This is a genomic window from Pseudomonas guariconensis (genome assembly GCF_015680235.1).
GTDB lineage: Bacteria > Pseudomonadota > Gammaproteobacteria > Pseudomonadales > Pseudomonadaceae > Aquipseudomonas > Aquipseudomonas guariconensis_A.
This window is the reverse complement of record NZ_JADLJL010000021.1, coordinates 1-56,245: the sequence shown is the minus strand read 5'-3', so window position 1 is coordinate 56,245 and position 56,245 is coordinate 1. Positions and strand designations below refer to the sequence as shown.

At 64.5% G+C, this 56,245-nt stretch carries 52 protein-coding genes (1 of these 52 cut by a window edge); 34 read left to right on the top strand and 18 right to left on the bottom strand.

The annotated features are described in order from the left end of the window. Positions 1-88, bottom strand: the start of a protein-coding gene (locus tag IRZ56_RS15430) for a siderophore-interacting protein (protein ID WP_196145715.1). The gene continues 839 nt to the left of window position 1, outside the view; only the first 88 of its 927 coding nucleotides appear in the window; the start codon lies at positions 86-88; its stop codon lies beyond the left edge, outside the window. A 149-nt stretch (positions 89-237) separates the two neighbouring features. Here IRZ56_RS15430 and IRZ56_RS15425 point away from each other — a divergent pair, with 149 nt between their 5' ends. Beyond that, the gene (locus tag IRZ56_RS15425; protein WP_196145714.1) at positions 238-1,860 is read left to right on the top strand and encodes a twin-arginine translocation signal domain-containing protein; all 1,623 of its coding nucleotides are present in this window, start codon (positions 238-240) and stop codon (positions 1,858-1,860) included. Positions 1,861-1,907: 47 nt separating this feature from the next. Here the strand turns inward: IRZ56_RS15425 and IRZ56_RS15420 are convergent, their stop codons facing one another. Genes IRZ56_RS15420 through IRZ56_RS15410 form a run of 3 tightly spaced genes read right to left on the bottom strand, consistent with a single transcriptional unit; the run spans position 1,908 to position 6,470 of the window. Then, complete coding sequence (locus tag IRZ56_RS15420; protein WP_196145713.1) at positions 1,908-3,329, bottom strand: efflux transporter outer membrane subunit; 1,422 nt, start codon at positions 3,327-3,329, stop codon at positions 1,908-1,910. 3 nt (positions 3,330-3,332) lie between these two features. Beyond that, positions 3,333-5,297 carry a MacB family efflux pump subunit gene (locus IRZ56_RS15415; RefSeq protein WP_196145712.1) on the bottom strand — a complete coding sequence of 655 codons (1,965 nt, stop codon included), beginning with the start codon at positions 5,295-5,297 and terminating at the stop codon, positions 3,333-3,335. After that, the gene (locus IRZ56_RS15410) at positions 5,298-6,470 is read right to left on the bottom strand and encodes an efflux RND transporter periplasmic adaptor subunit (protein WP_196145711.1); all 1,173 of its coding nucleotides are present in this window, start codon (positions 6,468-6,470) and stop codon (positions 5,298-5,300) included. 206 nt (positions 6,471-6,676) lie between these two features. On the opposite strand from IRZ56_RS15410, the gene IRZ56_RS15405 reads away from it, so the two are divergent. The 3 genes from IRZ56_RS15405 (at position 6,677) to IRZ56_RS15395 (ending at position 9,231) form a co-directional block, all read left to right on the top strand. Further along, entirely contained in the window at positions 6,677-7,153 is a 477-nt protein-coding gene (locus IRZ56_RS15405) for a sigma-70 family RNA polymerase sigma factor (RefSeq protein WP_196145734.1), read from the top strand. A 200-nt stretch (positions 7,154-7,353) separates the two neighbouring features. Further along, a complete protein-coding gene (locus tag IRZ56_RS15400; RefSeq protein ID WP_196145710.1) occupies positions 7,354-7,839 on the top strand; it encodes a histidine kinase in 486 nt (161 codons plus the stop codon). Between the two features lie 66 nt (positions 7,840-7,905). Continuing rightward, positions 7,906-9,231, top strand: coding sequence for an MFS transporter (locus IRZ56_RS15395; RefSeq protein WP_196145709.1), 1,326 nt, complete (start codon positions 7,906-7,908; stop codon positions 9,229-9,231). Positions 9,232-9,445: 214 nt separating this feature from the next. On the opposite strand, the gene IRZ56_RS15390 is transcribed toward IRZ56_RS15395, so the two are convergent. After that, positions 9,446-11,110 carry an electron transfer flavoprotein-ubiquinone oxidoreductase gene (locus tag IRZ56_RS15390; protein WP_196145708.1) on the bottom strand — a complete coding sequence of 555 codons (1,665 nt, stop codon included), beginning with the start codon at positions 11,108-11,110 and terminating at the stop codon, positions 9,446-9,448. Between the two features lie 546 nt (positions 11,111-11,656). On the opposite strand from IRZ56_RS15390, the gene IRZ56_RS15385 reads away from it, so the two are divergent. The 9 genes from IRZ56_RS15385 (at position 11,657) to IRZ56_RS15345 (ending at position 18,820) form a co-directional block, all read left to right on the top strand. Further along, positions 11,657-12,406: an electron transfer flavoprotein subunit beta/FixA family protein gene (locus tag IRZ56_RS15385; RefSeq protein WP_196145707.1), complete on the top strand. Its 750-nt coding sequence runs from the start codon at positions 11,657-11,659 to the stop codon at positions 12,404-12,406. Beyond that, a complete protein-coding gene (locus IRZ56_RS15380) occupies positions 12,407-13,336 on the top strand; it encodes an electron transfer flavoprotein subunit alpha/FixB family protein (RefSeq protein ID WP_196145706.1) in 930 nt (309 codons plus the stop codon). It abuts the gene before it with no gap. Between the two features lie 207 nt (positions 13,337-13,543). Beyond that, positions 13,544-14,365: a substrate-binding periplasmic protein gene (locus IRZ56_RS15375; protein WP_196145705.1), complete on the top strand. Its 822-nt coding sequence runs from the start codon at positions 13,544-13,546 to the stop codon at positions 14,363-14,365. A 9-nt stretch (positions 14,366-14,374) separates the two neighbouring features. Continuing rightward, on the top strand, positions 14,375-14,728 hold the full coding sequence (locus tag IRZ56_RS15370; protein WP_196145704.1) for a DUF4398 domain-containing protein: 354 nt from the start codon (positions 14,375-14,377) through the stop codon (positions 14,726-14,728). Further along, a complete protein-coding gene (locus IRZ56_RS15365; RefSeq protein WP_196145703.1) occupies positions 14,725-15,534 on the top strand; it encodes an OmpA family protein in 810 nt (269 codons plus the stop codon). Before IRZ56_RS15370 ends, IRZ56_RS15365 begins: the two co-directional genes overlap by 4 nt. A gap of 269 nt (positions 15,535-15,803) precedes the next feature. Further along, on the top strand, positions 15,804-17,246 hold the full coding sequence (locus tag IRZ56_RS15360) for a PLP-dependent aminotransferase family protein (protein WP_196145702.1): 1,443 nt from the start codon (positions 15,804-15,806) through the stop codon (positions 17,244-17,246). A gap of 61 nt (positions 17,247-17,307) precedes the next feature. Next, positions 17,308-17,808 carry a hypothetical protein gene (locus IRZ56_RS15355; protein ID WP_196145701.1) on the top strand — a complete coding sequence of 167 codons (501 nt, stop codon included), beginning with the start codon at positions 17,308-17,310 and terminating at the stop codon, positions 17,806-17,808. Positions 17,809-17,926: 118 nt separating this feature from the next. Further along, positions 17,927-18,181: a YkgJ family cysteine cluster protein gene (locus tag IRZ56_RS15350; RefSeq protein ID WP_196145700.1), complete on the top strand. Its 255-nt coding sequence runs from the start codon at positions 17,927-17,929 to the stop codon at positions 18,179-18,181. A 33-nt stretch (positions 18,182-18,214) separates the two neighbouring features. Then, entirely contained in the window at positions 18,215-18,820 is a 606-nt protein-coding gene (locus IRZ56_RS15345; protein WP_196145699.1) for an START domain-containing protein, read from the top strand. Positions 18,821-19,030: 210 nt separating this feature from the next. On the opposite strand, the gene IRZ56_RS15340 is transcribed toward IRZ56_RS15345, so the two are convergent. Next, a complete protein-coding gene (locus IRZ56_RS15340) occupies positions 19,031-21,538 on the bottom strand; it encodes an ABC transporter permease (protein ID WP_196145698.1) in 2,508 nt (835 codons plus the stop codon). Beyond that, positions 21,538-22,221, bottom strand: a complete 684-nt coding sequence (locus tag IRZ56_RS15335; RefSeq protein WP_196145697.1) for an ABC transporter ATP-binding protein — start codon at positions 22,219-22,221, stop codon at positions 21,538-21,540. Before IRZ56_RS15335 ends, IRZ56_RS15340 begins: the two co-directional genes overlap by 1 nt. 10 nt (positions 22,222-22,231) lie before the next feature. On the opposite strand from IRZ56_RS15335, the gene IRZ56_RS15330 reads away from it, so the two are divergent. The 3 genes from IRZ56_RS15330 to IRZ56_RS15320 all read left to right on the top strand — a co-directional run bounded on the left by IRZ56_RS15330 (position 22,232) and on the right by IRZ56_RS15320 (position 24,247). Continuing rightward, positions 22,232-22,837 carry an arylesterase gene (locus IRZ56_RS15330; RefSeq protein WP_196145696.1) on the top strand — a complete coding sequence of 202 codons (606 nt, stop codon included), beginning with the start codon at positions 22,232-22,234 and terminating at the stop codon, positions 22,835-22,837. Positions 22,838-22,895: 58 nt separating this feature from the next. Continuing rightward, positions 22,896-23,177 carry a hypothetical protein gene (locus tag IRZ56_RS15325; RefSeq protein ID WP_196145695.1) on the top strand — a complete coding sequence of 94 codons (282 nt, stop codon included), beginning with the start codon at positions 22,896-22,898 and terminating at the stop codon, positions 23,175-23,177. Between the two features lie 95 nt (positions 23,178-23,272). Beyond that, a complete protein-coding gene (locus IRZ56_RS15320) occupies positions 23,273-24,247 on the top strand; it encodes a L,D-transpeptidase family protein (RefSeq protein WP_196145694.1) in 975 nt (324 codons plus the stop codon). 155 nt (positions 24,248-24,402) lie between these two features. On the opposite strand, the gene oprI is transcribed toward IRZ56_RS15320, so the two are convergent. After that, positions 24,403-24,654 (bottom strand): outer membrane lipoprotei OprI, encoded by a 252-nt coding sequence (gene oprI / locus IRZ56_RS15315; RefSeq protein ID WP_003259780.1) that lies wholly within the window; start codon positions 24,652-24,654, stop codon positions 24,403-24,405. 495 nt (positions 24,655-25,149) lie between these two features. On the opposite strand from oprI, the gene IRZ56_RS15310 reads away from it, so the two are divergent. Further along, entirely contained in the window at positions 25,150-25,431 is a 282-nt protein-coding gene (locus IRZ56_RS15310; RefSeq protein WP_084854752.1) for a GNAT family N-acetyltransferase, read from the top strand. Between the two features lie 65 nt (positions 25,432-25,496). On the opposite strand, the gene IRZ56_RS15305 is transcribed toward IRZ56_RS15310, so the two are convergent. Beyond that, positions 25,497-26,573 (bottom strand): 3-deoxy-7-phosphoheptulonate synthase, encoded by a 1,077-nt coding sequence (locus IRZ56_RS15305; RefSeq protein WP_196145693.1) that lies wholly within the window; start codon positions 26,571-26,573, stop codon positions 25,497-25,499. Positions 26,574-26,890: 317 nt separating this feature from the next. Between IRZ56_RS15305 and IRZ56_RS15300 the strand changes: the two genes are divergently transcribed. Further along, positions 26,891-27,388 carry a universal stress protein gene (locus IRZ56_RS15300; RefSeq protein WP_196145692.1) on the top strand — a complete coding sequence of 166 codons (498 nt, stop codon included), beginning with the start codon at positions 26,891-26,893 and terminating at the stop codon, positions 27,386-27,388. 127 nt (positions 27,389-27,515) lie between these two features. Further along, the gene (gene cysB, locus IRZ56_RS15295) at positions 27,516-28,490 is read left to right on the top strand and encodes an HTH-type transcriptional regulator CysB (protein WP_084854749.1); all 975 of its coding nucleotides are present in this window, start codon (positions 27,516-27,518) and stop codon (positions 28,488-28,490) included. A gap of 134 nt (positions 28,491-28,624) precedes the next feature. Here cysB and IRZ56_RS15290 read toward each other — a convergent pair whose 3' ends face one another. From IRZ56_RS15290 to IRZ56_RS15270, 5 genes are all read right to left on the bottom strand, one after another. Then, positions 28,625-29,359, bottom strand: coding sequence for a phosphoadenylyl-sulfate reductase (locus IRZ56_RS15290; protein ID WP_196145691.1), 735 nt, complete (start codon positions 29,357-29,359; stop codon positions 28,625-28,627). Between the two features lie 168 nt (positions 29,360-29,527). Further along, complete coding sequence (gene pabB / locus IRZ56_RS15285) at positions 29,528-30,871, bottom strand: aminodeoxychorismate synthase component I (protein ID WP_196145690.1); 1,344 nt, start codon at positions 30,869-30,871, stop codon at positions 29,528-29,530. Between the two features lie 199 nt (positions 30,872-31,070). Then, positions 31,071-32,051, bottom strand: a complete 981-nt coding sequence (locus tag IRZ56_RS15280; RefSeq protein ID WP_196145689.1) for an alpha-L-glutamate ligase-like protein — start codon at positions 32,049-32,051, stop codon at positions 31,071-31,073. Beyond that, a complete protein-coding gene (locus tag IRZ56_RS15275; protein ID WP_196145688.1) occupies positions 32,051-33,583 on the bottom strand; it encodes an inactive transglutaminase family protein in 1,533 nt (510 codons plus the stop codon). The genes IRZ56_RS15280 and IRZ56_RS15275 overlap by 1 nt, the downstream gene beginning before the upstream one ends. Before the next feature lie 5 nt (positions 33,584-33,588). Next, positions 33,589-34,125 carry an ATP-dependent zinc protease gene (locus IRZ56_RS15270; protein ID WP_084855440.1) on the bottom strand — a complete coding sequence of 179 codons (537 nt, stop codon included), beginning with the start codon at positions 34,123-34,125 and terminating at the stop codon, positions 33,589-33,591. Between the two features lie 294 nt (positions 34,126-34,419). On the opposite strand from IRZ56_RS15270, the gene IRZ56_RS15265 reads away from it, so the two are divergent. The 6 genes from IRZ56_RS15265 to prpD all read left to right on the top strand — a co-directional run bounded on the left by IRZ56_RS15265 (position 34,420) and on the right by prpD (position 43,026). After that, entirely contained in the window at positions 34,420-35,136 is a 717-nt protein-coding gene (locus IRZ56_RS15265) for a GntR family transcriptional regulator (protein WP_196145687.1), read from the top strand. Next, positions 35,133-36,023, top strand: a complete 891-nt coding sequence (gene prpB, locus IRZ56_RS15260; RefSeq protein WP_196145686.1) for a methylisocitrate lyase — start codon at positions 35,133-35,135, stop codon at positions 36,021-36,023. The genes IRZ56_RS15265 and prpB overlap by 4 nt, the downstream gene beginning before the upstream one ends. A 151-nt stretch (positions 36,024-36,174) precedes the next feature. Further along, on the top strand, positions 36,175-37,302 hold the full coding sequence (gene prpC, locus IRZ56_RS15255) for a bifunctional 2-methylcitrate synthase/citrate synthase (protein ID WP_196145685.1): 1,128 nt from the start codon (positions 36,175-36,177) through the stop codon (positions 37,300-37,302). A gap of 161 nt (positions 37,303-37,463) precedes the next feature. Then, positions 37,464-40,052: a Fe/S-dependent 2-methylisocitrate dehydratase AcnD gene (gene acnD / locus IRZ56_RS15250; RefSeq protein ID WP_196145684.1), complete on the top strand. Its 2,589-nt coding sequence runs from the start codon at positions 37,464-37,466 to the stop codon at positions 40,050-40,052. A 148-nt stretch (positions 40,053-40,200) separates the two neighbouring features. After that, positions 40,201-41,391, top strand: a complete 1,191-nt coding sequence (gene prpF, locus IRZ56_RS15245; RefSeq protein WP_196145683.1) for a 2-methylaconitate cis-trans isomerase PrpF — start codon at positions 40,201-40,203, stop codon at positions 41,389-41,391. 150 nt (positions 41,392-41,541) lie between these two features. After that, entirely contained in the window at positions 41,542-43,026 is a 1,485-nt protein-coding gene (gene prpD, locus IRZ56_RS15240) for a 2-methylcitrate dehydratase (RefSeq protein WP_196145682.1), read from the top strand. Positions 43,027-43,193: 167 nt separating this feature from the next. Here the strand turns inward: prpD and acnB are convergent, their stop codons facing one another. Further along, positions 43,194-45,803, bottom strand: coding sequence for a bifunctional aconitate hydratase 2/2-methylisocitrate dehydratase (gene acnB, locus IRZ56_RS15235; protein WP_196145733.1), 2,610 nt, complete (start codon positions 45,801-45,803; stop codon positions 43,194-43,196). 405 nt (positions 45,804-46,208) lie between these two features. On the opposite strand from acnB, the gene IRZ56_RS15230 reads away from it, so the two are divergent. Then, positions 46,209-46,676 carry a DUF1289 domain-containing protein gene (locus IRZ56_RS15230; RefSeq protein ID WP_196145681.1) on the top strand — a complete coding sequence of 156 codons (468 nt, stop codon included), beginning with the start codon at positions 46,209-46,211 and terminating at the stop codon, positions 46,674-46,676. Positions 46,677-46,743: 67 nt separating this feature from the next. Beyond that, complete coding sequence (locus tag IRZ56_RS15225) at positions 46,744-47,361, top strand: hypothetical protein (RefSeq protein WP_196145680.1); 618 nt, start codon at positions 46,744-46,746, stop codon at positions 47,359-47,361. Between the two features lie 9 nt (positions 47,362-47,370). Here IRZ56_RS15225 and queD read toward each other — a convergent pair whose 3' ends face one another. Continuing rightward, on the bottom strand, positions 47,371-47,727 hold the full coding sequence (queD, locus tag IRZ56_RS15220; protein WP_043213989.1) for a 6-carboxytetrahydropterin synthase QueD: 357 nt from the start codon (positions 47,725-47,727) through the stop codon (positions 47,371-47,373). A 51-nt stretch (positions 47,728-47,778) separates the two neighbouring features. Next, positions 47,779-48,858, bottom strand: a complete 1,080-nt coding sequence (locus IRZ56_RS15215) for a patatin-like phospholipase family protein (RefSeq protein WP_196145679.1) — start codon at positions 48,856-48,858, stop codon at positions 47,779-47,781. Between the two features lie 163 nt (positions 48,859-49,021). On the opposite strand from IRZ56_RS15215, the gene IRZ56_RS15210 reads away from it, so the two are divergent. The 5 genes from IRZ56_RS15210 to IRZ56_RS15190 all read left to right on the top strand — a co-directional run bounded on the left by IRZ56_RS15210 (position 49,022) and on the right by IRZ56_RS15190 (position 53,083). Beyond that, positions 49,022-49,330, top strand: coding sequence for a PepSY domain-containing protein (locus IRZ56_RS15210; RefSeq protein WP_084855430.1), 309 nt, complete (start codon positions 49,022-49,024; stop codon positions 49,328-49,330). Next, positions 49,330-49,644, top strand: coding sequence for a PepSY domain-containing protein (locus IRZ56_RS15205; protein WP_196145678.1), 315 nt, complete (start codon positions 49,330-49,332; stop codon positions 49,642-49,644). The genes IRZ56_RS15210 and IRZ56_RS15205 overlap by 1 nt, the downstream gene beginning before the upstream one ends. Next, a complete protein-coding gene (locus IRZ56_RS15200; RefSeq protein ID WP_196145677.1) occupies positions 49,645-50,313 on the top strand; it encodes a response regulator transcription factor in 669 nt (222 codons plus the stop codon). Then, positions 50,310-51,629 carry a sensor histidine kinase gene (locus IRZ56_RS15195; RefSeq protein ID WP_196145676.1) on the top strand — a complete coding sequence of 440 codons (1,320 nt, stop codon included), beginning with the start codon at positions 50,310-50,312 and terminating at the stop codon, positions 51,627-51,629. The genes IRZ56_RS15200 and IRZ56_RS15195 overlap by 4 nt, the downstream gene beginning before the upstream one ends. A gap of 296 nt (positions 51,630-51,925) precedes the next feature. Next, on the top strand, positions 51,926-53,083 hold the full coding sequence (locus IRZ56_RS15190; RefSeq protein ID WP_196145675.1) for an HPP family protein: 1,158 nt from the start codon (positions 51,926-51,928) through the stop codon (positions 53,081-53,083). On the opposite strand, the gene IRZ56_RS15185 is transcribed toward IRZ56_RS15190, so the two are convergent. Next, positions 53,057-53,923 (bottom strand): LysR family transcriptional regulator, encoded by an 867-nt coding sequence (locus IRZ56_RS15185; RefSeq protein ID WP_196145674.1) that lies wholly within the window; start codon positions 53,921-53,923, stop codon positions 53,057-53,059. The genes IRZ56_RS15190 and IRZ56_RS15185 overlap by 27 nt on opposite strands. 177 nt (positions 53,924-54,100) lie before the next feature. On the opposite strand from IRZ56_RS15185, the gene IRZ56_RS15180 reads away from it, so the two are divergent. Continuing rightward, positions 54,101-55,990, top strand: coding sequence for a propionyl-CoA synthetase (locus tag IRZ56_RS15180; RefSeq protein WP_196145673.1), 1,890 nt, complete (start codon positions 54,101-54,103; stop codon positions 55,988-55,990). Between the two features lie 170 nt (positions 55,991-56,160). After that, a partial coding sequence (locus IRZ56_RS23170; RefSeq protein ID WP_230381350.1) for a hypothetical protein occupies positions 56,161-56,245 on the top strand: 85 nt, incomplete at its 3' end.

Genomic DNA, 56,245 nt, shown 5'->3' with positions numbered 1-56,245 from the left:
TCAACGGCTCGATGCTCTTGAGTTCGATGTCGAACAGGCGATAGGCCGGGGCCTTCGGTCGCAGCAGGCGAGAGAGGAGGGATGTCATGGTCGATGCCTCTGGCAGACGGAGTCCTGGAAGTAACGAGCCCGCCTGGCCGTGAATTAAGGCAACGTCCGGCGCAGTAAATTTCCCGCCCCAGGTTACGTCCTAGCTTGGATAGAAACCGCCGCGTGGCAGTAACGGATAGAGGCGCAATGACCATTTCCCGACGAGGATTCATCGCAGGCCTGGCAGTCGCGGGGGCGACCGGTACGGCGGCCTACTACGCGCACAAGGAACTGACCCATGACCCCGAGGACGACATCGTCACACCGGGCGAGGCGAGCGTGGAACTGGCCGACTATGCCGGGCAGGTGTTGGCCGACCGTCTGCGGGGCATTTGGGATCTTCGTTTCGAAGGCGCCGAGTCGGGCCTCGATGGCTTGCCGATGGCCGGTGTCGAGCTGTTCCTCGACGTGGCCACCAAAGGCCGTGGCCTGCGTGGCTTCGTCGACACCGGCGAGCGCTTGCGTGGTCAAGTGCCGGCCCATTACCGAGTCCTGGGCGACCTGGTGGGGGCATCCGCTGCCCAGGTGCGCTGGCGCTTGCTGAACCAGCACGGCGGCCCGAGCTATGAATGCGTGGCCAGCCTCGACGAGGTCTGGGGCAGTTTCGCCAACGCCGGCAGCGGCACCCTGAGTGGTCGCGTGCAACGCCTGGACCGGCCCTTGACGCTGCCGATTTCCGACAGCCGCTTCGTGGCGGTCAAGCGCCTGTTTCCCGAGGCGCGGGAGCGTATCGGCTATACCCCACAGATGCAGGCATGGGTGGTCAGCCCCGAGCACCGCCTGTTCCACCAGCTCTGGCATGCGACCCGGGACAAATGGCATAGGCTGTCGGACAAGCAACGTGGTGCCTTGCGTGGCCTGGGCTGGCAGCCCGGCCCACGTGACCATGAGCGCGATGCCAGGGGGCCGCGCAAGCACCGCAACGGCTCGGGGGTGGATTTCCTGTTCATGCACCGGCACATGCTCGATGCGGCGCGTCGCTTGCAGGATTTGCCGTCCTGGCCGCATTTCCCGCTGCCGCAGCCAAGCGTGGAGTTCGACCGCGTGGGGTTTGCCCGCTACCACGAAAACCACGACGGCTGCTGCGTGCCGCCCAGCTGGCAGGCACCGGGCGATGATGCCTATGGGCAATGGGTCTCGGCGATCAAGGCCGGTGAAACCTTCTGCAGTAACTTCCAGGTGTGGGAGTCGCAGTACCAGGACCCGCAGTACCTGTCGACACTGAGCCTGGGCGCGCTCGGCTCCGAGATGGAGATGACCCTGCACGACTGGCTGCACATGTGCTGGGCCTCGGTACCGCGCGACCCGGTCAACGGTGCTCCGGTGCCGTTCGCCCGTGACCCTGCCGACTTCGACACGCGCTGGTTCGGGGCCGAGAACGATTTTCTCGGCGACCCATTCTCGTCCCACGTCAACCCGGTGTTCTGGGGCTTCCATGGCTGGATCGACGACCGTATCGAGGACTGGTACCGCGCCCATGAGCGGCACCATCCTGGCCAGGTGCGGCGCCTGCAGGTCAATGGCGTGAAATGGTTCGCCCCAGGGCGCTGGGTCGAAGTCGACGACCCCTGGCTGGGGCCGGATACCCATGGCTGCAGCACCTTGCCAGGTACACGCCCTGGCAAGTCGGTGGAAATGGATGTGGAAACCATGAAACTGGCGCTGCGCATCGTCTTTGGCGAGGACGACAAGCTGGACGGGCTGTTGCGCCGGGTGCCGCGTCGGCCCTGGTACGCACGGCACCTGTCGTTGAAGAATATCGTTTCCTGAAATAGAGGGTTGGGGCGCTTTGCGCCCCTTTCGCGGGGCAAGCCCGCTCACAGGGGCGGCGCAGATCCGGCTTGAACCTGCCAGCCACCGCCCAAGGCCTTGTACAGCGCCACGCTGCCCTGCAGCCGGGCCAGGCGCAGCTGCGCCTGCTGGTCCTGGGCGTCGTACAAGGTGCGCTGGGTCTGGAGCACGCTGAGCAGGGTCTCGGCACCTGCGCCATAGCGTTGCTGGGCCAGCTCGAAGGCGATGCGCGCCTGGCGCACTTCCTCGTCTTGCCATTGGCGTTGGCGGTCCACGCCGTGGATGGCGTTGAGGGCCTGCTCGACGTCCGAGAAGCCGGCCAGGATGCTGCTGCGGTAGTTTTCCAGCAGCTCTTGCCGTTCGGCGCGAGCCAGGTCTCGGGAGGCGCGCAGGCGACCATTGTCGAAGACCGGTGCGAGCAGCCCGGCGGTCAGGGTGTAGAACGGGCTGTCGAGGATATCGGCGAAGGTCCGCGCACCACTGCCCAGTTCAGCACCGAGCTTGAATTGAGGCAGCATGGCGGCCCGGGCAACCTGCACGTTGGCGTTGGCGGCCGCCAGGCGCGCCTCGGCGGCGGCGATGTCGGGGCGTCGGCCGAGCAGGTCGCTGGGCACGCCGCTGCCGATCCGTGGCCATTGCAGGGCGAGGATTGACTCGGCGCTGGCCGGCAGTCGCTGCACCGGGTCGCCAAGCAGGGTGGCGAGGGTCACGCGGCTGTCTTGCCATTGCTGCTCGAGCAGCGGCAGCTGCCGCTCTTGGGCTGCGACCAGGCTGCGTTGCTGGGCCAGCTCGAGGCGGGTGGCCGAGCCTGAACGTTCGCGTGCTTCGACCAGGCGCAGCACATCACGGGCGTTCGCCAGATTCAGGCGGGCGATGCGCAGCCGCTCCTGCAAGGCCACGCCGAGCAGGTAGGTGTCGGCCACCGCGCTGGTAAGCGTCAACTCGACCGTCTGGCGATCGAAGCGGCTGGCGTCGAGCGCATGCAAAGCACTGTCGCGTGCCGCGCGCAGGCCGCCCCAGAAGTCGATCTCGTAACTGGCGCTCAGGCGCGTGCCGAAGGTGGTGCGGGTGCGTTCGCTGCTGCTGGTGTCGAGCAGGTCGTTGCCATCGCCGCGCAGCCGGTGCTGACGGCTGCCGTCCAGGCGCATTTGCAGTTCTGGCAGCAACGGGGCGCCAGCGACCACGGCCCGGGCCTGGGCCTGGCGTACCCGTGCGCTGGCCGCGGCCAGGTCATGGCTATTGTGACGGGCACGTTCGATCAGGCGCCCCAGCTCCGGGCTGGCGAAGGCCTGCCACCAGGCAGCGTCCGGCAAGGGTAGGGCGGTATCGAAGGTATCGGCCTGCCAGCTCGCCGGTGGGGTGATGCCGGCACCGGGCGGTGGCTGGGAGCTGCAGGCCGCCAGGGCCAGGCTCAGGGTCAATAGGCTGATGCGGGTTGGCAATGTCATGGGTCACACGCTGGTAAGGGCTTTGACCGGGTCGAGGCGGGCAGCCTTGCGGGCCGGCATGAAGCCGAACACCACGCCGGTGATGACGGCGCAGGCGAAGGCGCCGAGGATGGCAGGTAGGGCGAAGGCCACGGCGATCTCGGCGAGCATCAACACGCCGCCGAGACACAGGGCGAGCACGATGCCGGTCACGCCGCCGACCATCGACAGCATCACCGCCTCGCTGAGGAACTGGCGCAGGATGTCGCGCTGGCGTGCCCCGGTGGCCATGCGTATGCCGATCTCGCGGGTACGCTCGCGCACGGTCATGAGCATGATGTTCATCACGCCGATGCCGCCCACCAGCAACGAGATGGCGGCGATGGCGCCGAGCATCAACGACAGGCTGTTCTGCGTGCGCGCCTCGGCCTGGATCAGTGCGGCGTCATTGGTCAGCTCGAAATCCTGCTTGCCTTGGTGGCGCTGGCGCAGCAGCCGGTCGATGGCGGCCTCGGTGTCGTTGACTCGTGAGGAATCCAGGGCGGCGATGGTGACGTATTCGGGCTCGTAGCGGCCGAACAGGCGGATGGCCGCAGCCGAGTACGGCACCACGATGCGCCCGTCGCTGTCCTGGTCGCCCGAGCTGGCGCCCTTGCCGGCAAGGATGCCGACCACCTGGAACGGCACGTTGCCGATGAGCAAGTACTGGCCGAGCGGGTCGCGCTGGCTGTCGAGCATCTTCTCGCGCACCTTCTGGCCGATCACGGCCACCGCTGCGCCGCTGGCTTCGTCGGCTTCGCTGAAGAAGCTGCCTTCGACCACCGGCCAGTTGAAGATTTCGGGGAACCAGGTGTTGTTGCCGCCGACATAGAACTGCTGGCTGTTGTTGCCATGGCGCACCATCAGTTTCTCGCCGATCACCGGCATGATGCGCTTGACCTGCGGCAGCTCGCCGATCGCGGCGACGTCATCGAGGGTGACGATACCCGCCGGTTCGCCCAGGCTCGCCGGCTTGCCGTTGAGGTAGAGAATGTTCGAGCCGAACGCTGCCATCTGCGCCATGACTTGGCGCTTGCTGCCTTCGCCCACGGCGAGCATCACCACCACCGAGGCGACGCCGATGACGATGCCGAGCAGGGTCAGGGCCGTGCGGAAGCGGTTGATCCACATCATTCGCCATGCGGCCTGCAATGCCTCGAGCAGTTCCCCCTTCCAGGCGCCGCGCTGGGTGGCGCCGCGGTCCAGGCGCTGGCGCAGCTCGTCGGCCTGCACGCCAGGGCGGGTGTCGCCAAGGCCTGCTCCTGACACCGAGTCGCTGGTCTTGAGGCCATCGCGGATCTCGATGACCCGGTGCGCACGCGCCGCCACCTCGCGGTCGTGGGTGATGAGGATGATCACATGGCCCTGGCTGGCCAGCTCGTCGAGCAACGCCATGACCTCGGCGCCGCTGTGGCTGTCCAGGGCGCCGGTGGGCTCATCGGCAAGGATAATGTGGCCGCCGTTCATCAGGGCCCTGGCAATCGACACCCGCTGCTGCTGGCCGCCGGACAGCTGGTGCGGGCGGTTGCCGGTACGGCTGGCCAGGCCCAGGCGTTCGAGCAGTGCCGCGGCGCGCGCATGGCGTTGGGCGGCCGGGGTGCCGGCATAGATGGCCGGCATCTCGACGTTCTCCTGGGCCGAGCCGGACGAGATCAGGTGGTAGCCCTGGAACACGAAACCGAAGGCCTCGCGGCGCAACCAGGCCAGCTCGTCGCCGTCGAGCTCGGCGACGTCCTTGCCGGCGAAACGGTAGCGGCCGCTGGAAGGGCGGTCGAGGCAGCCAAGAATGTTCATCAAGGTCGACTTGCCTGAGCCTGAGGCGCCGACGATAGCGACGAACTCGCCGGGATGGATGCTCAGGCTGATGCCCCGCAATACCTCGACCTCAGGGGTATCGATGCCGCCGTAGGTCTTGCGGATATCGGTCAGTTCGATCAATGGCGCTGGCATTCAACCTCCGCTGGCGGCTGGCGCGCCGATGACCAGGTGCTCGCCTTCGCGCAGGCCGTCGAGGATCTGCACCCGCAAGCGGTCGCTCAGCCCCGTGCGCACCTGGCGCTGTTCGACCTTGCCATCGCGGCCCAACACCTGAGCCAGGCGCAGGTCATCCCCGGCGGTATCCTCCAGGGCGGCCAAAGGCGCGGTAAGGACCTGCCGGGCCTGGCCTGCGACGAAGAACACCTGGGTGGTCATCTCCGCCATCAGCGCACCATCGGGGTTGTCGACATCCAGCAGTACGGTGTACTGCACCACCTTGCTGCCGGTGGTGCCGGCGCTGGCCGGGCTGCCGCCACCCTGGTTGGCCTGGTCCAATGGCTTGGGTGGGATCGGCAGGATCTGCCGGACGGTGCTGGTCCAGCGCCGCTTGCCGCCGGCCAGGGTGGTGAAATAGGCGGTCATACCGGGTTGGACCTTACCGATGTCGGCCTCCGAGACTTGGGCCCAGACGGTCATCGGCGAGAGCTTGGCGATGCGCAGGATCAACGGGGTCTGCTGTTGGGCGTTGAGAGTCTGGCCTTCCCGGGCATCCACCGCTACCACGGTCCCGGCCATGGGCGCATAGATGCGCGTGTAGCCCAGCTCGGCCTCGTCGCTGCGCAGGCTGGCCTGGGCCTGGCGAATCTGCGCCTGGTACATGTCGATGCGGGCCTGGGTCACCTTGAGTTGGGCCTGTGCCGCCTGCAGGTCCTCGGCCCGTGTGGCACCGGCGGCGGCCAGGTCGCGCTGGCGCTTGTACTGCTGGCTGGCCAACTGGTACTGGGCGCGTTGTTCGGCCAGCTGGGCCTTGAGGTTGTCGATCGAAAAGCGCCCGGCGTCGAGCCTGGCCTGCTGGGTGGAAGGGTCGATCTCCACCAGCAGTTGGCCCTGGCGCACGGCCTCGCCCACTTCCACGTGCAGTTTGCGGATCTGCCCGGAGGCCTGGGCGCCTACATCGACATAGCGCCGTGGCTGCAGTGTGCCCAGGGCGGTCACGCTGCTTTCGATGTCGGCGCGGGTGACGGCCACGGTGCTCACCGGCTGTGCGCCGAAGGGCAGGGTCTTCCAGGCCAGCAGGCCACCCAGGCCAAGCAGGCCCAGGCCACCGAACAAGATGCGACGGCGGGTGATGGTCAAACGTCTCATGGGAACTTCCAGCCAGGAGTAATGGCCATGCGCCGCCAATCAGGGTGCGCAAGGAGGTCACCGATAGACGAAGGCCAGGTGGCGGGATTTAACCGAGGGGCTCGCTGTTGCTGAGAATCATTATAATTTGTAAGATGCCGCGCTGATATCACGCTGTCCCGTGGGCCGGTCTACTAGTGTCGAGCAGGGAAATGCCAGGTACCGTCGTGGAACATTACTATCGTGAGCTGGTGAGTTTCCTTTGCGCGCGCCTGGGCAATCGCCAGGCGGCGGAGGATGTCGCCCATGATGCCTACCTGAGGGTGCTGGAGCGGACCGACGCGCAGCGCATCGAACACCCGCGCGCTTTTCTCTACCGCACCGCCTTGAACCTGGTGGTCGATCGCCACCGGCGCCATCAGGTGCGTCAGGCCGAGCCGCTGGAAGTGCTCGACACCGACGAGCGCTGGCATGGGCCGGGGTTGTCCCAGCGCATGCAGCTGGACCAGCGCCTGGAATTGATGCAGCGGGCTCTGGACGAGCTCAGCGGGCCGTGCCGGGACAGCTTCCTGTTACGCAAGCTCGAAGGCCTGTCGCATCAGCAAATCGCCGAGCGCCTGGGCATCTCCCGCAGCCTGGTGGAAAAGCACATCGTCAACGCCATGAAACACTGCCGCGTGCGCATGCGCCAATGGGAATCCTGAGGTGCCTGCGAGCAGGCGTATCAGCCCTGTTACACCCTGGGAAGCAGCTCGAAAATTCCCCCTGTCGGCGACTTGATTTCTCCCCGTTTCACGACAACTATCAAGAAAGACCCCCGCCCGCACCGTTCTGGCGGTTGCCTCAACTGGCGCAGTAATGGTCAGGGAATTTCCCTCAACACCTTGTTGCCCAGGTCCAGACGATGCCAAACAAGACCCTGCGCATCCTCATTGCCGATGAGCATCCGTGCCAGCGCCTGCAGCTGGAAAAGATGCTCAATGGCCTGGGCTATTACCGCATCGCCCCCGTAGAGAGCTTCGAAGACCTGCAGCGCCTGGTGCAAAGTGCGCTGCAGCCATTCCACCTGCTGATCGGCAGCATCGAGCTGGCCAGCCACGCCGGCGTCGACCTGGTGCGGTTCTGCCGTTGCAGCGCGCAGATCCAGCATGCGCTGTTGTACCACTCCCAGCACCCGAAGCTGCCTGCGGTACCCCGGGCGCAGCGCCAGGCTGTCAGTGTCAGCCTGCCCCAGGTACCGGACGACGAAGCCTTGCAATCGTTCATGGCGATCATCGATGAGCCCGCCCTGGTGGGGCAGGTGCTCCTGCCGCCAGGGTTGCCCCGTGACGCGCTCGGTTCCAGCCGACGGATGAACTTCGGCCGCACGGTGTTCAGCCGCTCGACCTGAGTCGCGTGGGGCTGGCCGCGGGCATTTGTTATCCTCTTGCCCTTTGCCGATCTGTGGAACCTTGCCATGACAGCCATCGATACCGCCCGCCCGCCCCGGTTCAGCCGCGGCGACCACAGGACCCTGGGCCTGGCGGCGCTGGGCGGCGCGCTGGAAATCTACGATTTCATCATCTTCGTGTTCTTTGCCCTGACCTTGAGCCAGCTGTTTTTCCCCCCGGAAATGCCCGAGTGGCTGCGGCTGCTGCAGAGCTTCGGGATTTTCGTCACCGGTTACCTGGCCCGGCCCCTGGGCGGCATCCTCATGGCCCACTTCGCCGACCACCTGGGGCGCAAGCGGGTGTTCAGCCTGAGCATCCTGATGATGGCCTTGCCCTGCCTGCTGATCGGGGTGATGCCGACCTATGCCGACATCGGCTATGCCGCGCCGCTGATCCTGCTGGCCTTGCGTATCCTCCAGGGTGCGGCGGTGGGCGGCGAGGTACCCAGCGCCTGGACCTTCGTCGCCGAGCACGCACCCCAAGGCCGGCGTGGCTATGCCCTGGGGTTCCTGCAGGCCGGGCTGACGTTCGGCTACCTGCTCGGCGCCCTGACCGCGACCTTGCTGGCGCAGGTGTACAGCCCGCAGGAGATTCTCGACTATGCCTGGCGCTACCCATTCCTGCTGGGTGGCGTGTTCGGCGTCGTTGGCGTGTGGCTGCGCCGCTGGCTGAGCGAAACCCCGGTGTTCCTGGCCCTGCGCGAGCGCCAGGAACAGCCGGTGGCCTTCCCGCTGCGCAGTGTGCTGGGCGAGCATCGCCGGGCACTGATCCCGGCGGCGCTGCTGACGTGCGTGCTGACCTCGGCGGTGGTGGTGCTGGTGGTCATTACGCCGACCGTCATGCAGCAACGCTTCGGCATCGCTGCCGGGCATACCTTCGCCTTGAGCAGCGTGGGCATCGTGTTCCTCAATATCGGCTGCGTGCTGGCGGGAATGCTGGTCGACCGCATCGGCGCCTGGCGTGCGCTGATGCTCTACAGCCTGTTGCTGCCCCTGGGCATTGGCGCGCTGTACGCCAGCCTGGTCGGGCAGGCGGGCTGGATCTGGCTGGCCTATGCGTTGGCCGGGTTGTGCTGTGGCGTGGTCGGGGTGGTGCCGTCGGTGATGGTCGGGTTGTTCCCTGCGCAGATCCGCGTGTCCGGCATTTCGTTCACCTACAACGTCGCCTATGCCCTGTGGGCCAGCACTACCCCGTTGGCATTGATTGCGTTGATGCCATGGAGCCCCTGGGTGTGTGTCGGCTTTTGTCTGCTGATGGGCCTGGTCGGTGCGCTCACCGCCTGGTATTTCGGGCGCCGCGAATCGCTGGGCGTTGCCGCTGAACCGGTGCCGATCATGTGTGGTGACAAATGAGGTTCTTCACGGAATGTAGGGAAGGGTATGGGCTTGTCGGAAGATGAGTAGGGTGGTGGGTGCCTATCTTGGGGTTTGAGGTGATGCGTAGATCGCGCGCCGCCCGTGCGGCGCGCGATCTCACAGGCGCCGAACCTTTCACGACGAACACTTCTAAGGCCATAAAAAAAGCCCCCGAAATCGGGGGCTTTTCGTGGCCGCGAGGGCAGGGTGTTTACATGTTCGGGTAGTTCGGCCCGCCTGCGCCTTCAGGAGTGACCCAGGTGATGTTCTGGGCTGGGTCCTTGATGTCGCAGGTCTTGCAGTGCACGCAGTTCTGCGCGTTGATCTGGAAGCGCTTGCTGCCGTCTTCCTGGGTGACCACCTCGTACACGCCCGCCGGGCAGTAGCGCTGGGCCGGTTCGTCGTACAGCGGCAGGTTGCTGGCGATCGGCACGTTCGGGTCAGCCAGCTTCAGGTGGCAGGGTTGTTCCTCTTCATGGTTGGTGCTGGAGAGGAATACCGAGCTGAGCTTGTCGAAGCTGAGCTTTCCGTCCGGTTTCGGGTAGTCGATCTTCTTCGCGTCGGCGGCCAGCTTCAGGCAGGCGTAGTCCGGCTTGGTGTCGTGCAGGGTGAACGGCAGCTTGCCGCCGAACCAGTTCTGGTCGACATAGTTGAAGGCCGCGCCGAGGATCGGGCCGAACTTGTGCATGGCCGGGCCGAAGTTGCGGCTGGCGTACAGCTCTTCGTACAGCCAGCTGGCCTTGAAGGCGCTGACATAGCTGTCGAGCGTATCGCCACCTTCGCCGCCGGCGAGCAGGGCATCGGCCACCGCGTCGGCAGCGAGCATGCCGGATTTCATCGCAGTGTGGCTGCCCTTGATCTTGGCGAAGTTCAGGGTGCCCAGGTCGCAACCGATCAGCGCGCCGCCATTGAATACCATCTTCGGCAGCGAGTTCAGGCCGCCCTTGCAGATGGCGCGGGCACCATAGCTGATGCGCTTGCCGCCTTCGAGGTACTGGCTGATCACCGGGTGGTGCTTCAGGCGCTGGAACTCGTCGAAGGGCGACAGGTACGGGTTGGCGTAGGAGAGGTCGACGATCAGGCCGACCACCACCTGGTTGTTTTCCAGGTGATAGAGGAAGGAACCGCCGGTGTTCTCGGCGCTCATCACATCCAGCGGCCAGCCAGCGGTGTGCACCACCAGGCCCTGCTCGTGCTTGGCCGGGTCGATTTCCCAGATTTCCTTCAGGCCGATGCCGTAGTGCTGCACGTCGGCTTCGCTGTCGAGGTTGAAGCGCTTGATCAGCTGCTTGCCGATGTGGCCACGGCAGCCTTCGGCGAACAGGGTGTACTTGGCGCGCAGTTCCATGCCTGGGGTGTACAGGCCGTCCTTGGGGTTGCCTTCGCGGTCGACACCCAGGTCACCGGTAATGATGCCGCGGACCACGCCGTTCTCGTCGAACAGCGCTTCCTGGGCGGCGAAGCCCGGGTAGATCTCGACGCCCAGGTTCTCGGCCTGCTGGGCCAGCCAGCGGCACAGATTGCCCAGGGAAATGATGTAGTTGCCCTGGTTGTGCATGGTCTTGGGCACGAACAGGTCAGGGACCTTGGTCGAACTGGCGGCATCCTTGAGCACATAGATGTCGTCGCGTTTGACCTCGGTGTTCAGCGGTGCACCGAGCTCCTTCCAGTCGGGGAACAGCTCGTTCAGGGCACGGGGCTCGAAGACCGCGCCGGAGAGGATGTGGGCGCCCACCTCAGAGCCTTTCTCGACCACGCAGACGCTGATCTCGTTACCGGCTTCGGCGGCCTTCTGCTTCAGGCGGCAGGCGGCGGACAGGCCCGCCGGGCCTGCGCCGACGATGACCACGTCGAATTCCATGTATTCGCGTTCCACTGGTTCTCTCCTACTCAAGGCTCATCGCTGTTGCTTGTCTTGTCTTTTTGGGTGATGGAGGGTCATGCACGGCTGTGTAAGCTGTAGCTTCGTGGATGACGGACTACACCGCTTTGTCTTGGCCGCGCATTATATCTACACCACTTGGCGGGTCCAATACAAACGTTTGTTTGAATTTGCCGGAGCCCAGTAAAATCACTGCGACGCAGCTGGAGGCTGGCCGATTTGCCGTATTGACCGGATTGGGTGTTACGGTCAAGATACGAGCGGTTTTACGCTCGCCGTAGGCTGACCGCCGGGCGCAGGCGCACCCCTAAAGACCAGGCGTGGAGCAGGGTTTTCGGGCCGAATCCGGTTTTGTAGTGGAGTCTACACGCCACGACAGGAAATGACCCGTGGGTTTTGCCTGTGGAGTCGATACAAGACTGTTCGGTCACAGAAATACCTTGCAGCCAGGAACGTTTTTAGAGGTGCCCTTGTACCCACGCGCAATCGCCGGGCCCGCCCCAGGCGACATTCTTTTCACCGGAGAGTAACGAGGAATCCATGAAGGTTCTTGTAGCTGTCAAACGAGTGGTCGACTACAACGTCAAGGTTCGCGTCAAGGCGGACAACTCCGGCGTCGACCTTGCAAACGTCAAGATGTCCATGAACCCCTTCTGCGAGATCGCCGTCGAAGAAGCCGTACGCCTGAAAGAGAAGGGCGTGGCCACTGAGATCGTCGCCGTTGCCGTCGGCCCGACCGCAGCCCAAGAGCAGCTGCGTACCGCCCTGGCCCTGGGTGCAGACCGCGCCATCCTGGTCGAAACTGCCGAAGAGCTGAACTCCCTGGCCGTGGCCAAGGCCCTCAAAGCCCTTGTCGACAAAGAGCAGCCGCAGCTGGTCATCCTCGGCAAGCAAGCCATCGACAGCGACAACAACCAGACCGGCCAGATGCTGGCTGCGCTGACCGGCTACGCGCAAGGCACCTTCGCCTCCAAGGTGGAAGTCGCCGGCGACAAACTGAACGTGACCCGCGAAATCGATGGCGGCCTGCAGACCGTCGCGCTGAACCTGCCGGCGATCGTCACCACCGACCTGCGTCTGAACGAGCCGCGCTACGCGTCGCTGCCGAACATCATGAAGGCCAAGAAGAAGCCGCTGGAGACTGTCACTCCAGACGCGCTGGGCGTCTCCACCGCTTCCACCACCAAGACCCTGAAAGTCGAAGCCCCGGCTGCTCGCAGCGCAGGCATCAAGGTCAAGTCGGTGGCCGAACTGGTCGAGAAACTGAAGAACGAGGCGAAGGTAATCTAAATGACTATCCTGGTTGTCGCTGAACACGAAAACGGTGCCGTTGCCCCGGCCACCCTGAACACTGTTGCCGCTGCCGCCAAGATCGGTGGTGATATCCACGTGCTGGTCGCAGGCCAGAACGTCGGTGGCGTCGCCGAAGCTGCCGCCAAGATCGCCGGCGTTGCCAAGGTGCTGGTCGCAGACAACGCTGCCTACGCCCACGCCCTGCCGGAAAACGTCGCACCGCTGGTGGCCGAGCTGGGCAAGGGCTACAGCCATGTACTGGCCTCGGCCACCACCAATGGCAAGAACATCCTGCCGCGCGTTGCCGCGCTGCTGGACGTCGACCAGATCTCCGAGATCATCGCGGTCGAGTCGGCCGATACCTTCAAGCGCCCGATCTATGCCGGTAACGCCATCGCGACCGTGCAGTCCAGCGCTGCGGTCAAGGTCATCACCGTTCGCGCCACCGGTTTCGACGCCGTGGCCGCCGAAGGTGGCTCGGCGGCGGTCGAGGCTGTCGGTGCCGTTCACGACGCGGGCAAGTCTGCCTTCGTCGGCGAAGAGCTGGCCAAGTCCGATCGTCCTGAACTGACCGCTGCCAAGATCGTCGTGTCCGGCGGTCGTGGCATGGGCAATGGTGACAACTTCAAGCACCTGTACGCGCTGGCCGACAAGCTCGGCGCTGCCGTCGGTGCCTCGCGTGCCGCGGTCGACGCAGGCTTCGTGCCCAACGACATGCAGGTCGGCCAGACCGGCAAGATCGTGGCCCCGCAGCTGTACATCGCCGTCGGTATCTCTGGCGCGATCCAGCACTTGGCCGGCATGAAGGATTCCAAGGTGATCGTCGCGATCAACAAGGACGAAGAGGCGCCGATCTTCCAGGTTGCCGATTATGGCCTGGTCGCCGACCTGTTCGAAGCGGTTCCGGAGCTGGAAAAGCTGGTCTGATCCGCCTGCTTCACTTATAAAGAAACCCGGCCCTCGTGCCGGGTTTTTTTATGGGCCCATCGCCGGCAAGCCGGCTCCCACAGGGCCTCGCAAAATCAATTGGTTACACCTGTTCTATGAGAGCCGGCTTGCCGGTGATGGGCTGCGAGGCACCCCTTCTTTCCCAGGATGTGGTGACGTATTTTTTCTGGTTGCAAGGAGTAACGCATGGAGTTTCGCAAAGCGGGCAGGGCGCTGGCTTGCATGGCGGCGTTGTTGTCGCCCATGGCGATGGCGGCAGGCAAGTGCGAACGCCTGGTGGCGACCGGTAGCCCGGATGCGCCGCCGTATTCCTGGCAAGACCCGAAGGACCCCAAGCACTTGATCGGCGCCAACGTCGACCTGCTGCGCCAGGTCGCCGCCGAGCTGGGTGTGTCGGTCGAGGTGCTGCACGCCGGCAAGCGCGACCAGGCCTTGGAAGAAGTGCGCAGCGGGCGCATGGACCTGTTGATCGACACACCGATGCAGATCGACCAGCTCAGCACGCTGGACTATATCCACCCACCCATGCAGCTCAACGAATACCTGGTCTGGACCCGGCACGACGCTAACGTGGTGTTCGATGGTCCTGCCGACCTTGCACAATACCGCGGTAGCCTCTCCGAGCGGGCTCGCCTGACCCCGGCGTTCGAGGCGTTCGCCAAGGCCCAACTCAAGCTCACGCCTGCGCAGAATCTGACACAGGCTTTCCAGCAGCTGGTGCTGGGCCAGGTCGACTACGTGCTGGCCGGGCGCTACGCCGGCATGGGCATGGTCCAAGGCCTGGGCCTGGGCAATGAACTGATAGCCCGCGGCCTGCCGGTGGATCGCCCTGGCCTGTACCTCGCCGTGTCGCACAACTCGGCCTGCAATGACGCCTGGCTGCGCGGACAACTGGCAAAAAAACTGACAGAATTGCCGATCTCCGGGGCGTCCCAGGCCGTGCTGCAGCGTAATGTCGAACGCTGGAAGGCGCAGATGCAGGCGCCGCTGGACGCCCCTAAACAGTAGGAAGATTGCGTGAGAACCCAACCCCTGATCCTTGCCCTGGCCGTGCTCGGCTTGGGTGGCTGTGCCAATGACCCGGCGCCCAACGAGCAGATGCGTCTGTCCGAGCAGGCCCTCGAGCAGGCGCGGGCCGTCGGTGCCACCGAGCAGGTGGCGGAACTGAAGCTGGCTGAAGACAAACTGGCCCGGGCCAAGAGCGACATGCTCACCGAGGACTACCGCGACGCCCGCCTGCGTGCCGAACAGGCCGAGCTGGATGCGCGCCTGGCCGAGGCACGGGTGCTGACCCAGAAAAGCGAAGAGCAGCTCGATGTGCTGCAGTCGCGGGTCAAGCGCCTGCGCAAGCAGCTGGAGGTGCAGCCATGATGCGCACGTCTTCGATGGCCGCTCTGGCGCTGCTGGCACTGGTCGGGGTGCAGGGCTGTGCCAGCCAGCGCAGCGAGTCTGCGCTGAACGAGGCCAGTGCCGCGTTCCAGAAGGTCAAGGATGATTCCGACGTACTGCGCAGCGCACCGCGGGACGTGATCCGCGCGGGCGAGTCGCTGGCTCGCGCCGAGCGCCTTTCGAGCTATATCGGCACCGGTTCCGATGTGCGTCACTATGCCTACTTGAGCAAGCGCTACAGCGAGATCGCCAGTGAGCATGCCAAGCTGGCGTCGAACCAGGAGCGCCTGGCCAAGCTGGACCTGGAACGTCAACGCCTGCAGTTGGCCCTGCGCGAAGCCAAGCTCGCCAGCGTGCAGCAGCAAGGCAAGTGGGTCGAGGCGCAGATCGCTGCGCTGACATCCGAGCAGAGTGACCGGGGCCTGGTGATGACCCTGGGGGACGTGCTGTTCGACACCGGTCGCGCAGAGCTCAAGACCTCTGCCAGCCGTACCGTGCTCAAGCTGGTCCAGTTCCTTCAGCTCAACCCGCGTCGGGTGGTGCGGGTCGAAGGCTATACCGACAGCACCGGTGCGCCGCAAGACAACCTCAAGCTGTCCCGCGACCGCGCCCAAGCGGTGGCCGATATGCTGGTGGACCTGGGTGTCGACGACAAGCGCATCCAGGTCGAAGGCTACGGTGACCAGTATCCGATCGACGCCAATGCCTCCGAGCGTGGCCGGGCGCAGAACCGCCGGGTGGAAATCGTCTTCTCCGACGACAAGGGCAAGCTCGCACCGGCGCGTTGATGCAGACTTGCGCAATCTGTGGGAGATCCCCCCAGCCCGAAGGGCTGAGGGATCTCCCACAGCGGCAGCCCCATTGGTCTCCCATGGCACCCTTCCACACCTATGCGTTCGTCGGTAGCCGCTTGGTTCGTTGATTCTGTAGCTGTTACTCGGCTGTATGGTTGAGTATTCTGCAATCTGTCCCAGTACACTTGGCAACTGTTACGGTATTCTGACTCGGCTTTGAGTCGCACAAGAACAACGAACCCGTCAGCGTTTCGAGAGCCATCATGACCAACCTGCTGCTGTACCAGCGCATTGCCCAGCAACTGGCCGACGATATCCGCCGGGGCGTCTACCAGCCCGGCGAGCGCGTACCCTCGGTGCGCAAGATGAGCGCCCAGCTCAACGTCAGCCATGCCACGGTCCTGCAGGCCTATGCCAACCTCGAGGACCAAGGCCTGATCCGTGCGCGGCCGCAGTCGGGCTACTACGTGCACCAGACCCCCGCACTGACTGCCCAGACCCCGGAGATCGCCAGGGTCGAGCGGCCCGGGCTGGTCACCCGGGCGAGCATCATCCAGCAGGTACTGACCGAGGCGCGGCGCGATGGCGTGTTTCCGTTCGGCGCGGCGGTGCCGCACGTGGACTACCTGCCAGTGCGCGCGCTGCACCAGCAATTGGCCAAGGTCACACGCTTCCACAGCCCACGGGCCTTCAGCTACATGTTCAGCCCCGGCTTCGAGCCGCTGCGCAGGCAGATCGCCATCCGCATGCGGGACGCCGGCGTTCTGGTCGACCCGCGCGAGGTGGTGGTCACCCATGGCTGCGTCGATGCCCTGCAGATGTCGTTGCGGGTGCTGACCCGCCCCGGTGACCTGATCGCCGCCGAGTCGCCCACCTATTACGGCCTGCTGCAATTGGCCGATCTGCTGGGGCTCAAGGTGATCGAGATTCCCAGCGACCCGTCCACCGGTATCAGCCTGGAAGCCCTGCAGTTGGCGGCAAACCAATGGTCGATCAAAGCGCTGGTGCTGACCCCGCGCTTGAGCAACCCGTTGGGCGGCACCATCCCCGAAGACCGGCAGAAGCAGTTGCTGCGCCTGGCGTCGGACTTCGATATCCAGATCGTCGAGGACGATATCTATGGCGAGCTGATGTTCGAGCAGGGCCGGACCAAGGCGCTCAAGGCCTTCGATCGGCTGGACCGGGTGATCTATTGCTCGAGCTTCTCCAAGACCTTGTCGCCTGGCGTGCGCGTGGGCTGGATGATCGCCGGCCGCTACCAGGACGAGATCCAGCGCCTGCAGACCTTCACCACCCATTCGGCCTGCAGCGTGACCCAGATGGGCGTAGCCGCGTACCTGGAGAACGGCGGCTACGACCGCCACCTGCGCTACATCCGCCAGGAGTACCGCAAGAACCTCAGCGCCTACCAGTTGGCAGTGCAGCAGCACTTCCCGGAAGGCACGCAGATGACCCGGCCGACCGGTGGCTTCATCCTCTGGGTCAGCTTGCCCGGGCGGGTCAACACCCAGGAATTGCACGTGCGTGCGCTGGAGCAGGGTATCAGCATCGCGCCGGGGCTGATCTTCAGCAACACCGAGCAGTTCAACCACTGCATCCGCCTCAACTGCGGTATCCCTTGGAACAAGGAGTCGGAGCGGGCGGTGATTACCCTGGGCCTGTTGGCGCACCAATTGTGCAAGGCGTCGACCGGTTCACTGCTGTAGGCTTGCCAGCTGTCACCGGAACAGAGAGCATAGGCATCTTTCCACCATGTTCCCGATGTCCATGAAAGCGCTGCGCTCTCTTGTCCTTTTACTGTGCCTGACGCCCTTGTGCTTGGCCAGTGGCCAGTCTCATGCCGCCCAGTCGACCGACAAGGGGGCCTCGGCCCATGCCCAGGCCGCGTCGGCCAAGCCGGTGCGCAAGCAGGCGACGCACAAGCCCAAGGCGGCGACCAAGGTGCCTGCCCGCGCCAAGGCGAAGTCCACGGCCAGAGCGGCGCGCAAGAAACCCCTTGCCAAGTCGGTGACCCAGCCGCTGCCCAAGCCGAAACTGGACCTGAGCCTGCCGGCCTCGATGGTGGAGAACCTGGAACCTGAGGTGGGGGAACCCGTTGCGCGGCGCAAACCGTTGCTGCCCTCGATGTTCCCGCAAAAGCCCCTCAGCGATGACAGCCCATTCCAGCTCAACGGGCGGCTGATCAACAACGAGATGCAGCTGCAACTGCGCAACGACAGTCGCCATGACGTGGAAGGGGCGGCCATCGATTTCGAGTTTCGCCAATAGGTATGAACTGACTGCCGGGTCACGGCATATTTCATCCGTTTCGCAATTTCAAACGAATGTTTGAGCGGTTACTATCCAGGGACGTTCGTCCCGTTTTGCTCTTGGGAGTCCTGTTTTCATGAAATGCCGAGAGGGTTGTGGCGCCTGTTGCATTGCGCCTTCGATCAGCTCGCCGATGCCGCGCATGCCCCAGGGCAAACCGGCGGGTGAGCGCTGCCTGCACCTGACAGCGGGCAATCTCTGCGAGCTGTTCGGCAAGCCTGAGCGCCCGTCGGTCTGCGGTGGTTTCAAGGCCGATGTGGAGGTGTGTGGCAGCGATCGCGATGAGGCGATCAGGATTCTCGGTTGGTTGGAGCAGATGACGGCGGCGTGACAGGTTGGATCTTCGACAACAAGGAACAAGACGATGAGATCGATCAAGCGTATTGCACTGCTGTGTGGCATGGGTGTTCTGCTGTCGCCGGTGGCCTGGGCCGAGAACTGGCAGGTGGCCAAGGACGAGGACGGCATCAAGGTTTCCCTCAGCGAAGTGCCGGGCTCCAAGTACAAGGCCTACCAAGGCGTCACCGTGATCAAGGCGCCGCTGGCCAAGGTCAAGGCGTTGCAGGAGGACGTGGCCGGCGCCTGCAAATGGATTCATGAATGCAAGACGCAGAAGCTGCTCAAGCAGGAAGGTGACCAGAGCTGGACCTACACCCAGTTCAATACGCCTTGGCCGGTTACGCCGCGTGATTCGATCCTGCATGTGACCACCACGCAGGCGGCCGATGGCACCCTTACACGTAAGCTCGAGGAGCAGCCGAAGTACCTGCCCGAGGAAAAAGGCTATGTCCGGGTGGCGCAGGTCCAGGGCTTCTGGAAGCTCGTGCCCAAGGGCGACAGCACCGAAGTGACCTACCAGGTCCATACCGAGCCTGGCGGCAGCGTGCCCTCCTGGCTGGCCAACAAGTTCGTGGTCGATGCCCCGTTCAACACGCTCAAGGGCTTGCGCACCTTGGCCGAGCAGCCTTGACGCGCGGGTAACGCCCGCGATTGCGGAACCTCAGAAGCCGCGCGGATTTAGAGCGCGGCGCGGGCCATGTAGAAGTCACTGTCCTCTGTTTGCCTGTTCTGGCCAATCGCCGGCAAGCCGGCGCCCACTGTTGCGCGCCACTCTCGAGAGTGACGCAGGGCAGGGTGGGCGCTGGCTTGCCAGCAAGTGAATCACGCGGCGGCCCCCGGCCTAGGCCTCACGCAATACCGCCAGGGGGCTGGCATTCAGCGCCCGGCGGGTTCCGACCACGCCGGCTGCGCCTACTAGCAGTGCGCCCGCCAATGGCAACAGCAGTAACCACGGGTGCGGCGTCCAGGCCAGATCGAAGGCGTACCGGTACAGCACCCCGGTAATCACCTCGCATCCCACCGCCGCCAACAACCCGCTCACCGCCCCGAGCAGGCCGAATTCGATCCGCCTCGCCTTGACCAGCAACGGCCGGGCGGCCCCCAGCGCCCGTAGCAAGGCGCCTTGGCGAATGCGTTCATCGAGCGTCGCCTGGAGCCCTGCGAACAACACCGCCAACCCGGCCGCGAGTACGAACAACAGCACGTATTCGACCGCCAGGGTCACCTGGGCCAGGATGCTGCGTAACTGTGCCAGCAGCGCGTCGACTTGAAGAATGGTCACGGCCGGAAACGCCCGCGACAGTGCGACCACCTCGGCGTCATGCCCTGGCGCCAGGTAGAAGCTGGTCAGGTACGTGGTGGGCAGGCCTTGCAGGGTGCCGGGCTGGAAGATCATGTAGAAGTTGGGCTGGAAGCTGTCCCAATGCACGGTGCGCAGGCTGCTTACCCGTGCCTGGCGCTGTTGGCCGCCGATATCGAAATCGAGGACATCACCGAGCTTGAGCGTTAGGCTTTCGGCCAGCTGCGCCTCCACCGAAACCCCGGGAAGCCCGTCGTCGGCCGGCGGTGCGTTCCACCAGACCCCGGCGCTCAGGGCATTGCCCTGGGGCAGTTCGGCAGCCCAGGTCAGGCTGAGGTCGCGCTGCACGGCGCGCTCGCCGGTGGACTCCTTGCTCACCCGTTGGCGTACCGGCTGCCCGTTGATCTGCGTCAGGCGCCCTGGAATCACTGGGTACAAGGGCGCCGAGCTGGCATTGATCGCTTGCAAGCGCTGGGCGAAGGGATCGCGCTCGCTGGGCAGGATGTTCAGGGCGAAATGGTTGGGTGCGTCCTTGGGCAATTGGGCTTGCCAGGTATCGAGCAGCTCGCCACGCAGCAGTGCGACCAGGGCCATGGCCAGCAGGATCAGGCCGAAGGCCAGGGCCTGGCCTGCCGCAGCCACGGGGTGGCGCAGCAGTTGACCCAGGCCCAGGCGCCAAGGCAGGGGCGCTGCGGCTAGCAGGCGGCGCAGGCTGCGCAGACCGAGCAACAACAGGCCGCCGAGCAGCAGGGCGGCGAGCAGGCCACCGCCGAGCAAGGCGAAGGTCAATAGCAGGTCGAGGCTCAAGCGCCACATGATCAGGCCCAGGGCAAGCAGGGCGGCGCCGTATACCAGCCAACTGCTCGGCGGCATCGGCAACAGGTCGCGGCGCAGCACCCGCAGCGGTGGCACACGCCCTAGGGCTGCCAAGGGCGGCAGGGCGAAGCCGGCCAAGGCCACCAGGCCAGTGCCGACCCCAGCCAGGGCCGGCGCGATGCCGCCGGGCGGTACGTCGCCCGGAACCAGGCCATGCAGCAGGCCGAACAGGCCCAGTTGCGCCAGCCAGCCGAGCAGGGCGCCGGCCAGGGCTGCCACCAGGCCAAGCATGGCCAGTTGCAGGCAATACAGGCCCAAGGCCTGATGGCGTGATAGCCCCAGGCAGCGTAACAGCGCGCTGGCGTCCAGGCGGCGGGCGGCGTAGCGGCTGGCCGACAGGGCCACGGCAACGCCGGCCAGCAGCACCGCCACCAGGCTGGCCATGTTCAGGTAGCGCTCTGCCTTGCCCAGGGCGCCGCCGATCTGCCGGTTGCCATCGCGGGTATCGAGCAGGCGCTGGTTGGCTGCCAGGCCGTTTTCCAGCCCTTGACGGTACTGGGCCAAGGCTTGCGGTGTGCCTCGCCACAGCTCGCGGTAGCTGACCCGGCTGCCGGGCTGGATCACGCCCGTGGCTTCCAGGTCGGCGATGTTCATCAGCACGCGGGGCGTCAGGCTGTAGAAATTGCCGGCGCGGTCCGGCTCGTAGGTCAGCACCCGGGTCATGCGCAAGGTCTTGCTGCCGACGTCGATGCTGTCGCCGATCGACAGCCCTAGTGCCACCAGCAGGCGCGCTTCTACCCAGGCCTCGCCGGGCGCGGGGCCGCCCCCCGGGGTTTCCGGCCCGTAGGGCATGGCGGCGCTGCGCAGTTGGCCGCGCAGGGGGTAGGCCGTGTCGGCCGCCTTGACGCTCGACAGCTGGATGCCGGCATCCGCGCCGACCACGCTGGTGAATTCCACCACCTGCGCATGTTGCAACCCGGCGGCCCTGCCAGCGGCAAGCTGGTCGGCGCGCGCCGGGGAGCTGCCTTGCAGGACCAGGTCGGCGCCCAGGAACTCGCTGGCACGCAGTTGCATGGCGCCGTTCAGGCGCGCCCCGAAATAGCCGATGGCGGTACTGGCCGCCACAGCCACCAGCAGGGCGAAGAACAGCACCCGAACTTCGTTGGCGCGGGCATCGCGCAGCAACTGGCGCAGGGCCAGGCCGACCAGGCGGGAAAAGGGCAGGTGGGTCATCAGGGCTCCAGGGGCGCCACCAGGCGGCCGGCATCCAGGCGGATCAGACGACGGCAGCGCTGAGCCAGGCGCTCATCGTGGGTGACCAGCACCAGGGTGGTGCCGCGCTCCTTGTTCAGTTCGAACAACAGGTCGCTGATGCGTTCCCCGGTGTGGCTGTCGAGGTTGCCGGTGGGCTCGTCGGCGAACAGCACGGCCGGCTGGGCGGCGAAGGCGCGGGCGATCGCCACCCGCTGCTGCTCGCCGCCGGACAACTGCCGCGGCGTATGGCTCAGACGCTTGCCCAGGCCAACCCGTTCCAACAGGCTGCGGGCGTGCTCGCGGGCATCGCGGCGGCCGTCGAGCTCCAGCGGCAGCATGACGTTTTCCAGCGCATTGAGGCTGTCGAGCAACTGGAACGACTGGAATACGAAGCCCACATGCTCGGCCCGTACCCGGGCGCGCTGGTCCTCGTCCAACGGGCCCAGGTCATGGCCGGCGAGGATGACCTTGCCGGCGCTGGGGCGGTCGAGGCCGGCGAGCAGGCCGAGTAGGGTCGACTTGCCCGAACCCGAGGCGCCGACGATGGCCAGGCTGTCGCCTTGCTCCAGGGCGAGGGAGAGCGGGTGGAGGATGGTCAGGTCACCTTCCGCGCTGGGGACCACTTTGCTAAGGTGCTGCGCAACGAGAATGCTGGGGCCCATGGAGAATCCGATGCGAGTGTGGTGGTTGAGTGCCGGCCTGGCCCTGTATTGCCTGGCCCAGACTGCGGCGGCGGGTACACTGCTGGTCGTCGGGGATAGTATCAGCGCCGGTTTTGGCCTGGATACCCGCCTGGGGTGGGTTTCCCTGCTGCAGCAGAAGCTCAGGGACGAGGGTTATGACGATCGGGTGGTCAATGCCTCGATCAGTGGCGACACCAGCGCAGGCGGCCAGGCGCGGCTGCCGGCGCTGCTTGCAACCCACCAGCCGAGCCTGGTGGTGCTGGAGTTGGGAGGCAATGATGGGCTGCGTGGCCAGCCGCCGCAGCAATTGCAACAAAATCTTGCCTCGATGATCGATCAGGCCCGCGAGGCCGGTGCCAAGGTGGTGTTACTGGGCATGCGCCTGCCGCCCAATTATGGCGTGCGCTACACCCAGGCGTTCGCCCAGGTCTACGAGCAGCTGTCGACCCAGAAACAGGTGCCGCTGGTGCCATTCTTCCTCGAAGGTGTCGGCGGCGTGCCGCAGATGATGCAGGCCGATGGCATCCATCCGGCACAGGCTGCGCAGCAGCGTTTGCTGGAAAATGCCTGGCCGGCGATAAAACCGCTGTTGTGACGCTTTTATCGGGGGCGGCTTTCGGCTAATGTTGCGCCCCCCGTTCCGAGAGCCCCCGATGCCACGCCCCGCCTGGTCCCTGTATGCCTATCAACTGATCGAGCCCGATGAGCAGCTCGACCTGTTCGCCTGCCAGGAGGTTCGCGTGCACCTGGTGGCTCGCCAGCTCGAGCTGGGCGTGCCGGTCGACCGCACTTTGTGCGGCGGCCTTCTGCCCGCTCAACCGCGCTGGTCCGGGGTGGAGCGCTCGGTCTATCGTGACGGTCGCCTGTGCCCGTTGTGCCGGGCGATCCTCGATGCCCAGCGGCGCGGCATGCGTCCGGTATGGCCGGAACTCTGAGCGCCTTCCATCATCTGAAGGGCAGACGCCTCCCGCTTGTATCGGCGCAGGTGTACAATCGATTCTCTTGACCTCTCTTTCGAAGGATTTACCGGATGTTGCCGCGCCTTCCCGCCGTCACCCGTAGCCTCTCCCTGGCCGCCCTGCTGGTAGCGGGGCCCACCGTTGCGTTGGAATTGCCGTTGCCACCTCCCGGTGAAGACATCGTCGGGCAGGTCCAGGTGATCAAGGCCAAGTACGAGGACACCTTTGCCGACATCGGTACTGCCAATGACCTTGGCTACACCGAAATGATCGCGGCCAACCCAGGCGTCGACCCCTGGCTGCCGGGCGCCGGCACCGAAATCATCCTGCCGACCCGCTACATCCTGCCGCCGGGGCCGCGTGAAGGCATCGTCATCAACCTGGCCGAGTATCGCCTGTACTACTACCCGAAAGGGCAGGGCGTGGTGCACACCTTCCCGTTGGGTATCGGCCGCGAAGGTTGGGGTTCGCCGATCGCCAACACCAAGATCACCGCCAAGACCCCGAACCCGACCTGGACACCACCGGCCTCGATCCGTGCCGAGCATGCCGCCGACGGCGACATCCTGCCCGCCGTGGTGCCAGCTGGGCCGGACAACCCGTTGGGGCCGTTCAAGTTCACCCTGGGCGTGCCGGGCTACCTGATCCATGGCTCGAACAAGAAGTTCGGTATCGGCATGCGCACCAGCCATGGCTGCTTCCGCATGCTCAACAACAACGTGCTGGAACTCTCCAAGATGGTGCCAGTGGGTACGCCGGTGCGCATCATCAACGAGCCCTATAAGTTCGGCATCAGTGGCGGCAAGGTCTATCTAGAGGCCCACACGCCTTTGGACGATCATGGCGATCCATCGGTGGTGGATAAACACACCGCGGTTATCAATGCCTTGCTCAAGCGCGAAGACTTGGCCAACAACCTGCGCATGAACTGGGACATGGTGCGCGATGTAGTGGCGGCGGAAGATGGCATGCCGGTGGAAATCGCTGTACCGGTCAGCGGGCAAGCGGCGCCGATGGTATCGAGCATTCCGCCAGAGCTGCAGTAACGGCGTTGTGTTTAACCCAGGGCCGGTGCCCAGTTAAACCCATAGCGAGGCCTGCCTTAGTGCAGGCCTTGTTCGTTTTTGCGGTGCGCTTTTCGCCAGGCAATAAAAAAGCCGACCCACTAGTGGGTCGGCTCCATAACAATCCGTGAGGATTATTACTTGCGGCTGGCTTTGTCCAGCATGCGCAGAGCGCGCTCGTTGGCTTCGTCAGCGGTCTGCTGAGCCTTCTGAGCGGCAGCCAGAGCGTCATCAGCCTTACGGTAGGCTTCATCGGCACGAGCTTGAGCGCGAGCTGCTGCGTCTTCGGTAGCAGTCAGGCGAGCTTCGGTTTCTTTGGAGACGCTGCTGCAACCGGTAGCCAGAACTGCGGCCAGGGCCAGAGCAGAGAATTTCAGAACGTTGTTCATCGTGTTCCCCTTCAAGGACTTTCTATTAAATAGCCATCTCTCGGAAAAGAGAAACTGGCCGGCGTACATAGTACCCATTACTTGTAGTAAGTAAACTGACTGAGCGCAAGAACTGCAAAAAAAATGTTGCCGGAAGGGGAGGAGGTGACAACCTTTGTATGGCCGGTGTGAAAATTTTGCGCAGCCTCCGTAAAGGGTTGTGTTACAGAAACTTTTTGTTGAACTAAAGGTGACTTCAACGGTCGGCTGGCGTCTTAGCCCTAGAACAAAACCGGGGGCTGTCGCAAAACGGTTCGAGGCATGCCTTGGGCATTTTTACCTGCTGCCACCTTGAGCAATCCTGCTTGTGGCGCCTACTATTTGTAGGTGCCCATGCTGCAGAACGATTCGGATCGCCTTGCGGTCCAAGGGGCTGGGGTGGCGTAGAGGTTCCTCCGCCGGAAAAAACCATCGGTAAAGGTAAGGGTCTGCCGACAAGACCTGCGAGGAGTAGTGATGAGTGAAGCGTTGACCATCCACCATGACCAGGCCGGTCATCAGTTCGAGACCAATGTGGACGGTCACCGGGCGTACCTGACGTACATGGACCTGGGCAAGCAGACGCTGGATATCTATCGCACCTTCGTGCCCAACGCCCTGCGCGGGCGGGGTATCGCCGCTGCCTTGACCGAAAAGGCCCTGGAGTACGCTGAACAGATGGGCTACACGGTGATCCCGTCCTGCTCGTATGTGGAGCGCTATATGGAACGCCAGCAGCGCCATTCGAGCAAGGCCTGAACCCGCTTGGTTCACCGAACATGAAAACGCCGGGCATTGCCCGGCGTTTTCGTTACTGCAAGGCGTCAGCCGCGCTGGCGCTGTGGCAGAACGTCCTTGAGCTTGGTACGCATGCTGCGCAGGGCCTTCTCGGTGGCGCTCCAGTCGATGCAGGCATCGGTGATGGAAACGCCGTATTGCAGTTCGCCCAGGTCCTTCGGAATCGCCTGGCAGCCCCAGTTCAGGTGGCTCTCGACCATCAGGCCGATGATCGACTGGTTGCCTTCGAGGATCTGGTTGGCGACGTTCTCCATCACCAGCGGCTGCAGGGCCGGGTCTTTGTTGGAGTTGGCGTGGCTGCAGTCGACCATGATGTTGGGCTTGATCTTGGCCTTGGCCAGGTCCTGCTCGCACAGGGCGACGCTGACCGAATCATAGTTCGGCTTGCCGTTGCCGCCGCGCAGTACCACATGGCCGTAGGCGTTGCCCTTGGTGGTGACGATGGACACGCCGCCTTCCTGGTTGATACCCAGGAAACGGTGCGGCTTGGAAACAGACTGCAAGGCATTGATGGCCACGGTCAGGCCGCCATCGGTGCCGTTCTTGAAACCGACCGCCGAGGACAGGCCCGAGGCCATTTCCCGGTGGGTCTGGGATTCGGTGGTGCGGGCGCCGATGGCCGACCAGCTGATCAGGTCCTGCAGGTACTGCGGCGAGATCGGGTCGAGGGCTTCGGTAGCGGTCGGCAGGCCCATTTCGGCCAGGTCCAGCAGCAGCTTGCGGCCAATGTGCAGGCCGTCCTGGATCTTGAAGGAGTCGTCCAGGTACGGGTCGTTGATCAGGCCCTTCCAGCCGACGGTGGTGCGCGGCTTCTCGAAGTACACGCGCATCACCAAGTACAGGGTGTCGGACACTTCTTCGGCCAGCACCTTCAGGCGCTCGGCGTATTCATGAGCAGCATTGATGTCATGGATGGAGCAGGGGCCAACCACGACGAACAGTCGATGGTCCTTGCCGTCGAGGATATTGCGCACTACTTCGCGGCCGGCAGTCACGGTCTGCAGGGCCTGGGCGCTGAGGGGGAGTTCCTTCTTGAGCTGATCGGGGGTGATCAAGGTCTCGTTGGAGGCAACGTTAAGGTCGTCGATCGGTAAATCAGCCATCGTGTTACTCGTCAGGTCACGGGTGCCGGCCGCCAGCCCCGTGCGGCCCAGCAGCAAGATTGTTCGCAACGGGGAGCCGAACCTTAGCGCGTTACAAGGTGGCTCGACAATGGGCTGACCCCTGTCGTTACGGGGTTTTTACCGTCAAAACGACTTTTCATCGCCAAGTGGTATCCGACGGGCCCCCAGCGCCCCATCAAATCCCCTGTCCGGGCCCGCCAAGCCCGCGGCACCAGCGCGCCGGATGGCACGGGCGGCCTTGCACGGCGCTGCTAAGCTGAACCTTGCTCTGCCGTTGCGGCAGTCAAGGAGGTCGAATGATCCATTCCATGCTGTATGCCACCGACCTCGGGGTATACGCGCCTTTTGTCATGCAGCACGCCTTGGCCCTGGCGCGGACCTTCAACGCAGAGCTGTATGTGATCCATGCCGTGGAGCCCATGGGGCAGTTCGCCGAATCCCTGTTGCAAAGCTACCTCGATGAACAGACCTTGGATGCGCTGCACAGCGAGGGCGTGAATACGGTCCTGGCCAACATCGAGCAGCGGGTGCTGGAGAATTTTCGCGACGAACTGGGCGAGGAAGCGGACCTGGCCCTGATCCGTGCGGTCAGGGTACGCCAGGGTGACCCGGCCCACGTGATCATCGAGCAGGCCCGGCGGCTGAATGTCGACCTGCTGATCTTCGGCAGCCACAGCCAGGGGGCAGGGGTGGATGTACCGATTGGCCGCACCGCGGCGCGGTTGCTGCAATTGTCGCCGGTGCCCGTCTACATGGTGCCGCTGGCCCAGCATTTAGGGCGTAGGAAGGGGTGAAGACGGGGGTAGGTCGAATCCGTGGCATGTAACAAAATAGTTCTAGATTTATTTCGAGAACCACTAATATAGTTATATCTCGTCGCTGCCAGCTGCCGGTGACCTACCGCTGATCCGAGGGAAACCTATGAAGCTTCAACAACTGCGCTACATCTGGGAAGTGGCGCACCATGACCTCAATGTCTCCGCGACAGCGCAGAGCCTCTATACCTCCCAGCCCGGGATCAGCAAGCAGATCCGCCTGCTCGAGGACGAGCTAGGCGTCGAGGTCTTCGCCCGCAGCGGCAAGCACCTGACCCGCGTCACGCCGGCCGGTGAGCGCATCATCAACACCGCAGGCGAGATCCTGCGCAAGGTCGAGAGCATCAAGCAGATCGCCCAGGAATTCTCCAACGAGAAGAAGGGCACGCTGTCCATTGCCACTACCCACACCCAGGCGCGCTATGCGTTGCCGCCGGTGATCAGCAACTTCATCAAGCAATACCCGGAAGTCGCCCTGCACATGCATCAGGGCTCGCCGATGCAGATCGCCGAGATGGCCGCTGACGGTACCGTCGACTTCGCCATCGCCACCGAGGCGCTGGAGTTGTTCGGCGACCTGATCATGATGCCTTGCTATAAATGGAACCGCTGCGTGGTGGTGCCCCAGGGCCACCCGCTGACCAAACTGCCGAAGCTGACCCTCGAGGCGGTCGCCGAATACCCGATCGTCACCTATGTGTTTGGTTTCACCGGCCGTTCCAAACTCGACGAAGCCTTCAACCATCGCGGCCTGACACCCAAGGTGGTGTTCACCGCGGCCGATGCCGACGTCATCAAGACCTATGTACGTCTGGGCCTGGGCGTGGGCATCGTGGCCAAGATGGCCGTGGATACCAAGCTCGACAGCGACTTGGTGGCGCTGGATGCCAGCGAGCTGTTCGAGGCCAGCATCACCAAGATCGGCTTTCGCCGGGGCACCTTCCTGCGTGGCTTCATGTGCGACTTCATCGAGAAGTTCGCCCCGCACCTGACCCGTGAGGTGATGGCCAAGGCGATCCAGTGCCATAACAAGCAGGAGCTGGAAGACCTGTTCGAAGGTGTCGAGCTGCCGGTGCACTGATCTGGCATTGCGGGGCTGCTTTGCAGCCCTTTCGCGGCACAAGGCCGCTCCTACACCTAATGAAATGGTCCTCCCAGGACCATAGATGTGGGAGCGGCCTTGTGCCGCGATGGGGCCGAAGCGACCCCGCTGATTTATGCCTTGGTTATCAGGTTGCCGGCGTGCAACCCGCATTCCTTCTGGGTGGACTCTTCCCACCACCAACGCCCTTCGCGCTCGTGCTGGTTCGGCAGCACCGGGCGGGTGCAGGGCTCGCAGCCGATGCTGATGAAGCCGCGCTCATGCAGGCTGTTGTAGGGCAGCTCGAGCATGCGGATATAACCCCAGACTTCCTCGCTGGTCATCTGCGCCAGCGGGTTGAACTTGTACAGGGTGCGCTCGGGCGTGGAGAACGCCGAATCCACTTCCAGCGCGGCCACCTGGCTGCGGGTGCCCGGGCTCTGATCGCGGCGCTGGCCGGTGGCCCAGGCGCTCACGGTGGCCAGCTTGCGGCGCAGCGGCTCGATCTTGCGGATGCCGCAGCACTCGCCGTGGCCGTCCTTGTAGAAGCTGAACAGGCCCTTTTCCTTGACGAAGGGGTCGAGCTTGTCGCGGTCGGGGCTGAGGATCTCGATCGGCAGGTTGTACTGTTCGCGGACCTGGTCGATGAAGCGGTAGGTCTCCGGGTGCAGGCGGCCGGTGTCGAGGCTGAACACCTTGACCTGCTTGTTCAGCTTCCAGGCCATGTCGACCAGCACCACGTCCTCGGCGCCGCTGAACGAGATCCACAGGTCATCGCCGAAGTGTTCGAAGGCGAGCTTGAGGATGTCCTGTGGGGACTTGCTGGCATAGGTCGCGGCCAGGGCGGCGACGTCGAAGGGTTGGCTCATCAGGCGGTTTCCATCGGGTGAGTGGCGCTGTGCGCTCGTAATGGGCTGATGGTAACAAAAAATGGCTTTGGCAGTGTCTGTTCGGGCGCTATCGCCGGCAAGCCGGCTCCCACACGAGCGGCGCTGGTTCTGTCGGCTTGCCGGCGATAGCGCGCAGGAGGCGTCGAATCACAGGTGCTGCAAGGTTTCCATCAACACCCGCACCTTGGCGATGGATTCCTCGTATTCGGCCTGCCATTCGGAATCGGCCACCACCGCGCCACCGCCCCAGCAGCTGGCCTGCCCATCTTTGACCAGCAGGCTGCGGATGGCGATGGAGCTGTCCATCTCGCCGCGAACGTCCACATACAGCAGCGAGCCGCAATACAGCGCCCGGCGCGTCGGCTCCAGTTCGTCGATGATCTGCATGGCGCGGATCTTTGGTGCCCCGGTGATCGAGCCACCGGGGAAGCTGTCGCCGATCAGATCCAGGGCGTCCTTGCCGGCGGCTAGGCGGCCGGTGATGCTGCTGACCAGGTGGTGGACGTTGGGGTAGCTCTCCAGGCTGAACAGCTCGGGCACCTTCACCGAACCGATCTCGCAGGTGCGCCCCAGGTCGTTGCGTAACAGGTCCACGATCATCAGGTTTTCCGAGCGATCCTTGGGGCTTGCCTGCAGCTCGGCGGCATTGTGCGCGTCCTGCTGTGGGTCGTCGGCCCGTGGGCGGGTGCCCTTGATCGGGCGGGTTTCCACCCGGCCCTGGCTGACCTGGATGAAGCGCTCCGGCGAAAAGCTCAGCAGCGCGCTGCCATCGGCCAGTTGCTGGTAGCCGGAGAACGGCGTGGGGCAAGCCTTGCGCAAGGCTTGGTAGGCGCGCCACGGGTCGCCCTGGCAGGGGGCGCGGAAGCGTTGGGTCAGGTTGATCTGGTAGCAGTCGCCGGCCTGGATGTATTGCTGGACCTTGTCGAACGCGCTGCGGTACTGCGCAGGCTGCAGGTCGCCGCGCATGGGCGCCAACAACTGGAAGTCGCCGCACACCACGGTGTCGGGCGCCTCGAACAGCTGAATCAGGCGCTGGCACTCGATGCTCGCAAGGCTTGGGTGGAACACCAGTTGCGTGGTGCCGAGCGTGTGGTCGCTGACCAGCGCCCAGGCATACAGGCCGAGCTGGGCGTCGGGCAGGCCGAGGTCGTCGCGGGCCAGGCTCGGCAACTGCTCCAGGCGTCGGCCAAAGTCGTAGCTCAGGTAGCCGATCAGGCCGCCGGCGAAGGGCAACTGGACGCCATCCGGCAACTGCGCCTGGCCCAGCTGGGCCAGGGCATTACGCAGGCGCTGCAGATAGGCCCGACCGTCTTCCTCGGGCTGGGCTTGCAGGTGCTGCAGCGGCCAGGCGCTGAGCAGGTCGAAGCGGCCGCGCTCGGCGCCGGGTCGGGCACTGTCGAGCAGGATCGCGCCGGGGGCCTGGCGCAGGCGGGCGAAGTAATGGGCGGGATCGAGCTGGTAGGGCAGGGGGTGGAGCGTACAGGTTGGCATCAGAGTGGGCGGCGATGACAAAGCGAGGAGGGGATTGTAGACCTGTGCGATGAATGCGCCTAGCGCTGGGCATTACATTCAATAGTGAGCAGGCCATCGCTGGCAAGCCGGCTCCCACAGGCACGGCGCTGTCTCTGAAAACAGCACAGGGCAGGTGGGAGCCGGCTTGCCGGCGATGGGCCGCAAGACGGCCCTGGGCTCAGTGCGGATGCACGTGCCCGAACAGCCCTTGCGACACGCGCACGCGTTGTTCGGCGTCTTCCTTCACACCATCTTTGGCCAGCGCTTCCAGATGTGCCTCGATGGCATGGGTGCGCTGGGTCAGGCCGCAGTCATTGGCGATCTGGATGTTCAGGCCGGGGCGGGCGTTGAGCTCGAGGATCAGCGGGCCCTTGTCCTGGTCCAGGACCATGTCCACGCCGATATAGCCCAGGCCGCACAGCTCGTAGCAGCTGGCAGCCAGCTTCATGAAGCCGTCCCAGTTCGGCAGCTGTACGCCATCCACCGCATTGGTGGTGTCCGGGTGCTTGCTGATGATCTTGTTCAGCCAGGTGCCACGCAGGGTGACGCCGGTGGCCAGGTCCACGCCCACGCCGATGGCGCCCTGGTGCAGGTTGGCCTTGCCGCCGGACTGGCGCGTCGGCAGGCGCAGCATGGCCATCACCGGGTAGCCCATCAGTACGATGATGCGGATATCCGGCACGCCTTCATAGCTGATGCTCTTGAAGATCTGGTCCGGGGTCACCCGGTACTCGATGAGCGCGCGGTCGCGATGCCCGCCCAGCGAGTACAGGCCGGTGAGGATGCTGGAGATCTGGTGCTCGATCTCCTCGTGGCTGATGATCTTGCCCGAGACGGTGCGGTAGCGGTCCTCGAAGCGGTCGGCGATGACCATGATGCCGTCACCGCCAGCCCCCTGGGCCGGCTTGATGACGAAATCGTTGCGCCCACCGATGATCTGCTCGAGCTTGTCGATTTCCTTCTCGGTCTCGATGATGCCGTACATCTCCGGCACATGGATGCCGGCCTTGAGCGCACGCTCCTTGGTGATGATCTTGTCGTCAACGATCGGGTACAGGTGGCGCTTGTTGTACTTCAGGACGTAGTCCGCGTTGCGCCGGTTGATACCCATGATGCCCCGGGCCTCCAGGGCTTTCCAGGTCTTGATCAGTCCGAACATCAAGCGTCAGCCTTCACGAAAGCCTTGAAGCGAACGAGCTCGGTCAGGCGGTAGCCGCGGTAGCGACCCATCGCCAGCATGAAGCCCACCAGGATCAGCAGTACGGCAGGGAAGGTGAAGACGAAGTACACCAGTTCCGGCACGCTCATCAGCAGGTGTGCGATGGACGCGGCGAACAGGGTGCCGATGGCCACCTTCATGGCATGGCCGCCGCCACGCTCTTCCCAGGTGATCGACAGGCGCTCGATGGTCATGGTCAGGATCACCATCGGGAACAGGGCGACCGACAGGCCGCGCTCGAGGCCCAGCTTGTGGCTGAACAGGCTGATGGCGGCGATCAATACCACCACGAAGGTCAGCACCACCGACAGGCGCGGCAGCATCTGCAGCTTCAGGTGCTCGAGGTACGAGCGCAGCGACAGGCCAAGGGCGGTGATCACCGTGAACAGCACGATGCCGAAGCCCAGCTGGGTTTCGCGGAAGGCCAGGGCGATCAGTACGGGGGTGAAGGTGCCGAGGGTCTGCAGGCCGACCAGGTTGCGCAGCACCAGGATGACCAGTACGCCGATCGGGATCATCACCATGATCATGAAGGTCTGCTGGGTCTGCAGGGGCAGACCGTACAGCGAATACTCGAGGAAGTCGGCGTCGGTGTTCTCGTCGGTCAGCTTGGCCAGGCGGATGGCGTTCATCTCGCTGTTGTTCATGCTGAAGGTGACGTTGGCCTTCTTGCCACCATCGACGGTGACCAGGTTGTCATCGCCGGTCCACCACAGCAGGCGGTCGTTGGGCAGGCCCTGCTCGCCGGTGTCCGGGTTGAAGTACAGCCAGTCGTTGCCGTTGAAGCTGCGCAGCCACAGTTCAGGCGTTTGCGGGGTGTCGGCGACCAGGCGGATGGTGTGGACCTTTTCCATCGGCACGTGGGCGATCGACAGCAGCAGATCGATGACCTGGGCCTTCTTCATGGACGAGGTGTCGCCGGCCAGCAGCAGCTTGACGTTGTCGTCGTTGAGGTTGTTGACCCGCTTGATGGTCTCGCTGACGAAGGTCTCGACATCCGCCGAGTGCTGGCGGATCGGCGCCATCAGGGCTTCGGCGGCGATCTTCTCGGGGCCTTCCAGGGCCAGGCTGTCACGGAAGGTCGGGCCTTTGACCGTGGCCTTCTCGCTGCTGTAGCGCTTGGTCAGCACCAGGCGGTAGTAGAGCGTCTGGTTGCCGCTGGCGCGGCGTGCCGACCAGGTCACCTTGCGGTTGCCATCGGCCCGGTTGACGCTCACCCCGTAGTTGTTGGAGATGAAGCTCTCGTTGAGGCTCACGTAGTCACGGTTCAGCGGTGGCACGAACATCTGCACCTTGACCGGGTCCTTCGGGTTGGCGACGAATTCGACCTTGGCGTCGATGTTCCACAGGTCGTCGGTCGCGTCTTCGGTCACCGGGATGCCGAGGATGAAGATCTGATAGGCCGTGACCAGCACGCCCAGGAGCACCAGTACGGTGATCAGGACTTTCAGGTGAAGGGTAAGAGAGCGCATCGGGTTTACTCTGCGGTGGGAGCTTTGGTGGCGCAGGCGGGTTTGCCGGCCGCGTATTTAAGGCTTGGATCGACCAGGGCGTCAAAATGCTTGAGTGCCTCGGAGCCGATCAACAGCGGGAACTGGAAGGCGCTGCGGTCGGTGAGGTTGACCTCGATGGTGCGCAGTGCCTGGCCCATGCAGATGTCCAGTTCGATGACCGGGCGGGCCGTGTAGGCCTTGCCTTCGTCAGGATTGTAGTCACCGGCGCGCCGCTTGATCTTGCTGACACGGGCCAGTGGCCGTTCGATTGGGTGCGAATGGGCGGCGTCGATGGCCAGGTAGAAGCGTACCCAGCTCTCGCCGTTGCGCTTGAAGCGCTTGATGTCGCGGGCGCTCAGCGACGCGGTCTTGGCGCCGGTGTCGAGCTTGGCCGCCACTTCCAGGTCGAGATCGGAAAGGCGGGCATATTCGTTCAGGCCGTAAACGGTCTTTTCCGCCGCCTGGCCAAGGGCCGGCAGCAGGGCGAGGCAGAACAGCAATGAAGCGGGTGTAAGTCTCATAAATCCTGGCGCGGTGCTGTGCGGGTTCGGGGCAAGGCGACTGGCAAGTACTGCGCAAGCATCCTCGTTCATCTGTCAACACCCCAGGGGGTGGCAGACACACTATCCATACTCCCTTGGGAAGCGCGGCATTCTATCACGCCAACGTTTCGACGCCAGCGCGCCGCGATCTGACAGCGAGGGGGGTGTTTAAGTTCGTTCTTAGACAATTGTCGACAATGTTGATTTTGTCTTTGACTAGGCGGCGCTATTTAGCTAGCTTTTGCGCTATCGAAACCAAAGGTGTCGACAATTATGCGGGAAGCCACCCAGGCGGCCTTGGCCACGTCGGATGATTCCGAAACGCTATCGGAGAACGTCTTCCGGCGTATCCAGGCCGCCATCGTCAAGGGCGAGATCGCCCCGGGCAGCAAGATCTCCGAACCGGAGCTGGCCCGTATCTACGGTATCAGCCGCGGCCCGTTGCGCGAGGCCATTCATCGCCTGGAGGGCCAGCGCCTGCTGGTGCGGGTGCCCCATGTCGGTGCCCGGGTGGTGTCGCTCAACCATGCCGAGCTGATCGAACTGTACGAAATCCGTGAGTCCCTCGAAGGCATGGCCTGCCGCCTGGCCGCCGAGCGCATGAGCCTGGCCGACATCGACGAGCTGCGTCGGGTGCTCGACACCCATGAGCGCGACGCCGCCTTCCAGGCCGGCGTTGGCTACTACCAGCAGGAAGGCGATTTCGACTTCCACTACCGGATCATCCAGGGCAGCGGCAACCAGACCCTGGTCAAGATGCTCTGCGGCGAGCTGTACCAGCTGGTGCGCATGTACCGCATCCAGTTCTCCGCCACGCCCAACCGCCCGCACCAGGCCTTCGCCGAGCATCACCGCATTCTCGACGCCATCGCCGATCGTGACGGCGAGCTGGCCGAACTCCTGATGCGTCGCCACATCGGCGCGTCCAAACGCAACATCGAGCGCCATTACCAAGGCGTCGACAACAATAGCCCACGAGGTGAGTCATGACTTTGAAGAGCACGCCCGGCCAGCGTTTCCGTGACGCGGTTGCCGCCGAACATCCGTTGCAAGTGGTAGGGGCCATCAATGCCAACCACGCCCTGCTGGCCAAGCGCGCTGGCTTCAAGGCCATCTACCTCTCCGGTGGTGGTGTCGCGGCCGGTTCCCTGGGCCTGCCGGACCTGGGCATCAGCGGCCTGGACGACGTGCTGACCGATGTGCGCCGTATCACCGATGTGTGCGACCTGCCGCTGCTGGTGGACGTGGACACCGGCTTCGGCGCCTCGGCCTTCAACGTGGCGCGTACCGTGCGCTCGATGTGCAAGTTCGGTGCCGCCGCCATCCACATCGAGGACCAGGTCGGTGCCAAGCGCTGCGGCCACCGCCCGAACAAGGAAATCGTCTCCCAGCAGGAAATGGTCGACCGCATCAAGGCCGCGGTGGATGCCCGTACCGACGACAGCTTCGTGATCATGGCGCGCACCGATGCCCTGGCCGTCGAAGGCCTGAACGCAGCCCTGGACCGTGCCGCCGCATGCATCGAGGCGGGCGCCGACATGATCTTCCCGGAGGCGATCACAGAGCTTTCGATGTACAAGACCTTCGCTGACCGGGTGCAGGCACCGATCCTGGCCAACATCACCGAGTTCGGCGCGACCCCGCTGTACACCACCGAAGAGCTGGCCTCGGTCGACGTCTCGCTGGTGCTGTACCCGCTGTCGGCCTTCCGGGCCATGAACAAGGCGGCCGAGAACGTCTACACCGCTTTGCGTCGCGACGGCACCCAGAAGAATGTGATCGACACCATGCAGACCCGCATGGAGCTCTACGATGCCATCGGCTACCACGCCTTCGAGCAGAGCCTCGATGCGTTGTTCGCCCAAAAGAAAGGTTGAGCCTGTGACGGCCTCATCGCCGGCAAGCCGGCTCCCACAGGTTCGACTGGACCGTCTGTGTGGGAGCCGGCCTGCCGGCGATAGGGCCGGACCAGCCTCCCGGGTTTAGCCAGCAAGATTCGATAACAAGTTCAAGAAAGGAGAACACACCATGGCCGAAGCAAAAGTACTCAGTGGCGCAGGCCTGCGTGGCCAGGTAGCCGGGCAGACCGCGCTGTCGACCGTGGGCCAGGCCGGAGCCGGCCTGACCTACCGTGGCTATGACGTCCGCGACCTGGCGGCCGGTGCCGAATTCGAGGAAGTGGCCTACCTGCTGCTGTACGGCGAACTGCCGAGCCAGGCCGAGCTGGACGACTACAAGCGCAAGCTCAAGGGCCTGCGTGACCTGCCCCAGGCGCTCAAGGAAGTGCTCGAGCGCATCCCGCGCGATGCGCACCCGATGGACGTGATGCGCACCGGTTGCTCGGTGCTCGGCACCCTGGAGCCGGAGTTGACCTTCGAGCAGCAGCGCGAGAAGACCGACCGTCTGCTGGCCGTGTTCCCGGCGATCATGTGCTACTGGTACCGCTTCACTCACCACGGCGTGCGCATCGATTGCACCAGTGACGAAGACACCCTCGGTGGCCATTTCCTGCACCTGCTGCACGGCAAGAAGCCGAGCGAGCTGCACGTCAAGGTGATGAACGTCTCGCTGATCCTCTACGCCGAGCACGAATTCAACGCCTCGACCTTCACCGCGCGTGTCTGCGCCTCGACCCTGTCGGACCTCTACTCGTGCGTCACCGCCGCCATCGGTTCGCTGCGCGGCCCGCTGCACGGCGGCGCCAACGAGGCGGCCATGGAGTTGATCGAGCGCTTCCAGAGCCCGCAGGAGGCCGTGGCCGAGCTGCTGCGCATGCTCGAGCGCAAGGACAAGATCATGGGCTTCGGCCATGCGATCTACAAGGAGTCCGATCCGCGCAACGAGGTGATCAAGGGCTGGTCCAAGCAGTTGGCCGACCAGGTGGGCGACAAGGTGCTGTACCCGGTTTCCGAGGCCATCGACAAGACCATGTGGGAGCAGAAGCGTCTGTTCCCCAACGCCGACTTCTACCATGCCTCGGCGTACCACTTCATGGGCATCCCGACCAAGCTGTTCACCCCGATCTTCGTCTGCTCGCGCCTGACCGGCTGGGCCGCGCACGTCTTCGAGCAGCGCGCCAACAACCGCATCATCCGCCCGAGCGCCGAGTATGTCGGCGTCGAGCAGCGCAAGTTCGTGCCGATCGAGCAGCGTTAAAACAGGGTGAGCCGCGTTCCCTGTGGGAGCGGGCTTGTCCCGCGATAGCGTCAGGTCAGGCAGCGATGTCGAACCGGCCGACCTCATCGCGGGGCAAGCCCGCTCCCACAGGGACGGTGCAAGCCGAGCCACCGAACACCGTGACCGAGCCGGATAACGATATGAACACCGCATTCCGCAAGCCCCTGCCAGGCACTGACCTGGACTACTTCGATGCCCGCGCGGCGGTCGAGGCGATCAAGCCCGGCGCGTACGACGGGTTACCCTATACCTCCCGCGTGCTGGCCGAAAACCTGGTGCGTCGCTGCGACCCGGCCACCCTCGATGCCTCCCTCGGGCAACTGATCGAGCGCAAGCGCGACCTCGACTTCCCCTGGTTCCCGGCGCGCGTGGTGTGCCACGACATCCTCGGCCAGACCGCTCTGGTGGACCTGGCCGGCCTGCGCGATGCCATCGCCGACAAGGGCGGCGACCCGGCCCAGGTCAACCCGGTGGTGCCGGTCCAGTTGATCGTCGACCACTCCCTGGCCGTGGAGTGCGGCGGCTTCGACCCGCAGGCCTTCGAGAAGAACCGCGCCATCGAGGACCGTCGCAACGAAGACCGCTTCCATTTCATCAACTGGACCAAGAAGGCGTTCAAGAACGTCGACGTGATCCAGCCAGGCAATGGCATCATGCACCAGATCAACCTGGAGAAGATGTCGCCGGTGGTTCACAACGACCGTGGCGTGGCCTACCCGGACACCTGTGTCGGCACCGACAGCCATACCCCGCACGTCGATGCATTGGGTGTGATCGCCATCGGCGTCGGCGGGTTGGAAGCCGAGAACGTCATGCTCGGCCGCGCCTCGTGGATGCGCCTGCCGGAAATCGTCGGCGTCGAGCTGACCGGCAAGCTGCAGCCGAATATCACCGCCACCGACCTGGTGCTGGCCCTGACCGAGTTCCTGCGCAAACAGAAGGTGGTCGGCGCCTATCTCGAATTCCACGGTGAGGGCGCCCGCGCCCTGACCCTGGGCGACCGTGCCACCATCTCCAACATGGCCCCCGAATACGGCGCCACCGCAGCGATGTTCGCCATCGACCAGCAGACCATCGACTACCTCAAGCTGACTGGCCGCGAAGAGCAGCAGGTCAAGCTGGTGGAAACCTATGCCAAGGCCACGGGCCTGTGGGCCGACAGTCTGGGCCAGGCCGAGTACGAGCGCGTGCTGCGCTTCGACCTCTCCAGCGTGGTGCGCAACATGGCCGGCCCGTCCAACCCGCACGCCCGTGTCGCCACCAGCGACCTGGCCGCCAAAGGCATCGCCGGTGCCTGGGAAGAAGTGCCGGGGCAGATGCCGGACGGTGCGGTGATCATCGCCGCCATCACCAGCTGCACCAACACCAGCAACCCGCGCAACGTGATCGCCGCAGGCCTGCTGGCACGCAACGCCAACAAGCTCGGCCTGGCGCGCAAGCCTTGGGTGAAATCCTCCCTGGCCCCCGGTTCCAAGGCCGTACAGCTGTACCTGGAAGAGGCGGGGCTGGAAAAAGAACTGGAGCAACTGGGCTTTGGTATCGTCGCCTTCGCCTGCACCACCTGCAACGGCATGTCCGGCGCGCTCGACCCGAAGATCCAGCAGGAGATCATCGACCGCGACCTGTATGCCACCGCCGTGCTGTCGGGCAACCGCAACTTCGATGGGCGCATCCACCCGTACGCCAAGCAGGCTTTCCTCGCGTCGCCACCGCTGGTGGTGGCCTACGCTATCGCCGGCACCATCCGCTTCGACATCGAGAAGGATGTGCTGGGTGTGGTGGGTGGCAAGGAAATCCGCCTCAAGGATATCTGGCCGAGCGATGAAGAGATCGACGCGGTGGTGCGTGCCGCGGTCAAGCCTGAGCAGTTCCGCAAGGTGTACATCCCGATGTTCGCCATCGAGGAAGACAAAGGGCCGAAGGTCGCGCCGCTGTACGAATGGCGCCCGATGAGCACCTATATTCGCCGCCCGCCTTACTGGGAGGGGGCCCTGGCTGGCGAGCGCACCCTGCGCGGCATGCGCCCGCTGGCAGTGCTGCCGGACAACATCACCACCGACCACCTGTCGCCGTCGAACGCCATCATGGCCAACAGCGCCGCGGGCGAATACCTGGCGAAGATGGGCCTGCCGGAGGAAGACTTCAACTCCTACGCGACCCACCGTGGCGACCACCTGACCGCCCAGCGTGCGACCTTCGCCAACCCCAAGCTGTTCAACGAGATGGTACGCAACGAAGACGGCAGCGTGAAGCAGGGTTCGCTGGCGCGCATCGAGCCGGAAGGCAAGGTGACGCGCATGTGGGAAGCGATCGAGACCTACATGCAGCGCAAGCAGCCACTGATCATCGTCGCAGGCGCCGACTACGGCCAGGGCTCGTCCCGTGACTGGGCGGCCAAGGGCGTGCGCCTGGCGGGCGTCGAGGCGATCGTCGCCGAAGGCTTCGAGCGCATCCACCGCACCAACCTGGTCGGCATGGGCGTGTTGCCGCTGGAGTTCCAGCCGGGGACCAATCGCAAAACTTTGGACCTGGACGGCAGCGAGACCTACGACGTGCTGGGCGCGCGGACACCGCGGGCGACCCTGACGCTGGTCATCACCCGGCGCAATGGCGAGCGGGTGGAGGTGCCGGTGACCTGCCGCCTGGATACTGCCGAAGAAGTGTCGATCTACGAGGCGGGCGGGGTGCTGCAGCGCTTCGCCCAGGATTTCCTCGAAGGCACTGCCTGAGTGAGCGGGGCCGCTTTGCGGCCCTTTCGCGGCACGAGGCCGCTCCTACAGGAAATGCGCTCGTCTGTAGGAACGGCCTTGTGCCGCGAGAGGGCTGCGTAGCAGCCCCAGGTTTTCTGCCGGAGCGAGACAATCAGGACACTCGACCATGACACACGCACCACAAGTAAGAATCCCCGCCACCTACATCCGTGGCGGCACCAGCAAAGGCGTGTTCTTCCGCCTGCAAGACCTGCCCGAGCGCGCCCGGCAACCCGGGCCTGCCCGCGATGCTCTGTTGCTGCGGGTGATCGGAAGCCCCGACCCCTACGCCAAGCAGATCGATGGCATGGGCGGCGCCACCTCCAGCACCAGCAAGACGGTGATCCTCTCGCGCAGCGCTCACCCGGAGCATGACGTCGACTACCTGTTCGGCCAGGTCGCCATCGACAAGGCCTTCGTCGACTGGAGCGGCAACTGCGGCAACCTCTCCGCAGCGGTCGGCTCCTTCGCCATCAGTAGCGGCCTGGTAGACCCGGCACGTATCCCACGCAACGGCATCGCCACCGTGCGCATCTGGCAGGCCAATATCGGCAAGACCATCGTCGCCCACGTGCCGATCACTGAAGGTGAGGTGCAAGAGACCGGTGACTTCGAGCTGGACGGCGTGACCTTCCCGGCCGCCGAAGTGCAGCTGGAATTCCTCGACCCGGCCGCCGACGAGGACGGCGACGGTGGCGCCATGTTCCCTACCGGCAATCTGGTGGACGACCTTGAGGTACCCGGCGTCGGGACGCTCAAGGCAACCCTGATCAACGCCGGCATCCCGACCATTTTCGTCAACGCCGCGGATATCGGTTACACCGGTACCGAGTTGCAGGAAGCGATCAACGGCGACCCTGCCGCGCTTGCACGTTTCGAGACCATTCGCGCCCATGGCGCCGTGCGCATGGGCTTGATCGAACACGTCGACCAGGCTGCCGGACGTCAGCATACGCCCAAGGTGGCATTCGTCGCGCCGCCGACCGCCTACACTGCTTCCAGCGGCAAGACGGTCGAGGCCGCCGACATCGACCTGCTGGTGCGGGCGCTGTCGATGGGCAAGCTGCACCACGCGATGATGGGCACCGCAGCGGTGGCCATCGGCACGGCGGCAGCGATCCCCGGCACGCTGGTCAACCTCGCCGCCGGCGGGGGCGAGCGCAGTGCCGTGCGCTTCGGCCACCCGTCCGGCACCTTGCGGGTGGGCGCCGAAGCGCGCAAGGTGGACGGTGAATGGACCGTGACCAAGGCCATCATGAGCCGTAGTGCTCGCGTGCTGATGGAGGGCTGGGTACGCGTGCCTGGCGATAGCTTCTAAACACGCACTTGGCGCTCGGCTTCGAAGAGAGAGGGGCTGCTGTGCAGCCCATCGCGGGGCAAGCCCGCTCCTACAGGCAGCGTTGAGCCTGGAGGAGTGGGGGTGCCCCGCGATGGGGCGCACAGCGGCTCCATATCAAGGGAGCAGACAATGAGCGCCAACGTAGACCTGAACGACCGCCCGGACTACGACCAGGTATTGCAGACCCTCGCCGATTACGTGCTCGAATACCAGGTCGAGTCGAGCGAGGCACTGGACACCGCCCGCAACTGCCTGATGGACACCCTGGGCTGCGGCCTGCTGGCCCTGCGCTTTCCCGAGTGCACCAAGCACCTCGGTCCGCTGGTCGAAGGTACCGTGGTGCCCTTCGGCGCACGTGTGCCGGGTACTTCCTACCGCCTGGACCCGGTCAAGGCGGCTTGGGACATCGGTTGCACCGTGCGTTGGCTGGACTACAACGACACCTGGCTGGCGGCCGAATGGGCGCACCCCTCGGATAATCTGGGTGGCATCCTCGCCGTCGCTGACCACCTCTCGCAACGGCGCGTGGCCAATGGCGAGCCACCGCTGACCATGCGCACGGTGCTCGAGGCCATGGTCATGGCTCACGAGATCCAGGGCGTGCTGGCACTGGAAAATGCCTTCAACCGTGTCGGTCTCGACCACGTGGTGCTGGTCAAGGTGGCTTCCACTGCGGTGTGCGCACGGCTCATGGGTGCCAGCCGCGAGCAGATGCTCTCGGCCTTGTCCCATGCCTTCGTCGACGGCCAGGCGCTGCGCACCTACCGCCATGCGCCCAATGCCGGCTCGCGCAAGTCATGGGCGGCTGGCGATGCTTCTAGTCGCGGCGTACGCCTGGCCGATATCGCCTTGCGTGGCGAAATGGGCGTGCCGGGTGTGCTGACCGCAGCGCAATGGGGCTTCTACGATGTGTCCTTCAGCCACACCAACAAGGACCTGGCGCTCAAACCCGTCGAGCAGCGGGTGCTGCGCCTGCCGCAGCCACTGGGCAGCTACGTGATGGAGAACGTGCTGTTCAAGATCAGCTTCCCGGCCGAATTCCACGCCCAGACCGCGTGCGAAGCGGCGGTGGCCTTGCACCCTCAGGTGCGCAATCGCCTGCATGAAGTCGACCGCATCGTCATCAGTACCAATGAATCGGCGATACGCATCATTTCCAAGGTCGGCCCGTTGGCCAACGCGGCCGACCGAGATCACTGCCTGCAGTACATGGTCGCCGTGCCGCTGATCTTCGGTGGCCTGGTGGCCGAGTACTACGAGGATGCCTTCCACGCGGTGCACCCGAGCATCGACCGTTTGCGCGAGAAGATGGAAATCGTCGAGGAACCGCGATTCAGCCGCGAGTACCTGGAGGCGGACAAGCGTTCCATTGCCAATGGCCTGCAGGTGTTCTTCAAGGACGGCAGCCATACCGAGCAGGTGGTGGTGGAGTACCCAATCGGGCATCGGCGCCGGCGCGGGGAGGGGATACCGCTGTTGGAGGCCAAGTTCCGGGAGAACCTGGCGACGCGGTTCGCGCGTCAGCGTTGCGATGAAATCCTTGCTGTGTGCAAGGACCAGCGGCGGCTCGAGGAGACCGCTGTGCACAGGTTCGTCGATCTGTTCGTGATTTGAAGTCGTCTGTTGCGACCCAATCGCGGGGCAAGCCCGCTCCCACAGCGGTGGGTCTGCTCTAGCTGCTTGTGAGAACGGGCTTGTCCCGCGATTGGGCCAGCATGGCCAACAAAAAAAGCCCCGGCATTTCTGCCGGGGCTTTCTCGTTACAGCCTACAGCTCAACGATTACGCCTGGACCACAGGGATCTGGGCGTTGGCCGCCGCTTCGCGGAACTCGGCGATCTGGTCGAAGCTCAGGTAGCGGTAGACGTCGGCAGCCATGCTGTCGATGTCCTTGGCGTACTGCAGGTACTCTTCGACAGTCGGCAGCTTGCCGAGGATCGAGGCAACCGCGGCCAGCTCGGCCGAAGCCAGGTAGACGTTGGTGGCGTCACCCAGGCGGTTCGGGAAGTTACGGGTCGAGGTGGAGACCACGGTCGAACCGGTCTGCACGCGCGCCTGGTTACCCATGCACAGCGAGCAGCCTGGCATTTCCATGCGCGCACCGGCCTTGCCGTAGATGCCGTAGTAGCCTTCTTCGGTCAGCTGGTGGGCATCCATTTTGGTTGGCGGCGCCAGCCACAGACGGGTCGGGATACCGCCCTTGACCTTGTCCAGCAGCTTGCCGGCAGCGCGGAAGTGACCGATGTTGGTCATGCACGAACCGATGAACACCTCGTCGATCTTGTCGCCGGCAACGGTGGACAGCAGGCGGGCATCGTCCGGGTCGTTCGGCGCGCAGAGCACAGGCTCCTTGACGTCGGCCAGGTCGATTTCGATGACTGCGGCGTACTCGGCGTCGGCATCGGCGGACAGCAGCTGTGGCTTGGCCAGCCAGGCTTCCATCGCCTGGGCGCGGCGCTCCAGGGTACGGGCATCACCGTAGCCTTCGCTGATCATCCAGCGCAGCAGGGTGATGTTGGACTTCAGGTACTCGGCGATCGACTCTTCCGGCAGTTTGATGGTGCAACCGGCGGCGGAGCGCTCGGCCGAGGCGTCGGACAGCTCGAAGGCTTGTTCGACGGTCAGCTCGTTGAGGCCTTCGATCTCCAGGATGCGACCGGAGAAGATGTTCTTCTTGCCCTTCTTCTCGACGGTCAGCAGGCCCTGCTGGATCGCGTAGTAAGGAATGGCATGGACCAGGTCGCGCAGGGTGATGCCAGGCTGCAGCTTGCCCTTGAAGCGAACCAGCACCGACTCGGGCATGTCCAGCGGCATGACGCCGGTGGCAGCGGCGAAGGCTACCAGGCCGGAACCGGCTGGGAAGGAGATGCCGATCGGGAAGCGGGTGTGCGAGTCGCCACCGGTGCCGACGGTGTCAGGCAGCAGCATGCGGTTCAGCCAGCTGTGGATGATGCCGTCGCCAGGGCGCAGGGACACGCCGCCACGGGTGCGGATGAAGTCCGGCAGGGTGTGGTGGGTGGTGACGTCGATCGGCTTCGGATAGGCCGCGGTGTGGCAGAACGACTGCATGACCAGGTCGGCGGAGAAGCCCAGGCAGGCCAGGTCCTTCAGCTCGTCGCGGGTCATCGGGCCGGTGGTGTCCTGGGAGCCGACGGTGGTCATCTTCGGTTCGCAGTAGGCACCTGGGCGCACGCCCTGGCCTTCCGGCAGACCGCAGGCGCGACCGACCATCTTCTGGGCCAGGGTGAAGCCCTTGCCGGAGTCGGCAGGCTGCTCGGGTTTCTTGAACAGGTCCGAGGCACCCAGGCCCAGCTCGGCGCGGGCTTTCTCGGTCAGGCCGCGGCCGACGATCAGCGGGATACGGCCGCCAGCGCGGACTTCGTCGAGCAGGACTTCGGTCTTCAGTTCGAAGGTGGTGACCAGCTCGTCGCTACCGTGACGACGGACTTCGCCCTTGAACGGATAGACGTCGATGACGTCGCCCATGGCCAGGTTGGTGCAGTCGAATTCGATCGGCAGGGCGCCGGCGTCTTCCATGGTGTTGTAGAAGATCGGGGCGATCTTGGTGCCGAAGCAGAAGCCACCGGCGCGCTTGTTCGGCACGTACGGGATGTCGTCGCCGAAGAACCACAGCACCGAGTTGGTGGCCGATTTACGCGAGGAACCGGTGCCGACCACGTCGCCGACGTAGGCGACCGGGAAGCCCTTGGCCTTGACCGCTTCGATCTGGGCCAGCGGGCCGACCGAGCCCGGCTGCTGCGGCTCGATGCCGTCGCGGGCCATTTTCAGCATGGCCAGGGCGTGCAGCGGGATGTCGGGGCGCGACCAGGCGTCCGGGGCAGGGGACAGGTCGTCGGTGTTGGTTTCGCCTGGCACCTTGAACACGGTCAGGGTGTATTTTTCGGCGATGGCCGGGCGGGCGGTGAACCACTCGCCAGCGGCCCAGGAATCCAGGACGGCCTTGGCATTGGCGTTGCCGGCCTTGGCTTTCTCGGCCACATCGTGGAAGGCATCGAACATCAGCAGGGTGTGCTTGAGCTGTTCGGCCGCGACGGCGCCCAGTTCGGCGTCATCCAGCAGCGCAACCAGCGTTTCGATGTTGTAGCCGCCCTGCATGGTGCCCAGCAGTTCGGTGGCGTGCTTGCGGTCGATCAGCGGCGACTTGGCTTCGCCCTTGGCGATAGCGGAGAGGAAAGCGGCCTTGACGTAGGCGGCTTCGTCGACCCCTGGGGGAACGCGGTTGGTGATCAGGTCTACGAGGAAGGCTTCTTCGCCGGCCGGCGGGTTCTTCAGCAGCTCGACCAGGCCTGCAGTTTGTTCGGCGTTCAGCGGCTGGGGCACGATGCCCAGGGCGGCACGCTCTTCGATGTGTTTGCGGTAGGCTTCAAGCACAGTTATTACCCTCATCAGTGGTCCCTAAAGGGAGTCCGGGACGCTCATCCAGCATTCCCCGCACCCATGCGCAATCACGGCTTTTTGGGCCGCCCAGCCAGGGTCGCGGAGAATCCTTACAGAAGCTGCTTTCAAAGTTTTACGCCTGTAGAACGGTGAGCTGATGAGGGCTGGCGCGGGCCATGCACGGTGGCATGCCCCGGCCAACGCCGTTCTACCGGATGAACTGTGCTCGTGACGCTTTGAAAACAGCTTCCAACGGACATTGGTGCCTTGAAAAGGCGGTGTGATTCTACGGTAAAAACGGGACGAAAGTAAGGCGGCATATGTGACTTTAACGAGTGACCGTGGTTAGACAAAGGGCTAACATGGGGCCGTGTTCCACCGTCAAGTCGTTGTTCCTACATGTCCAACCAATCCATCAAGACCCCGTGCGTCGGGCTCTGCTCCACGGTCTATGGCGACCTGGTATGCCGCGGATGCAAGCGTTTCCACCATGAAGTGATCCACTGGAACAGCTACGACGAGGACGAAAAACGTGCCGTCTGGCTGCGTCTGGAGCAGTTGCTGGTGCAGGTGATGATGGCCAAACTGGAGGTGTTCGACAAAGCCCGTCTGCGCCAGCAGCTAGAACACCGCTCCATCCGCTTCCTGGCCCATCAGTCCGAATACTGCTGGGCCTATCAGTTGATCGCCCGCGGCGCCCGCCTGATCCGCGATCTGGAAGCCTACGGCATGGCCTTGCTGCCCGAATTCCGCGACTGGGAACTGCCGCAGTTGCGCGATGCCATCGACCGGGAGTTCTTCCTGCTGTCCGAGGCCCATTACCAGCGTTATATCGCGCCGTCCTTCCTGCAGGCTGCCCTGGGCTGATTTTCCTCCTGCCCGGCGCCTCGCCGCGTCGCTAGCTTCGGCACTCGGTGATCGAGGAGGGGCTGGTGTGAGCGGTTATGTCTTTGAACCTGACCTGTGTTTCAACGCCCGCTGCTGGTGGCAGCTGCTGGGCGTACGGGTCGATCCGTGCGCCTGGGATCGTGCCGTTGGCCATTTGGCGCCGCTGTGGGTGCGCTTCGAAAGTGGCGATGGCGAAGACGGCTGGATGAGGGTGGAACCTGAAGGTGCGCTGCTACCGAGCTCCCCATTGCGTACGAGCAGTGCCGGTATTCTCTGCGATGTGCTGTGGTTTGGCGTGTACCGGATCCACGAGCAGTTCGCCTATGAGATCAGGCCGGCCTATGTCGGCCAGGCTGCCGACCTGTGGCCGAAGCTCGACTATGTAATGAGCAAGGACTTCGGCTATGTGGGGATGTCGGGGAGCCGGCACCCGGCGGGCAGCGGGCATGCACCGCTTTGGATAATCGACAGCCTCGACCCCCGGCGAGTCGAACTCGGGCAGCGGCCATGCAACCTGGAACTGATCGACCCCTCCGGAGCATCCGTCAGGCGCTACCGGCAGTTCGGTCGACCGTACCTGGCGACGCACCAGGGTGTCAGGGGCCTGCTGAGCCTGGAAATCGTCAACATGCCCGTGCCTGTGCACCCCAGGCCCTTGGGCTGAGTGCGCGGATCAGTCGCCGCTGTATTCACAACCGCTGGTGCAGGTCTCGTGGATGCGCACCTTCGACAGCTCCGGCAGCAGCGGCTTGACTTGGTCCCAGATCCACTTGGCGATCACTTCGCTGGTGGGGTTTTCCAGGCCAGGGATGTCGTTCAGGTAGTTGTGGTCCAGCTGCTCGTAGATCGGCTTGAAGATCGCCTTGATCTCGGCGAAGTCGCGGATCCAGCCGGTATGCGGGTCGAGTGGGCCGGTCAGGTGCAGGCCGACCTTGAACGAGTGGCCATGCAGGCGACCGCACTTGTGCCCGGCCGGGACGTTGGGCAGGCGGTGGGCCGATTCGAACGTAAATTCCTTGAAGATTTCCACGCTGTAGGACTCTTGAAAACAATGCTGGCCGGCAGTTTACCAGCATGCTCGTTACAAGGCTTGCAGCCGTTCGTGCAGCCGCCCGGTGGCGATCAGCTCCAGTAGCTCGTCCCCCAGGCGCTGGCTTTCGGCGATGGCTTTGTACCAGTAACGCTTGCGCGCCGGAGCATCGCCCATGAAGCGCTTGAAGTCGTTGCGGTCGGGCAGTTTGCCGTAGGGTAGGGCGGCCAGATACTGGGACGACGGAGTCACCAGCAGCACGTTCTGCAGGCGCGTGGCATCGCCTCGGCGCCAGGGCAGGGCCTTGTCGAACCAGCCGGGCACCACCTTGTCGGTGAAGTGCGGGTAGAGCACCAGATCGTCGCCTCGGTAAGGCAGGTCCAGGTGGTAGTCGAGCAGGCCGCCGTCGCGATAGGTGCCGGCTCCGGCGCCGGGAATATCGCGCACGCCTTGCATGACCATCGGGATCGAGCCTGAGGCCAGCAGGGCATGGCGCAGGTTGGTCGGGTCCAGGGGTAGACAACGCGAGGGAAAGTCGGTCAATGCGTCCAGCGGTGGTGCGGCGCGACCATCGTGCAGGATGATCCGCTCGAAGTGGCGGCCCAGGCGTGAGCGCCCCAACAGGTTGCTGGCCACCACTGAGGACAATCCCATTCCCAGGCGACCGCGGTGGTCGTCCGCCAGCAGGCCTCGGCTCTTGACCACCATGATGTTCAAGCGGTAGCGCGCATTGGCGAGAATCTGCCCGTCGCGGCCTTGCAGCAGGTCGTCGAGCATGCGCTTGCAACTCTGGCTGACCTGAGCCGGGGTCGCGCCTTTGGCGAAATCCTGCTCGGTGTACAGCTCCCCCAGACGGCGCAGGCCGGCCACGGGGTCATCGAGGCAGGCGCTGGCGAAGCGCCAGGCACCGATCGAGGCGCCGACCAGGGCGCGCTCGCGAGGTGCCGAGGGCAGCCAATGGCCGAACAATGCCAGGTCCAGGCCCTGGATGCCCAGTGGCTTGGGCCCGCCGGCAGCGCCGGGCAGGATGCCTACATCGGCGGCGTTCAGGCCGCGTTCGCGGATCTGGCGCAGGGCGCGGTGGCCAGCCTTGAAAGTCAGGGCGGGGTATTTGACGTGAATAGCGCTCATGACGGATCTCGCGGACAACAAGCGGGCCATTATAGGCCCTCGGCAGGGCGAGGCGGGTGCGGACTGCGCTATCATCACCCCGGCCTGTTTTCAGCTTCGATTAAGGACCACTGGTTAGTCTTAACCCCGTAGACAACTTGTACATCTCGATGGAGAGAACCCGATGAAAACCTTGACTGCCTTGTTCACTGCCGCCGCTCTCGCCCTGGGTGCCAACGTCGCCCTGGCCAAGGATGTCCAGCCTGACGAAGTGATAAAGCTGGTGAATGCCAAGACCATCAAGTCCCTGGACGAACTCAAGGCCGCTGCCGTGGCCAAGCATCCGGGCGCTACCGTGACCGACTCGGAGCTCGAGGACGAATACGGCCGGTACATCTACAAGGTGGAACTGCGCGACAGCCAGAACGTCGAGTGGGATGTGGACCTGGACGCCAAGACCGGTGAAGTCCTCAAGGACGAACGAGACAGCTGATGACCGATCTACCGCGAACGGTGCGCTACCTGGCGTTTGCACTGTTGGCCACCTGTTCGCTGGCCGTTGCACGTGACCTCGATCAGGATGAAGCCCTGGAGCTGCGGCAAAAGGGCGTCATCCTGCCGCTGGAACAATTGCTCGAATCCGCCCTGGGGCGTTACCCCGGGGCGCGCCTGCTGGAAGCGGAGCTCGAAGAAAAGCACGAGCGCTACGAGTACGAGGTCGAATTGCTGACACCCGATGGCGTGGTCCGCGAAATCAAGCTGGACGCCCGCAACGGAATGCTGCTCAAAGACGAGGAAGACGACTGAATGCGCCTGCTGCTTGTCGAGGACAATGTCCCCCTGGCCGACGAACTGACCGCCAGCCTGCAGCGCCAGGGCTATGCCGTGGACTGGCTGGCCGACGGCCGCGACGCGGTGTACCAGGGCCAGAGCGAGCCCTACGACCTGATCATCCTTGACCTCGGCCTGCCGGGATTGCCCGGGCTCGAGGTGCTGGCCCAGTGGCGTGCCGCCAACCTGGCCACGCCGGTGTTGATCCTAACCGCGCGCGGTTCCTGGGCCGAGCGGATCGAAGGGCTCAAGGCCGGGGCCGACGACTACCTGACCAAGCCTTTCCATCCCGAGGAACTGCAACTGCGCATCCAGGCGTTGTTGCGCCGGGCCCGTGGGCTGGCCAACCAACCGACCCTCGAAGCGGCCGGCTTGCAGTTGGACGAGGGGCGCCAATGCGTGAATCGCGATGGTGTGGACATCCAGCTGACGGCCGCCGAGTTTCGCCTACTGCGGTATTTCATGCTGCATCCGCAACAGGTACTGTCGAAAAGTCACCTGGCCGAGCATCTCTACGATGGTGAGACCGAGCGCGACTCCAACGTCCTGGAGGTGCACGTCAACCACCTGCGTCGCAAGTTGGGTCGCAGCGTGATCGAAACCCGGCGTGGCCAGGGCTACGTGTACGCCGGGAGCACCGCGTGAAGTCGATCCAGGCACGCCTGAGCCTTGGCCTGGTGGCGGTACTGGTGGTGGTCGGCCTGGTGCTGGCCCAACTGACCCTGTGGCTGTTCGAGGTGGGCCTGCAACGCTACCTCGAAGCCGGCCTGCGCAAGGAGAGCGAGAACCTTCTGGTGGCACTGGTGCGTGGGCCTACCGGCTTGCAATTGGACGAGCGCAGGATCTCCTCCGCCTATCAGCGACCCTTCTCCGGTTATTACTTTCGCATCGACTTCGACCAGGGTACCTGGCGATCCCGTTCGCTGTGGGACCTGGACATGCCCAAGCCGGCGGCGCCGGGCCTCGAGGACAGCCACGAGCTGGGGCCGGAGGGCCAGCAACTGCTTGCCCTGCGCGCCGACTACCGGCGCCTGGGCCAGGATATCTCCATCAGTGTGGCCCAGGACTACTCGCCGATCCGCGACGGCTTCCGGCGCATGCAGCAGATCGGCCTGGGCATGGGCCTGGTGGCCCTGGTGCTGGTGCTGGTGTTGCAGCGCATCACCGTGACCCGGTCGTTGCGCCCGCTCGAGCGCGCCCGCCAGCAGATCGCCCAGCTGCAACAAGGCCAGCGTTCGCAGCTCGACGCCCAAGTGCCCAGCGAGCTTCAGCCGTTGGTGGACCAGATCAACCACTTGCTGGTACACACCGAAGACAGCCTGCGCCGGTCGCGCAATGCCTTGGGCAATCTCGGCCACGCCCTGAAGACGCCTTTGGCGGTGCTGCTCAGCCTGGCGGCCAGTGAACGATTGGACGACCTGCCGGAGGTTCGCGAGCAGTTGCGCGAGCAACTGGAGCAGATCCAGCAGCGTCTTTCACGCGAACTCAACCGTGCACGCCTGGCCGGCGATGCGCTGCCAGGTGCCCAGTTCGACTGTGACGCCGAATTGCCCGGCCTGCTCGCCACGCTTGGGATGATCCACGGCGAAGGCCTGCAGCTCGGGCGTGATGTGCCGCCCGGGTTGTTGCTGCCCTGGGACCGCGAAGACCTGCTGGAGCTGCTCGGCAACCTGCTGGACAACGCCTGCAAGTGGGCCGACAGCGAAGTACGTCTGGGCATTGCGCCGAGCGCCGAAGGCTACCAGCTGTGGGTGGACGACGACGGCCCCGGCATTCCCGAGCAGGCACGCCTGCAGGTGCTCGAGCGCGGCTCGCGGTTGGACGAGCAGGTCGACGGGCATGGCCTGGGGCTTGGTATCGTGCGCGATATCGTCGAGGCCTGGGGCGGCACCTTGGCGCTGCTGGAAAGCCCCATGGGCGGCCTTCGGGTCAGCATCGACCTGCCGCGCAAGGGGCGTTGATCGGGGCCAGGAGTGTTCGGCTTGGGGTTGTTTAGCGCCTGGGAGATCGCGCGAGGGCGGCGCTCGGTCTCCCGGGCGCCTAACCTTCCCCGTCCTGCACTACAAAAAAATTGCAGTCCAGCCGCATTTTTTTGAATTGGCCCCTTGCCAGCCCACCCGGCACAATCGCCGCCATGAAACTTCCCAGTTTCCATCTCCATGGACGGAATCATTGAGCTATTGCATGCGCAATGCCGGGCCCAGGCCGACTTGGCTGGGCTTTCTTTTTAATCGGAAGACCACGATCGATCGCCCTGATGTCTGCCTCGCGTCCTGAAAGCCGTTTGCAGCGCCTGCTGCCTGCCCCCTTGAATATCCCCCCCAAAGAATGGCTGCGTGCCGGTATCGGCGCACTGCTTGGCCTGTTCCTGGCCGGCACCCTGTGCAGCATGGTCTTTGGACCCTCGGTCGCCTTGCACCTGCTCGGCCCGCTAGCGGCTTCGGCGGTACTGGTGTTCGCCGTGCATTCCGGCCCGCTGGCCCAGCCCTGGCCGGTGCTGGGCAGTTATGCCGTGGCCGGTGCGGTGGGCTTGGCCATGCGCCATGGCTTCGGCGCCGAACTGTGGGTGGCCGCGGCCGCCTTGGGGGTGTCGATCCTGTTGATGTGCCTGTTGCGCTGCCTGCACCCGCCCGGTGGCGCGGTGGCGGCCGGCGCGGTGCTGGCCGACCCGGGCCTGGTGGCGCTGGGCAATCATTTGCTCGAGCCGATCCTGTTGCACGCACTGATCCTAGTCACGGTAGGGGTGTGCTACAACCGCCTGACCGGTGTGCGCTACCCCAAGGGGGCGGTGCCGCGCAAGGACCTGCACCACACCCACGACCCGCTGCCCAGCGAGCGGGTAGGGGTGAACAGCGAAGACCTGGACGTGGCCCTGGAGGAGTTGGGCGAGTTCGTCGACGTCACCCGCGACGAACTCGAACGCATCATCCTGGCCACTGAGCAGCATGCCTTGCAACGCAGCCTGGGCGGCATCACCGCTGCCTCGGTGATGTCCCGCGACGTGCAGTTCGCTTCGCCAGCCACCACCCTGGAACAGGCCTGGAAGATGCTTTCGAGCCATCACCTCAAGACCCTGCCGGTGCTCGAAGGCGGTCGCCTGGTGGGTATCGTCAGCTTGAGCGACCTGGTGGGCCCGGCCATGGCCCGTGCGCGCTTCAGCTGGCGAGGGATGTTCCGCCGCCATACGGTGCGCATGGAGCAGGTGATGAGCCGGCGGGTGATCAGCGTCAGCAGCCAGCACCCGCTGGACCGCCTGTTGCCGCTGCTCAGCGACCACGGCCTGCACTGCCTGCCGGTGCTGGAGGACGACCATCTGGTGGGGGTGATCACCCAGACCGACCTGATCGCCGGCCTCAAGCGGCATTTGCTCAATGCCGCCGCGCAGCGTTCAGATAACCGGGTCCCAGCGCTGTGACCAATCGCTGTCGCCGGCTGCCACCAGGCGACGCAGCACGCTGAAGGCCTGTTGCAGGGCTTCGCTGTCTCGCTTGCGGGCATAGACCAGGAAGGTTGGGTAGGTGAATTCTGGCGCCTGCGGTACCCGCTCGAACACGCCCCGTTCGAGATAGGCCTGCACCACGCGGGTGCGGAAATAGCCGCTGCCGCCCTGGTCGAGGATGAACTGCAGCGCCAGCGGGCCGAGGTTGAAGCTCAGTGCCGGGCGTGCGCAGTCGGGCAGGGCGGCGTCGTGCTGGCGGCGGAAGGCTTCGCCCCAGTCGATGTAGATGTAAGGATCGGGGTGGCCGACCCGGCGCACGCGGATCAGCTTTTCTTCCATCAACTGCTCCACCTGCAGCCCAGGCCCGTAGGTCGGCTGATACACCAGCGCGGCATCGAGCAGCCCCATCTCCACCTTGCGCAGCAACGACTCGCCGTCGCTCACTTCGCTGCGGATGGCATGGCTGGGCAGTTCATGGTGCAGGGCACTGACCCAGTCGAGCATCATCGGGTTGGCAAGGCTCACCTCGCCGCCTACATGCAACACCTGCTGACAACCCTGGGGCAATGGCAGGTCGCGGCGCGCCGCTTCCCAGGTCTGCACCATCTGGTTGGCGTAGATCACGAAGGCCTCGCCATCGCTGGTCAAGCTGGCGCCGTTGCGGCTGCGCACGAACAGCTGGCAGCCCAGTTGCTGCTCCAGGCGCTGCACCCTCGCGGTGATTGCCGTCTGCGACACGAACAGGCGTTCGGCGGCGGCGACCAGGCTGCCGCAGCGCACGATTTCCAGGAAGGTACGGGCCTGATCGATATCCATTGAAGCGGCTCTGTGGCTGACGGGAGGCCTATTCTAGGCGTTTGCACCGCAATGGGGCGACTGCCCCGTGCAATCTTGCATATCGGTTGCGACTTAAGTCCGATGGCGAGGGTGGGGTAGCGGTCCATACTCCAGGTTCGCCCTTCAATAACAACAAGTATCGGGTTGCAGACCGCCATGACCTACCAGCACAGCTATGCCCATTCCATTGCCGACCCCGCCGCCTTCTGGGCCGAGCAGGCCGACCGCCTGGCCTGGCACCGCAAGCCCTCGCTGACCCTGCAGGACAACCCCGACGGTACCCACCGCTGGTTCGCCGACGGCCGCCTGAACAGTTGCTACCTGGCCCTGGACCACCAGATCGAGCAAGGCCGGGGCGAGCAGTTGGCGCTGATCTACGACTCGCCCGTGACCGGTGTGCAACAGACGTTCACCTACAACCAGTTGCGCGACGAGGTGGCACGCCTGGCAGGCCTGCTGCGACAACTGGGCGTCGGCAAGGGCGATGGCGTGATCATCTACATGCCCATGGTGCCCCAGGCGGCTATGGCCATGCTGGCTTGTGCGCGGATCGGTGCGGTGCATTCGGTGGTGTTCGGCGGTTTCGCCGCCAACGAGTTGGCCTTGCGTATCGACGATGCCCGGCCCGCGCTGCTGCTCACCGCCTCCTGCGGGCTGGAGTTCGATCGGGTGATCGAATACAAGCCGCTGGTCGACCGCGCCCTGCAACTGGCCGGGCACCAGCCGCGCCATGTGCTGGTGCTGCAGCGCCCCCAGGCTTGTGCCAGCTTGCAGCCAGGGCGCGACCTGGACTGGCATGAAGCGTTGGTCGGCATCGAGCCGGTGCCACCTGTGGCGCTGGATGCCGGCGATCCGCTGTACATCATGTACACCTCGGGAACCACCGGCAAACCCAAGGGCATCGTGCGCGAGAATGGCGGCAATGCCGTCGCGCTGTGCTACGCCATGCGCCATGTCTACGGCATGCAGGCCGGTGACGTGTGGTGGGGGATTTCCGACGTGGGCTGGGTGGTCGGCCATTCGCTGATCGTCTATGGGCCATTGATGAGCGGCTGCACCACGGTCTTCTACGAAGGCAAGCCGATCCGCACGCCGGATGCATCGGCCTACTGGCGGGTGGTGGAGCAGTACAAGGTCAACGGCCTGTTCTGCGCGCCCACCGCCATGCGCGCGATCCGCAAGGAAGACCCCGAAGGCGAGCTCATCCGCCGCCACGACTTGAGCTCGCTGCGCCAGCTGTTTCTGGCTGGCGAGAAGCTCGACTCCAGTACTCACCAATGGCTGGAGCGGGTCAGCGGCAAGGCGGTGCACGACCATTGGTGGCAGACCGAGACCGGTTGGCCGGTCACCGCGCCTTGCGTGGGCCTGGAGGGCAGTGCCGCACGGCCGGGGTCGAGCAACCGCGCGGTACCGGGGTATCACGTGCAAGTACTCGATGATGAAGGTCGGCCGCTGGGGCCGAACCAACAGGGCGCCATCGTCATCGCCTTGCCATTGCCGCCAGGGTGCAGCCAGACCCTGTGGGGCGATCATGAGCGGTACCTTCAGGCCTACCTGCACAGCTACCCGGGGTACTACCACACCGGTGACGGTGGGTACCTGGACGAGGATGGCTTTGTCTACATCATGGGGCGCACCGATGACGTGATAAACGTTTCCGGTCATCGCTTGTCCACCGGCGAGATGGAGGACCTGGTCGCGCGCCACCCGGCGGTGGCGGAGTGCGCGGTGATCGGTGTGCATGACGAGATCAAAGGCCAGGTGCCGTTAGCGCTGGTGGTGCTCAAGGATGGAGAGGGTATTTCCGAGCAACAATTGCAGAGCGAGCTGGTGGCGAGCGTGCGCGAACATATCGGGGCATTGGCCTGTTTCAGCCGGGTGCGCCTGGTCAAACGCCTGCCTAAGACCCGCTCGGGCAAGATCCTGCGGGCGGTGCTGCGCAAGATCGCCGATGGGCAGGACTACGTGGCGCCGTCGACTCTGGACGATCCGGCGGTGCTGGGGGAGATCGAAGGGGTGCTGGCGGACCTGCCGCGGGCAGGTTGATGGGGGCAAACGCTGGCCGCTGTGGGCGCGGGCTTGTCCCGCGCTTGCTTTTATAGGTGAGACTTATTTTTGAAATACGATAAATCGATTTTCCTTATTTCTTCCGACTTGCTTCCATGCATGCCAAGGATCACTCCTAAAACAACAGACAAGAAACCAGGAGCCACACCATGCGTTACGCACATCCGGGTACCGAAGGCGCGAAAATCTCCTTCAAGAGCCGCTACGGCAACTACATCGGCGGTGAGTTCGTTC

Excerpts from the sequence above, each read along its gene's own strand:
- IRZ56_RS15375 (WP_196145705.1), top strand. The coding sequence starts at position 13,544 with ATGGAGTTTCGCAAAGCGGGCAGGGCGCTGGCTTGCATGGCGGCGTTG.
- IRZ56_RS15380 (WP_196145706.1), top strand. The coding sequence starts at position 12,407 with ATGACTATCCTGGTTGTCGCTGAACACGAAAACGGTGCCGTTGCCCCG.
- IRZ56_RS15180 (WP_196145673.1), top strand. The coding sequence starts at position 54,101 with ATGACCTACCAGCACAGCTATGCCCATTCCATTGCCGACCCCGCCGCC.
- IRZ56_RS15230 (WP_196145681.1), top strand. The coding sequence starts at position 46,209 with ATGTCCAACCAATCCATCAAGACCCCGTGCGTCGGGCTCTGCTCCACG.
- IRZ56_RS15420 (WP_196145713.1), bottom strand. The coding sequence starts at position 3,329 with ATGACATTGCCAACCCGCATCAGCCTATTGACCCTGAGCCTGGCCCTG.
- IRZ56_RS15325 (WP_196145695.1), top strand. The coding sequence starts at position 22,896 with ATGCCACGCCCCGCCTGGTCCCTGTATGCCTATCAACTGATCGAGCCC.
- pabB (WP_196145690.1), bottom strand. The coding sequence starts at position 30,871 with ATGCCAACCTGTACGCTCCACCCCCTGCCCTACCAGCTCGATCCCGCC.
- IRZ56_RS15185 (WP_196145674.1), bottom strand. The coding sequence starts at position 53,923 with ATGGATATCGATCAGGCCCGTACCTTCCTGGAAATCGTGCGCTGCGGC.
- IRZ56_RS15340 (WP_196145698.1), bottom strand. The coding sequence starts at position 21,538 with ATGACCCACCTGCCCTTTTCCCGCCTGGTCGGCCTGGCCCTGCGCCAG.
- IRZ56_RS15265 (WP_196145687.1), top strand. The coding sequence starts at position 34,420 with ATGCGGGAAGCCACCCAGGCGGCCTTGGCCACGTCGGATGATTCCGAA.
- IRZ56_RS15270 (WP_084855440.1), bottom strand. The coding sequence starts at position 34,125 with ATGAGACTTACACCCGCTTCATTGCTGTTCTGCCTCGCCCTGCTGCCG.
- oprI (WP_003259780.1), bottom strand. The coding sequence starts at position 24,654 with ATGAACAACGTTCTGAAATTCTCTGCTCTGGCCCTGGCCGCAGTTCTG.
- IRZ56_RS15385 (WP_196145707.1), top strand. The coding sequence starts at position 11,657 with ATGAAGGTTCTTGTAGCTGTCAAACGAGTGGTCGACTACAACGTCAAG.
- IRZ56_RS15215 (WP_196145679.1), bottom strand. The coding sequence starts at position 48,858 with ATGAGCGCTATTCACGTCAAATACCCCGCCCTGACTTTCAAGGCTGGC.
- IRZ56_RS15400 (WP_196145710.1), top strand. The coding sequence starts at position 7,354 with ATGCCAAACAAGACCCTGCGCATCCTCATTGCCGATGAGCATCCGTGC.
- IRZ56_RS15275 (WP_196145688.1), bottom strand. The coding sequence starts at position 33,583 with ATGCGCTCTCTTACCCTTCACCTGAAAGTCCTGATCACCGTACTGGTG.
- IRZ56_RS15425 (WP_196145714.1), top strand. The coding sequence starts at position 238 with ATGACCATTTCCCGACGAGGATTCATCGCAGGCCTGGCAGTCGCGGGG.
- IRZ56_RS15330 (WP_196145696.1), top strand. The coding sequence starts at position 22,232 with ATGCGAGTGTGGTGGTTGAGTGCCGGCCTGGCCCTGTATTGCCTGGCC.
- IRZ56_RS15190 (WP_196145675.1), top strand. The coding sequence starts at position 51,926 with ATGTCTGCCTCGCGTCCTGAAAGCCGTTTGCAGCGCCTGCTGCCTGCC.
- IRZ56_RS15355 (WP_196145701.1), top strand. The coding sequence starts at position 17,308 with ATGAAAGCGCTGCGCTCTCTTGTCCTTTTACTGTGCCTGACGCCCTTG.
- IRZ56_RS15395 (WP_196145709.1), top strand. The coding sequence starts at position 7,906 with ATGACAGCCATCGATACCGCCCGCCCGCCCCGGTTCAGCCGCGGCGAC.
- IRZ56_RS15360 (WP_196145702.1), top strand. The coding sequence starts at position 15,804 with ATGACCAACCTGCTGCTGTACCAGCGCATTGCCCAGCAACTGGCCGAC.
- acnD (WP_196145684.1), top strand. The coding sequence starts at position 37,464 with ATGAACACCGCATTCCGCAAGCCCCTGCCAGGCACTGACCTGGACTAC.
- IRZ56_RS15310 (WP_084854752.1), top strand. The coding sequence starts at position 25,150 with ATGAGTGAAGCGTTGACCATCCACCATGACCAGGCCGGTCATCAGTTC.
- IRZ56_RS15365 (WP_196145703.1), top strand. The coding sequence starts at position 14,725 with ATGATGCGCACGTCTTCGATGGCCGCTCTGGCGCTGCTGGCACTGGTC.
- IRZ56_RS15210 (WP_084855430.1), top strand. The coding sequence starts at position 49,022 with ATGAAAACCTTGACTGCCTTGTTCACTGCCGCCGCTCTCGCCCTGGGT.
- cysB (WP_084854749.1), top strand. The coding sequence starts at position 27,516 with ATGAAGCTTCAACAACTGCGCTACATCTGGGAAGTGGCGCACCATGAC.
- IRZ56_RS15345 (WP_196145699.1), top strand. The coding sequence starts at position 18,215 with ATGAGATCGATCAAGCGTATTGCACTGCTGTGTGGCATGGGTGTTCTG.
- prpC (WP_196145685.1), top strand. The coding sequence starts at position 36,175 with ATGGCCGAAGCAAAAGTACTCAGTGGCGCAGGCCTGCGTGGCCAGGTA.
- IRZ56_RS15205 (WP_196145678.1), top strand. The coding sequence starts at position 49,330 with ATGACCGATCTACCGCGAACGGTGCGCTACCTGGCGTTTGCACTGTTG.
- prpD (WP_196145682.1), top strand. The coding sequence starts at position 41,542 with ATGAGCGCCAACGTAGACCTGAACGACCGCCCGGACTACGACCAGGTA.
- IRZ56_RS15290 (WP_196145691.1), bottom strand. The coding sequence starts at position 29,359 with ATGAGCCAACCCTTCGACGTCGCCGCCCTGGCCGCGACCTATGCCAGC.
- IRZ56_RS15305 (WP_196145693.1), bottom strand. The coding sequence starts at position 26,573 with ATGGCTGATTTACCGATCGACGACCTTAACGTTGCCTCCAACGAGACC.
- IRZ56_RS15320 (WP_196145694.1), top strand. The coding sequence starts at position 23,273 with ATGTTGCCGCGCCTTCCCGCCGTCACCCGTAGCCTCTCCCTGGCCGCC.
- IRZ56_RS15410 (WP_196145711.1), bottom strand. The coding sequence starts at position 6,470 with ATGAGACGTTTGACCATCACCCGCCGTCGCATCTTGTTCGGTGGCCTG.
- IRZ56_RS15200 (WP_196145677.1), top strand. The coding sequence starts at position 49,645 with ATGCGCCTGCTGCTTGTCGAGGACAATGTCCCCCTGGCCGACGAACTG.
- IRZ56_RS15350 (WP_196145700.1), top strand. The coding sequence starts at position 17,927 with ATGAAATGCCGAGAGGGTTGTGGCGCCTGTTGCATTGCGCCTTCGATC.
- IRZ56_RS15415 (WP_196145712.1), bottom strand. The coding sequence starts at position 5,297 with ATGCCAGCGCCATTGATCGAACTGACCGATATCCGCAAGACCTACGGC.
- IRZ56_RS15335 (WP_196145697.1), bottom strand. The coding sequence starts at position 22,221 with ATGGGCCCCAGCATTCTCGTTGCGCAGCACCTTAGCAAAGTGGTCCCC.
- prpF (WP_196145683.1), top strand. The coding sequence starts at position 40,201 with ATGACACACGCACCACAAGTAAGAATCCCCGCCACCTACATCCGTGGC.
- prpB (WP_196145686.1), top strand. The coding sequence starts at position 35,133 with ATGACTTTGAAGAGCACGCCCGGCCAGCGTTTCCGTGACGCGGTTGCC.
- IRZ56_RS15300 (WP_196145692.1), top strand. The coding sequence starts at position 26,891 with ATGATCCATTCCATGCTGTATGCCACCGACCTCGGGGTATACGCGCCT.
- IRZ56_RS15280 (WP_196145689.1), bottom strand. The coding sequence starts at position 32,051 with ATGTTCGGACTGATCAAGACCTGGAAAGCCCTGGAGGCCCGGGGCATC.